General features: G+C 68.8%; 39 protein-coding genes and 1 pseudogene. 33 read left to right on the forward strand and 7 right to left on the reverse strand.

The window, feature by feature from the left end:
* The first annotated feature begins 508 nt into the window (after positions 1–508).
* The gene (locus tag GXW74_RS24190; RefSeq protein ID WP_211849167.1) at positions 509–1,924 is read left to right on the forward strand and encodes a hypothetical protein; all 1,416 of its coding nucleotides are present in this window, start codon (positions 509–511) and stop codon (positions 1,922–1,924) included.
* 43 nt (positions 1,925–1,967) lie between these two features.
* Positions 1,968–2,891: a phage exclusion protein Lit family protein gene (locus tag GXW74_RS24195; RefSeq protein WP_211849168.1), complete on the forward strand. Its 924-nt coding sequence runs from the start codon at positions 1,968–1,970 to the stop codon at positions 2,889–2,891.
* Between the two features lie 17 nt (positions 2,892–2,908).
* On the opposite strand, the gene GXW74_RS24200 is transcribed toward GXW74_RS24195, so the two are convergent.
* From GXW74_RS24200 to GXW74_RS24210, 3 genes are read right to left on the reverse strand one after another with little or no spacing between them, the layout of a single operon-like run.
* Positions 2,909–3,316 carry a hypothetical protein gene (locus GXW74_RS24200; protein WP_211849169.1) on the reverse strand — a complete coding sequence of 136 codons (408 nt, stop codon included), beginning with the start codon at positions 3,314–3,316 and terminating at the stop codon, positions 2,909–2,911.
* Positions 3,313–4,662: a recombinase family protein gene (locus GXW74_RS24205; RefSeq protein ID WP_211849170.1), complete on the reverse strand. Its 1,350-nt coding sequence runs from the start codon at positions 4,660–4,662 to the stop codon at positions 3,313–3,315. Before GXW74_RS24205 ends, GXW74_RS24200 begins: the two co-directional genes overlap by 4 nt.
* The gene (locus tag GXW74_RS24210; RefSeq protein WP_338148322.1) at positions 4,659–4,880 is read right to left on the reverse strand and encodes a DUF2924 domain-containing protein; all 222 of its coding nucleotides are present in this window, start codon (positions 4,878–4,880) and stop codon (positions 4,659–4,661) included. The genes GXW74_RS24205 and GXW74_RS24210 overlap by 4 nt, the downstream gene beginning before the upstream one ends.
* On the opposite strand from GXW74_RS24210, the gene GXW74_RS24215 reads away from it, so the two are divergent.
* The 15 genes from GXW74_RS24215 to GXW74_RS24285 all read left to right on the forward strand — a co-directional run bounded on the left by GXW74_RS24215 (position 4,800) and on the right by GXW74_RS24285 (position 18,979).
* Positions 4,800–5,567 carry a hypothetical protein gene (locus GXW74_RS24215; protein WP_246524042.1) on the forward strand — a complete coding sequence of 256 codons (768 nt, stop codon included), beginning with the start codon at positions 4,800–4,802 and terminating at the stop codon, positions 5,565–5,567. The genes GXW74_RS24210 and GXW74_RS24215 overlap by 81 nt on opposite strands.
* Before the next feature lie 168 nt (positions 5,568–5,735).
* A complete protein-coding gene (locus GXW74_RS24220) occupies positions 5,736–5,948 on the forward strand; it encodes a helix-turn-helix transcriptional regulator (RefSeq protein ID WP_211849172.1) in 213 nt (70 codons plus the stop codon).
* Positions 5,949–6,095: 147 nt separating this feature from the next.
* Positions 6,096–6,398 carry a hypothetical protein gene (locus GXW74_RS24225; protein ID WP_211849173.1) on the forward strand — a complete coding sequence of 101 codons (303 nt, stop codon included), beginning with the start codon at positions 6,096–6,098 and terminating at the stop codon, positions 6,396–6,398.
* A complete protein-coding gene (locus GXW74_RS24230; RefSeq protein ID WP_338148319.1) occupies positions 6,395–7,306 on the forward strand; it encodes an ATP-binding protein in 912 nt (303 codons plus the stop codon). Before GXW74_RS24225 ends, GXW74_RS24230 begins: the two co-directional genes overlap by 4 nt.
* A gap of 3 nt (positions 7,307–7,309) precedes the next feature.
* On the forward strand, positions 7,310–7,960 hold the full coding sequence (locus tag GXW74_RS24235) for a hypothetical protein (protein WP_211849174.1): 651 nt from the start codon (positions 7,310–7,312) through the stop codon (positions 7,958–7,960).
* A 14-nt stretch (positions 7,961–7,974) separates the two neighbouring features.
* Positions 7,975–9,660: a DEAD/DEAH box helicase gene (locus GXW74_RS24240; protein WP_211849175.1), complete on the forward strand. Its 1,686-nt coding sequence runs from the start codon at positions 7,975–7,977 to the stop codon at positions 9,658–9,660.
* A gap of 15 nt (positions 9,661–9,675) precedes the next feature.
* A complete protein-coding gene (locus GXW74_RS24245; RefSeq protein ID WP_211849176.1) occupies positions 9,676–10,050 on the forward strand; it encodes a DUF6511 domain-containing protein in 375 nt (124 codons plus the stop codon).
* Entirely contained in the window at positions 10,050–10,811 is a 762-nt protein-coding gene (locus GXW74_RS24250; RefSeq protein WP_211849177.1) for a hypothetical protein, read from the forward strand. The genes GXW74_RS24245 and GXW74_RS24250 overlap by 1 nt, the downstream gene beginning before the upstream one ends.
* Positions 10,772–13,195 (forward strand): phage/plasmid primase, P4 family, encoded by a 2,424-nt coding sequence (locus GXW74_RS24255; RefSeq protein WP_211849178.1) that lies wholly within the window; start codon positions 10,772–10,774, stop codon positions 13,193–13,195. The genes GXW74_RS24250 and GXW74_RS24255 overlap by 40 nt, the downstream gene beginning before the upstream one ends.
* 161 nt (positions 13,196–13,356) lie before the next feature.
* Positions 13,357–13,824 carry a hypothetical protein gene (locus GXW74_RS24260; RefSeq protein WP_211849179.1) on the forward strand — a complete coding sequence of 156 codons (468 nt, stop codon included), beginning with the start codon at positions 13,357–13,359 and terminating at the stop codon, positions 13,822–13,824.
* A gap of 213 nt (positions 13,825–14,037) precedes the next feature.
* A complete protein-coding gene (locus GXW74_RS24265; RefSeq protein WP_211849180.1) occupies positions 14,038–14,637 on the forward strand; it encodes a hypothetical protein in 600 nt (199 codons plus the stop codon).
* Positions 14,638–14,708: 71 nt separating this feature from the next.
* The gene (locus GXW74_RS28785) at positions 14,709–15,137 is read left to right on the forward strand and encodes a Panacea domain-containing protein (RefSeq protein ID WP_408903891.1); all 429 of its coding nucleotides are present in this window, start codon (positions 14,709–14,711) and stop codon (positions 15,135–15,137) included.
* Between the two features lie 170 nt (positions 15,138–15,307).
* Positions 15,308–15,955, forward strand: a complete 648-nt coding sequence (locus GXW74_RS24275; protein ID WP_211849182.1) for a hypothetical protein — start codon at positions 15,308–15,310, stop codon at positions 15,953–15,955.
* 302 nt (positions 15,956–16,257) lie between these two features.
* Positions 16,258–17,724, forward strand: a complete 1,467-nt coding sequence (locus GXW74_RS24280; RefSeq protein WP_211849183.1) for a site-specific DNA-methyltransferase — start codon at positions 16,258–16,260, stop codon at positions 17,722–17,724.
* Positions 17,714–18,979 carry a site-specific DNA-methyltransferase gene (locus tag GXW74_RS24285; protein WP_211849184.1) on the forward strand — a complete coding sequence of 422 codons (1,266 nt, stop codon included), beginning with the start codon at positions 17,714–17,716 and terminating at the stop codon, positions 18,977–18,979. The genes GXW74_RS24280 and GXW74_RS24285 overlap by 11 nt, the downstream gene beginning before the upstream one ends.
* A 13-nt stretch (positions 18,980–18,992) precedes the next feature.
* On the opposite strand, the gene GXW74_RS28185 is transcribed toward GXW74_RS24285, so the two are convergent.
* Together GXW74_RS28185 and GXW74_RS24295 are read right to left on the reverse strand one after the other, a co-directional pair.
* Positions 18,993–19,847: a DUF3489 domain-containing protein gene (locus GXW74_RS28185; protein WP_246524024.1), complete on the reverse strand. Its 855-nt coding sequence runs from the start codon at positions 19,845–19,847 to the stop codon at positions 18,993–18,995.
* Positions 19,848–19,957: 110 nt separating this feature from the next.
* Positions 19,958–20,194 carry a hypothetical protein gene (locus GXW74_RS24295; RefSeq protein WP_211849185.1) on the reverse strand — a complete coding sequence of 79 codons (237 nt, stop codon included), beginning with the start codon at positions 20,192–20,194 and terminating at the stop codon, positions 19,958–19,960.
* A gap of 122 nt (positions 20,195–20,316) precedes the next feature.
* Between GXW74_RS24295 and GXW74_RS28190 the strand changes: the two genes are divergently transcribed.
* The 4 genes from GXW74_RS28190 to GXW74_RS24315 are packed head-to-tail and all read left to right on the forward strand — an operon-like array spanning position 20,317 to position 24,583.
* The gene (locus GXW74_RS28190) at positions 20,317–20,895 is read left to right on the forward strand and encodes an elements of external origin (protein ID WP_246524025.1); all 579 of its coding nucleotides are present in this window, start codon (positions 20,317–20,319) and stop codon (positions 20,893–20,895) included.
* Positions 20,895–22,865 carry a phage terminase large subunit family protein gene (locus tag GXW74_RS24305; RefSeq protein ID WP_211849186.1) on the forward strand — a complete coding sequence of 657 codons (1,971 nt, stop codon included), beginning with the start codon at positions 20,895–20,897 and terminating at the stop codon, positions 22,863–22,865. Before GXW74_RS28190 ends, GXW74_RS24305 begins: the two co-directional genes overlap by 1 nt.
* Before the next feature lie 15 nt (positions 22,866–22,880).
* Complete coding sequence (locus tag GXW74_RS24310; protein ID WP_211849187.1) at positions 22,881–23,117, forward strand: phage head-tail joining protein; 237 nt, start codon at positions 22,881–22,883, stop codon at positions 23,115–23,117.
* Positions 23,117–24,583 (forward strand): phage portal protein, encoded by a 1,467-nt coding sequence (locus GXW74_RS24315; RefSeq protein ID WP_211849188.1) that lies wholly within the window; start codon positions 23,117–23,119, stop codon positions 24,581–24,583. Before GXW74_RS24310 ends, GXW74_RS24315 begins: the two co-directional genes overlap by 1 nt.
* A gap of 10 nt (positions 24,584–24,593) precedes the next feature.
* On the opposite strand, the gene GXW74_RS28195 is transcribed toward GXW74_RS24315, so the two are convergent.
* On the reverse strand, positions 24,594–24,944 hold the full coding sequence (locus GXW74_RS28195) for a hypothetical protein (RefSeq protein ID WP_246524044.1): 351 nt from the start codon (positions 24,942–24,944) through the stop codon (positions 24,594–24,596).
* 222 nt (positions 24,945–25,166) lie between these two features.
* Complete coding sequence (locus GXW74_RS28700; RefSeq protein WP_338148320.1) at positions 25,167–25,352, reverse strand: hypothetical protein; 186 nt, start codon at positions 25,350–25,352, stop codon at positions 25,167–25,169.
* Between the two features lie 272 nt (positions 25,353–25,624).
* On the opposite strand from GXW74_RS28700, the pseudogene GXW74_RS24325 reads away from it, so the two are divergent.
* The 12 genes and pseudogenes from GXW74_RS24325 to GXW74_RS24385 form a co-directional block, all read left to right on the forward strand.
* Positions 25,625–26,038 (forward strand): annotated as a pseudogene (locus GXW74_RS24325) (phage major capsid protein); the annotation flags it as partial.
* Positions 26,039–26,116: 78 nt separating this feature from the next.
* The gene (locus GXW74_RS24330; RefSeq protein WP_211849199.1) at positions 26,117–26,467 is read left to right on the forward strand and encodes a DUF2190 family protein; all 351 of its coding nucleotides are present in this window, start codon (positions 26,117–26,119) and stop codon (positions 26,465–26,467) included.
* A gap of 2 nt (positions 26,468–26,469) precedes the next feature.
* Complete coding sequence (locus GXW74_RS24335) at positions 26,470–27,120, forward strand: structural protein (protein WP_246524033.1); 651 nt, start codon at positions 26,470–26,472, stop codon at positions 27,118–27,120.
* Positions 27,117–27,392, forward strand: a complete 276-nt coding sequence (locus GXW74_RS24340) for a hypothetical protein (RefSeq protein WP_007005774.1) — start codon at positions 27,117–27,119, stop codon at positions 27,390–27,392. Before GXW74_RS24335 ends, GXW74_RS24340 begins: the two co-directional genes overlap by 4 nt.
* A 6-nt stretch (positions 27,393–27,398) precedes the next feature.
* Positions 27,399–27,707, forward strand: a complete 309-nt coding sequence (locus GXW74_RS24345; protein ID WP_211849189.1) for a head-tail joining protein — start codon at positions 27,399–27,401, stop codon at positions 27,705–27,707.
* 3 nt (positions 27,708–27,710) lie between these two features.
* Positions 27,711–28,184: a DUF6441 family protein gene (locus tag GXW74_RS28205; protein WP_338148321.1), complete on the forward strand. Its 474-nt coding sequence runs from the start codon at positions 27,711–27,713 to the stop codon at positions 28,182–28,184.
* Positions 28,185–28,196: 12 nt separating this feature from the next.
* Complete coding sequence (locus tag GXW74_RS24360; protein WP_211849190.1) at positions 28,197–30,032, forward strand: hypothetical protein; 1,836 nt, start codon at positions 28,197–28,199, stop codon at positions 30,030–30,032.
* An 883-nt stretch (positions 30,033–30,915) separates the two neighbouring features.
* Complete coding sequence (locus GXW74_RS24365; RefSeq protein WP_211849191.1) at positions 30,916–36,684, forward strand: DUF3320 domain-containing protein; 5,769 nt, start codon at positions 30,916–30,918, stop codon at positions 36,682–36,684.
* Positions 36,685–36,840: 156 nt separating this feature from the next.
* Positions 36,841–38,217 (forward strand): Wadjet anti-phage system protein JetA family protein, encoded by a 1,377-nt coding sequence (locus tag GXW74_RS24370; protein ID WP_338148323.1) that lies wholly within the window; start codon positions 36,841–36,843, stop codon positions 38,215–38,217.
* Positions 38,207–38,899, forward strand: coding sequence for a DUF4194 domain-containing protein (locus GXW74_RS24375; protein WP_211849193.1), 693 nt, complete (start codon positions 38,207–38,209; stop codon positions 38,897–38,899). The genes GXW74_RS24370 and GXW74_RS24375 overlap by 11 nt, the downstream gene beginning before the upstream one ends.
* A complete protein-coding gene (locus GXW74_RS28705; protein WP_211849194.1) occupies positions 38,896–42,339 on the forward strand; it encodes an SbcC/MukB-like Walker B domain-containing protein in 3,444 nt (1,147 codons plus the stop codon). Before GXW74_RS24375 ends, GXW74_RS28705 begins: the two co-directional genes overlap by 4 nt.
* Positions 42,340–42,424: 85 nt before the next feature.
* The gene (locus GXW74_RS24385) at positions 42,425–43,510 is read left to right on the forward strand and encodes a Wadjet anti-phage system protein JetD domain-containing protein (RefSeq protein WP_338148324.1); all 1,086 of its coding nucleotides are present in this window, start codon (positions 42,425–42,427) and stop codon (positions 43,508–43,510) included.
* Positions 43,511–44,015: the final 505 nt, after the last annotated feature.

A 44,015-nucleotide genomic window follows, 5' to 3' on the forward strand; every position in this document is an offset into this window, starting at 1 on the left:
TTGAACTCGACGCTGTGGGACCGGTGTCTCGCCATGGGCTTCCATCCTTCGAAAGCCCGGCACCCCGGTCAAACCATTCCTCGTCCCCTGTCCGCCTCCAGGGGCCCACTCCAAAGCGTTGATACTTCGAGGTCGTAACGACGACCCTCCGGGCGTCTCTCTGTGCCCGATTCTCTCCGAGCCTTGGGACTTGGTAGCTTTGGTCTACAAGGTTCAGGGTATTGTTTTTCGATCATTTTCGCGGCGCGCCAGTCCCACACTTTCAGCAAGCGCATTGCTCGGGCGATCGCCTTGGGACGCCGAATCGCCAACTTTCCCCCCAAGCCTAAGCCCGAGGATTCCGCGCGTTGGATGGCTCCCACTGCACCGCCATGCTTCTGCTAACGGGCGAAGGCAGGGCGAGGTATGGGAAGCCAACGATATCCTCGCCGCGGCAGCCGTGGCGGAGGCGCCGAAATGATGGAGGCGGATGCGTGCATCTGACGCTTACGGACTTGTGAGGCTGGCCATGGCCTCACCCGACCAGCCGCGGCTGATCACCCCGATCAGTAAGCGCCACTTCGAGCTCTATGCGCTGTCGCTCGAACGCGGCCCCAATTTCGACCCCGCCCATATCTTCAGCGCCTATCAGACCGGACGGGGCAGGACCTGCGGCTGCATCCTCTTTGATCCGGAGCAAGCGACCTTTACCAGTCTCGCCTTGCGCCGGCGCATCGATCACTGCTGGACAAAGGTCGACGAAAGCGGCCCCTATTCTACCCCCGATGCCGCGCTCGACCGCCTCGGCATTGCCTTACGGGCCGGCGATCCGCCGGACCCCTTGCCGCCGGGAGCCAAGCGCCGCCCGCTCTTGCTGAAGCCCGGGCCGCGCGGCACGTCTCCGGAGTTCGATCTGCTGATGACCACTATCAGCCATCGGCCGGCTCTCATGGCGATCGGTGAATGCTATCTCGCGCTCCCCAATCCCGACGCTAACTTTGTCCCTGATTTTCAGACCAACAACTTTGCCTCCCGGCTGTTCGAACTCTACCTTCTCGCCTGCTTTCGAGAACAGGGTCTCAACGTCCGGCAAAATCATGTCTCGCCCGACTTCCTGATCGAGAAGGCGGGCGACACGTGCTGGATCGAGGCGGTGACGGCGAACTCCGAGACCCCACGCGCCGGCGGGATCGGCGACTGGACGCATGCGCCGCAGGATCGCATCGAACGCTTGACGGGAGGTCCGGCCGAGCGCTTCGCCAAAACGCTGCGGGGCAAACTCCAGCGCAACTATCATGAGATGGGCCACGTGAAAGGCCAGTCCTTTGCTCTCGCATTGGCAGACTTCCACGAGTCCGGCTCGATGGTCTGGAGCCGCGAGGCCCTGCCCACCTACCTTTACGGACTGCGTGCCGATATCGAAGGAGAAGGTGCGGAACGGCGCGCGGTCGGGACACCGATCGCCAACCTGACGGGCAAGCACGGCATCCCGGCGGGGCTCTTCCGCGATCCCGAAATCGCCCACCTGTCGGCCGTCATCTTCAGCAATGCGGCAACGCTCGCCAAGTTCAACCGGATGGGCTTCCTTGCCGGCTGGCGCCCTCCCGGGCTGACGATGATCCGGAGCGGCATCCTCTTCGACCGAACCCCAGGCGCGCTGGAGCCGATCGACTTCGAGTTGTCGGTCGCGAGCGACGAGTATGAGGCACTCTGGCCCTGGGGCGAAGCCTGGTGCCAGGAGTTGGAGGTGTTCCACAATCCGCTGGCCACCCACCCCATCCCTTTCGGCCTCATTCCAGGCGCGACCCATTGGTTCGAGCGCGATGGCGACATCGAGTGCGCCACCATCTGGGCGAACTCAGTCCTTTCGTCGATCACCCATGTGCGCATGACGGGCGAAGCCCGGACGTCGGACGACGCGCCTGATGAAAGCGTCCCGTCATGATCAGGTCGCCTGCCCTATTCCCTCATTCGGAGAAGCCACAGGCATGACGACCGAGCCGTCCGACCGGACAATTATCCTCCATCTCTTGCGCGGCGCCGTGCCCGAACGCGCCGATGAGATCAGCGCCCTCTGGAGCCAGTACGGCCATGCCGTCGAAGTCGCGCCCAGTACCAAGGGCGTCACGATGAATGCAGACGCCAGGCGCATCCAGTTCGATACCAAGACGATCGATTTTTTCTGGCTGCTCGGTTTCAGCACTTGGCGCGCCGTCGAGGTCTATGCGCCCGCCCTGGAGTTCGCGACCGCGACCGGAATACCGCTCAATCATGCGCTCGGTATCGACGACGAACGCGGACAGTACAAGTTCGACTACAAGCAACGCATCGACTGCGCCCAATCCCTCGTCGCAGCTGAGCAGACCGCCGAAATTTCCTGGCCTGCGGATATCCCCAAACCGACTTCCGATCGTGAAAGCCTGGGCGACGTCGAGCACATGGCGGCGTTCGATCTCGTCGCACTCGCCTTGGCCTTCTCGCTTCTGCATGAATTCCGACACGTCATGTACTGCGCCGACAACAGCTCCCCCTCGACACTGCCCGAAGAGGAAATTGCCTGCGATATCTATGCCCGCGACTTCATGACGAGCGGCCTTGCGGCCTATGCGAAGCAGCACGGGCATAAGTTCGCCGAAGTCCATCAGAAGCGCGCAATGGGGATAGCGCTCGCGGCCGTGGTCATTCATGCGATGACGCCGACCCACGCCCACTGGGGCAATCGACAATATCCGCCGATCGTCGAACGGCTGACCGCGATGATCGGCGGCTACAGCCTTCCTGCAGGCTCGTCCTTCTGGCTGTTCACAGCCTGTCTCCTGATCGCACTCATGCGGCAGGATGACCGGCCGCTCGACATTGTGGCGAACTCAACCCGTGAGATGGTCGAGATCCTGCTCGACCGGCTCCGGTAAGCCTGGAGGGTTCCGCGTCAGAAAGCTGGCGGGGCCGGAGGCCGGTTGAGCATCCTCCGCTGATCTCCCCAGACCATCGGCACGGGCCCCATCAACCGCGCCAGGTGCGCCTCCACCCACGCACGCCCGCTGAGCAGCTCCTCAACGATATCGGGTGCGAGGACCGCCAATCGCAGCAACCGCCCCAGATAGCCGCGGTCAATCCTCTCCCCCACCGCCATCTCGGTGATCGACGCGTACCGCCCCTCGTCCAGAAGCCGCTGATATCGGAACGCTCGCGCCAGAGCCTTCACCAGCGCCGGATCGGCGCGCGTCGAGGTGGCGGCCTCGCCGTCGTCCGGGACCGGCGTCACGACGGTCTTCCGCCCGGGCCGATGTCGGATCGCCAGCGGCACGCGCACCGTGATGCTGGTCGCGGTTGTCATGCCGCCCTCCGCGCCGCGGGCGCCATCGCGCCGAGGTCCTTGACCAGCCCCGCCAGCCCCTCGACCCGCATGCGAATGTCGGCGCCGTCCGGCCCGATGACCACCCGCTCCACCAACGCGTGCACGATCCGCGCCTGCTCCGCCGGGAACAACTCTTTCCACAGCGGCTCGAGTCGGTGCAGCGCGTCGCGCACATCTGCCTCGGCGAGGTCCGGTGCCTCGCGCCGCGCCGCGAGCCAGGAGCCGACCGCGATCTCCGGCTGCCTTAGCAGCGCGCGGACCTGCCCGATCACCGCACCCTCGATCTCCGCGGCGGACACGCGCCGCACGATGCCGTTGTCGCCGTCCGCGTCGCCCTTCAAGACGCGCTGCGCGACGTAGTACCGGTAAAGTCGGCCCTTCTTCACGCAGTGCGTCGGGGACAACGCGCGGCCGTCCACCCCAAAGATCAGCCCCTTCAGAAGCGCCGGCGCGTGCTGCCGGTTCTGCGCGGCGCGCTTGCGCGGGCTGATCCGGAGGATGGCGTGCGCCCGGTCCCACAGATCCCGCGAGACGACCGCCTCGTGCTCGCCGCGATAGACGTTCCCCTTATGCGTGACGTCCCCGATGAAGGTCCGCAGGTTCAGGATCTTATAGACGTCGCCCTTGTCCAACGGCCGGCCGGACTTCGCCGTGACACCCTCGGCCTGTAGGCGGCGCACCGTCTCGACGCTGGCGCCAGTCTCGATGAAAAGCTCGAACACGCGCCGCACGCGGGCAGCCTCTGGCGCATTCACAACCAGCTTGCGGTCGCGCACGTCGTAGCCGAGCGGCACCTTCCCCCCCATCCACATGCCGCGTGCCTTCGACGCTGCGACCTTGTCGCGGATACGCTCGCCAATCACCTCGCGCTCAAACTGCGCAAAGCTGAGCAGGATGTTCAGCGTCAGCCGCCCCATGCTGGTCGTCGTGTTGAAGCTCTGCGTCACCGAGACGAAGGTCACGCGGTGCGCCTCGAACGTTTCCACCAGCTTTGCGAAGTCCATCAGTGATCGGCTGAGTCTATCGATTTTGTAGACAACGATAACGTCGATCAGGTCCGCCTCGATGTCGGCTAGCAGCCGCTTCAGCGCGGGGCGCTCCAAAGTGCCACCGGAGAAGCCGCCGTCGTCGTAGCGGTCGCGCACGAGCACCCACCCCTCGGCGCGCTGACTTGCCACATAGGCCTCGCAGGCCTCGCGCTGCGCGTCGAGCGTGTTGAACTCCTTGTCCAAGCCCTCGTCGGTGGACTTCCGCGTGTAGACCGCGCAGCGCAGCTTCTTCGTGGTGGCCGGGAACGCCTTGCCGGAGGCCGCGTGCGTCCTCATGCCGAGGCTCCCGGCTGGCGCAGCCCGAAGAACACCCAGCCGTTCCAGCGCGTGCCGGTGATATGTCGAGCAATGGCGGAAAGCGACCGATAGGGCCGGCCCTCATACTCGAAGTCGTCCGCGCGCACAGTGACGACATGCTGCACGCCATCGTACTCGCGAATGAGCCGCGTCCCCGGAAGCGGCCGGCTGTCGGCGCGGATCCGGCGCAGCACCACGTTGCCGCCGTCAAGCTGCTCACCCAGGGCCTCGAGGCGGGCCCGGGTCTCTCGCTTCTGCCGCGCGTCGTCGCCAACCTCTACGCCGCCAGGACCGTTCCCTGCAGGCCGATCGTCCCGGAGCACCTCTGGGAGATGGGCGACGTGCAACTCCCGGGGCGCCGCCAGCGGGCGTCTCTCTGGATTGCCCGGCGCCTGACCGACCGCGCGGTCTGGACATCCTTCGCGGAGGCGATCCGCAAGAGGCCAGCGCCGGGTCTGCGCATCGTGCTCAGCCTGACGCCCACCGATCGGCTGGAGAAAGACATCCATCTCGGGCACAGCATCGTCGCCCTGCGCGATGTGGCCCTGGCCACCGATCCGCTCGTCGTCGATCCGGCGATTCTTGCAGCCCGAATCAGCGGCAGCGTCACTCGCGACGACCAGCAGATCTCCATCGCAGCGGAAGGCGCGGTGGTCACTGTCCTTGGCAACAAGTACAGGTTCACTGGCGTGAAGCAGCGCGCCATCATCCGCCACCTCCACGAGGCCTACACCTCCGGTACGCCGGAGTGCATAACCAGCCAGGTCCTAGAGGCCGCTGAATGTGGCGCCAGCGTCAACACTCTGGCTAAGGCCTTCGCAGGCCGCGAGGACTGGCGCGACTTCATCGCAGAGGAAGGGGGACGCTGCTGGATGTTCTGCTGACCAACCCACTCGTCGCTTCGCCGAAAGCCGCCCGCAGGGCGGCTTTCCGCTGTCCGACACCTGATTCTTCGATTCCTGCCTTCACTCCTACCTGGCTCCTGCCCGGCTCCTACCTGCTCCTCCCGCATCTTCCCCGCAGTCGTTCGACACGACGCGGAGAAAATCGCGATGACGAAAACCCACATCACGCAGGCCGAGCTGGCGCGCCGCTGGAGCATCAGCCCGCGCACGCTTGAGCGGTGGCGCTGGATCGGCGAGGGGCCGCGCTTCCTCAAGATCGGCGGCCGCGTGATCTATCGCCTCGAAGAGATCGAGGCGTTCGAACTCCGCCAGACGCGCAGCAGCACGGCGAACGCCCCGCAGGAGCGCGCCACCGCCTGATCGAACCCGGCTTTCCTGCCGGGTCTTCCTGGGAATGCAACACCGCCGCAAGGCGGAAATACCGGGACGGTCAGCTCCGCCGCGTCGGGGCCCGGCAGCACCATCACCGACGGAACAGGAGCGCGACGACGAAGGAGTCACGCTCTCATGTTCAAGACCACCACGCCGCTGCAGCGGCTTCGCGAGTCCTCGTACACCCTGTCCGAGTTGCCCGAGAGCATCCGTACGGGCGACGTCGGCGAGTTCAGCCAGCCGATCAACAAGGCGATCAACACCGCAACGGTGGACGACATCGCCTTCGCCATCCAGGCGCTCGGGGACGAGGCCGACGCCCTCTATCGCCGCGTCAGCGCGCTCAAGCAGCTGCACGACCGCGCGCGCCGCGCCGGGGCGGTCGGTGCAGAGCTCGCGGTCGACGCCGCCGCGCGCCTCGTGGAGCGCCGCAAGTGAGCGCGCCCTTCGACAGCCGGCCGTCCGGCGGCTTCCGCATCATCACCGCCGACCAGCGCATGGCCGAACAGCGGGGCATCAAGGGCGTGCTCACCGGCATCTCGGGCATCGGCAAGACGTCGCAGCTCTGGACGCTGGATGCGGGCCGGACGCTGTTCGTGAACCTCGAGGCCGGGGAGCTCGCCGTGCAGGGCTGGCCCGGCGATGAGGTCCGCGTGCGCAGCTGGGAGATGGCGCGCGACCTCGCCTGCTGGATCGGCGGGCCGAACCCGGCCATGCGGCCCGACCAGCCCTACGACGCGACCCACTACGAGCGCGTCTGCACCGCCTTCGGCAGCCCGGAGCAGCTGGCGAAGTACGAGACCATCTTCGTCGACAGCATCACCGTCGCCTCGCGCCTCTGCCTGCAGTGGTGCAAGGGCCAGCCGCAGGCGGTGTCCGACCGCAGCGGCAAGTCCGACCTGCGCGGGGCCTATGGTCTGCTCGGCCAGGAGATGATCGGCTGGCTGACCCACCTGCAGCACACGCCGAACAAGAATGTCTGGCTGGTCGGCCTGCTCAACAAGCAACTCGACGACTTCAACCGCCCCTACTTCTCGCTGCAGGTCGAGGGCAGCAAGACCGGGCTCGAGCTGCCCGGCATCGTCGATGAGGTCATCACCCTCGCCGAGCTTCCGCGCGAGAAGGAAGCACCCTTCCGCGCCTTCGTCTGCACCACGCTGAACCCGTTCGCGTATCCGGCGAAGGACCGCAGCGGCCGCCTCGCGACCATCGAGGAGCCGCATCTCGGCCGGCTGATGGAGAAGATCCGCCGGCCCCTGACGACGCCGCCGACGGCGCAGTTCCAGGTCGCACTGCCCGCGGCGGAGCCCGCGATCCCCACCAACTCGACGCCGCAGGAGGGCTGAGCCATGTCCGGCAGCTTCACGCACGACTTCAACGGCGCCGAGGCGCAGCAGAACGCCTTCGAGGTGATCCCCGCCGGCACGCTGGTGAAGGTCCGCCTCACCATCCGGCCCGGTGGCGTTGGCCCGGAGGGCTGGGTCACGCAGAGCCGCACCAGCGACGCGCAGTACCTCAACACCGAGGCGGTGATCCTGGAGGGACCGCACACCAAGCGCCGGATCTACACGCGCATCGGCCTGCGCGGGAAGGGTGCGCAGGGGGCGGACGACGCCTACGGGAACCGCGGCCGCTCGCTAATCCGCGGCATCCTGGAGAGCGCCCGCGGCATCGCCTCCAAGGATGCCTCCGATCGCGCCCGTGCCGCGCGCACTATCCGCGGCTACGGCGACCTGAACGGGATGGAGTTCCTCGCCCGTGTCGGCGTCGAAAAGGACAAGACCGACCCGCGTGAAGAGGGGCGCAACGTCATCGCCGCGGCGATCGGCCCGGAGCACGCGGACTACGCCCGCCTGATGGGTGCGGCACCGGCGGCGACGCAGCCCATGCTGCCCGGCCCGACGACGCCGGCGATCGGCGGCACCGCGCCCCCCTGGGCCGCCGCCCAGCCTGCCCAGCCGCCCGCGGCAGCGGGCAACGCGCCCTTCTGGGCGCGCTGAGCGGGAGGCCCACCATGATCCCGCGCGACTACCAGCGGGCGGCGGTGGACGCCGCCCGCGCCAAGACGGCGGCGCACGGCAACACGCTGGTCGCGCTGCCGGTCGGCGCCGGCAAGACCGCCGTCGCCGGCTTCTTCATCGGTGAGGAGGCGGCAGCAAAGCCCGGCTCCCGCTTCCTGGTGCTGCAGCACACGGACGAGTTGATCGAGCAGAACCGGGCCACGATCGGCCGGGTCGCCGGCCTCCCCGCCTCGGTGGTGAAGGCCGAACGCGACGACTGGTCCGGCCAGATCGTCTTCGGGAGCGTGCAGACGCTGGCGCGCTCCGCGCGGCGCGCCCGCATGGGGCAGGTCTCGCACCTCGTCATCGACGAGGCCCACCGCGCGGCCGCGGACAGCTACCAGGCCATCATCGCCGACGCCCGCGCCGCCAACCCGAAGCTCAAGCTGCTCGGCCTCTCGGCCACGCCGGAGCGCGGCGACGGGCGCAGCCTTCGCAAAACCTTCTCGAACATCGCCTACCACCTGCCGATCTCCGCGCTGATCGCCCAGGGCATCCTGGTGCCGCCGCGCACCTTCACCATCGACGTTGGCGTCTCCGACGACCTGGATCAGGTCGGCGCGACGGCCGGCGACTTCGACATGGACGCCGCCGCCAAGGTACTGAACCGGGCAGTGGTCAACGAGGCGGTGGTCGAGCACTGGCACGAGCGTGCCGGCGACCGCCGCACCATCGCCTTCTGCGCCACCGTCGCCCATGCCGAGGCGGTCGCCGCGGCCTTCCGTGCTGCGGGGATCACCGCCGAGACGGTCACCGGCGAGATGCCGGCGAAAGAGCGCGCCGCGCTGCTCGCCCGCTTCGACCGCGGGGAGGTGCAGGTCATCACCAACTGCATGGTGCTGACCGAGGGCTTCGACAGCCAGCCGGTCGCCTGCATCGTCGTGCTCCGCCCGATGCTCCACCGCGGCACCTTCATTCAGGCGATCGGTCGCGGGCTGCGGAAGGTCGATCCGGAGCGCTTCCCCGGCGTGGTGAAGACCGACTGCGTCGTGCTTGACTTCGCCGGTGCCGCGCACCGGCATGGCTCGATCGAGCACGATGGTATGCTCGCCGAGGAGGAGGACGCGGGGCCGGGCCAGGCGCCGTACAAGACCTGCCCGGACTGCGAGGCGGAAGTCCCGCTCGGCACCATCGCCTGCCCCTTCTGCGGCCACCTCTGGGAGCGGAAGCTCCGCGAGAAGCGCCCCCTGCAGTGCTTCGGGCTGACCGAGATCGACCTGCTGGACCGCTCGCCCTTCCGTTGGTGGGACATGCACGGCGACGGCCACGCGATGATCGCCTCCGGCTTCGACGCCTGGGCCGGCGTGTTCTTCGACGGGGAGCACTGGCACGCGGTCGGCAAGCTGCGCCAGGGGCGCCTGCGGCATCTCGGCGTCGGCGAGCGAGCCCAGGTCCTGGCCGGGGCCGACGACTTCCTGCGCCAGGCTGAGACCGGGGCCGCCGCCACCAAGAGCCGCCTCTGGCTGAACCACCCCGCCAGCCCGCGCCAGCGCGAGCTGCTGGTGAAGGCCGGGGACGCCGATCCGGCGCTGGACTTCGGCCTGTCGAAGTACGCGGCGAACTGCCGGCTGAACTTCCTCTGGCACCGGCCGCAGATCCTGGCCGCGGTGTTCCCCGGCGGCCTGGGGAGGGCGGCATGAGCCGAGAGCACGACGATGTCCCTCGCGCCCGCGCCTCGCTCGCTCTGCGCCGTGTGCAGGCGGCCCGCGCGCGGCTTTGGCTGGTTCGACCCGACCTCGGCGAAGCCGCCGCGGCCCTCGGTCTCCTTCTGCTCCATCACCTGCCAGGGCTGGTGGGTGCGCTTGGCGCGGCGGTCCACCGCCATGGTTGATCTGACCGAGCAGGAGCGCGCCGCCCTCCGCGCCGCCATGCGGGCGATGGCCGAGGTGATGGCGGAGATCGGCTGGACCACGCCGCTGAACGCGCTCTCGGAGCAGAAAGTGCTGACGCTGGCAGAGGTGGCGGTCGGCGCCTTCCAGGGCGCGATGCGCGCCTCCGCCTCCCCCTCCACGCCGGAGGTGCCGTTCTGATGGCCGACGGCAGCCTCGACTTCAATCACCGTCCGAAGCCGCCCACCCCGGCCGAGGCGATCAACGCCCTGATCGATGCGGCGCTCGTGGCTGAGAACGGCACGCGGGCGCGCCGGGAATACCTCGGCGGTTCGCGCCTCGGTGATCCCTGCGGTCGGCGGCTGCAGTACGATTTCCTGGACGTCCCGCGCGACCCGGACACCGGCTTCTCGGGGCAGACGCTCCGCATCTTCGCGGTCGGGCACGTCTTCGAGGATCTGGCGATCGGTTGGCTCCGGCACGCCGGATTTGACGTCCGCACCCGCAACCGCGCCGGCGAGCAGTTCGGCTTCTCGGTCGCCGGCGGGCGTGTGCAGGGCCACATCGACGGCGTGGTCGTCGCGGCTCCCGCGCCGGCGCAGGCCTGCGTTGCCGTGCCAGCACTGTGGGAGTGCAAGTCGGCCAACGCCCGGAACTGGAAGGAGATCGTGCGGCGCGGCGTCGCCGCGGCGAAGCCGATCTACGCGGCGCAGATCGCGCTCTACCAAGCCTACATGGGCCTGACCGAGGCGCCAGCCCTTTTCACCGCGGTGAACAAGGACACCGCCGAACTCCACCACGAGCTCGTGCCCTTCGACGGGGCGCTGGCCCAGGCCACCAGCGACAAGGCGGTGCGCGTCCTGCAGGCCTGCGACGCCGGCGAGTGGCTGCCGCGCGTCGCGGCCGAGCCCGAGCACATCGAATGCGCCCGCTGCCCGTGGCGCAGGCGGTGCTGGTCATGAGCGCCGCCGAGGTGATGCCGCCCATGCCAGTCGCCCCCGATGCCGCGATGGTCGCGGCCTATGCCGACATGGTCTTCGGCTGGTGCGAGGGCTGGGTCGCGGTCCGCGCGCTGGCCGAGAAGGGCGGGCCCGACCGCGCGCCGCACACGCCCTTCCTGCCCGCCGATGCCGAACTGCCGGCGAAGCTCGCCATCCAGGCGCAGTGGGCCGCTGCGGCGGGCATGGCACTTTACGTCATCCCTGGCACGGTCCCGGAGCCCGGCCAGGCCAGTGCCGAGCATATCGCGCAGATGCAGGTGGTGCTGGTCGATCTGGACGGCGGCGACATCGCAGCCAAGCGGGCGCACCTCCTCCAGCATCTCGGCCCGCCCAGCCTCGAGGTCGCCTCGGGCGGCGTCACACCGGAGGGGCAGGCGAAGCTCCACCTCTACTGGCGGCTGACCGAGCCGGCCACGGGCGAAGATCTGGCCAAGGTCTGCCGGCTCCGGCATGCGATAGCGGTGAAGGTCGGTGGCGATCCGGCGTTCCGCTCGGCGCACCAGCCCATCCGCGTCGCAGGCTCGGTGCACGCGAAGACGGGCCAGCAGCGCCTCGTCGCCATCCGCCACAGGGACGGCCACGACCAGGATCTGACCGAGCTCGCTGAGGCGGTGCTGGCAATGCCGCCCCTGCCGGGCGTTGGTGTCGAAGCGGCTGTGGACGCGGCCGGCAATCCCCTCGACTTCAACGGGGCGGGCTCCAGCCGCGGCGACGTCACCGAGCTCTTCGGGCAGCAGGTTCGGGAGGGCGGTGCCGACGGCGTCACGCGCTTCGAGGCGCTGTCCCGGATCATCGGCTACTGGATCCGCCGCTGCCAGGACGGCTTCGTCACCGCGGCCCAGGCCTGGCAGGAGATCTGCGACTACAACACCGCGCGGATCACCCCGCCCTGGCCCGAGGACCGGCTGCGGCACGAGGCCGAGCGGCTGTGGCGAAGGGCCGAAGCCAGCCATGCCGGTGCGGGCGCCGCCGACCCTGAGCATGGCGAGGTCGGTGGCGACGGCACCGGCGATGACGGCGTGCTGCCGATCGGCTTCACCGAGGACGCGCTCGCCGCCGAGTTCAGCGAGCAGCATGGCGAAGACTGGCGCCATGTCTCTGTCTGGGGAGCGTGGCTGACCTGGACCGGCTCGCGCTGGGAGCGGGAGGGGACGCTGCGCGCCTTCGACCTGGCTCGCCTCGTCTGTCGCGCCGCGGCCAATCGGGCCAACAGCAACAAGGTCAGGACGAAGCTGTCGCAGGCATCGACGGTCGCAGCCGTCGAGCGCCTGGCCCGCGCCGATCGCCGCCACGCCACCACCGCCGAGGTCTGGGACCGCGATCCCTGGTTGCTGAACACCCCGGCCGGCGTCGTGGATCTGCGGACCGGCGCCCTCGCCCCGCACGACCGCGCTCTCTGCATGACGAAGATCACCAGCGCGGCGCCCCAGGGCGAATGCGCGGCTTGGGTTGCCTTCCTCGCCCAGGTGACCGGCGGGGACGTCGAGCTGCAGGCCTACCTCCGCCGGGTGGTCGGCTACGCGCTCACCGGCGTCACCACCGAGCACGCGCTGTTCTTCCTCTACGGCACAGGCGCGAACGGCAAGTCGGTCTTCGCCAACACCCTGACGGCTCTGCTCGGCGATTACGCCACGGTCGCGCCGATGGATATGTTCATGGCGACCACCGGCGATCGCCATCCGACCGACATGGCCGGCCTGCGCGGCGCCCGCATCGTCACCTCGATCGAGACCGAGCAGGGCAGCCGCTGGGCCGAGAGCAAGCTGAAGGCGCTCACCGGCGGCGACCGCATCACCGCACGCTTCATGCGGCAGGACTTCTTCGAGTTCACTCCGCAGTTCAAGCTGCTGGTCGCTGGCAACCACAAGCCGTCCATCCGCAACGTCGACGAGGCGATGCGGCGGCGGCTGCACATGGTGCCCTTCACGGTCACGATCCCGCCCGCCCAGCGCGACAAGCGCCTGCCCGAGCGGCTCCTGGCGGAGCGTGACGGCATCCTGGCCTGGGCGCTGCAGGGCTGCCTCGAATGGCAGCGTGTCGGGCTCCGCCCGCCCGCCACGGTCCTGGCCGCCACCGAAGAGTACTTCGAGGCCGAGGACGCCCTCGGCCGCTGGTTGGCCGAGTGCTGCGAGCGCGGCGTCAACCACGTCGAGGCAACGGCGGTGCTCTTCGCAAGCTGGAAGGCATGGGCGGAGGCAGGCGGCGAGTACGTCGGCTCGGTGAGGCGCTTCTCCGACAACCTCCTCAATCGCGGCTTCGAACTGCACCGCAAGGGCTCCGCGCGCCAGCTGCGTGGGCTCCGGCTTTGCCAGTCGACGGCGCCGGCTGGCGCCATCCAGTTCTGAGAGGGATGCAGCGTATGAAAGCGAAAAATGGCGAAGGCTCGGCCATTCGAGTGACGCAGATGACGCAGGCTACCCAAACAGCCGTTCGCGCGCGCACACGCGCACGCGTGACGGGTGTTTCCGGACCCAGCGTCATCTGCGTCACTGACCGGGCGCCTCCCATGGGAAGCCTGCTCGCCCTTGACCTCGGCAGCACCCTCGGCTGGGCGGTGCGACTGGCCGACAACACCGTCACCTCCGGCACCGCGACCTTCCGGCCCGGGCGCTTCGAGGGCGGTGGCATGGGCTGGCTGCGCTTCCGCCGCTGGCTGGACAGCATGGCCGCCAGCGCCGGCCCGCTCGGCAGCATCGTCTTCGAGGAGGTCCGACGCCACGCCGGCACCACCGCCGCGCACGTCTATGGCGGCTTCCTCGCGCACCTGACGGCGTGGTGCGAGGGCAGCGGCGTCCCCTACCAGGGCGTCCCGGTCGGTACGATCAAGCGCTTCGCCACCGGCAAGGGGAATGCGGGCAAGGACGCGGTGATCGCTGCGATGCGGACTCGCGGCTTCACGCCGACGGACGACAACGAGGCGGATGCCCTCGCGCTGCTGTTGTGGGCGATCGATGCCCAGGGCGGCGCGCAGTGAGGCTGCCCGGAGCGCCAGCCTTCCCGCGGTCGCCGCTCGGGCGCGAGCCGAGCTCGGCGAACGCAGCCGACCTCGAGGCCATGCGCCGCCGCGTGTGGCGCGAGCAGGGCGTCGTGGCGCTCCGCCTCGATGACATCACCGATCCCTGGCTTCGCCAGGCACTTACCAACGAAGCGATGCGGCGCTGGGGGCCGCGGAATGGAGGCACGACCCATGGCCGCTAAGCGCAAGAAGAAGATCCGCGTCCAGCAGGAGAGCCTCGCCATGCCGAGCCAGTGGCGCCTCCAGCATGGTGGGTTCAGTGAGCCGATCCGTGAGGCAGATCCGGAGACCGGCGTACCCGTCGTGCATCGGCGCGCGGTCGACACACTGGGTCAGATGCTCGCGAACGGCACCATCACCCAGGAGATGCATGACGCCGGCGCGGTCTTCCGGCGGCAATTCCGCTCGGCTGCGCTGGATGCGCTGCGTGGTGCGGCCCTGGTCCGCCTGCCTGCCGCGACGGGCGAGACCATGACCGAGCGGCAGGTTCTGGCCCGTCGTCAGGTCGCCGCAGCACTGGACGTGCTGGGTGGGCCGTGCGGCGCGGCGGGTAGTTGCGTCTGGCACGTGGTCGGCCTCGAGTGCTCGGTACGCGAGTGGGCAATGCGTCAGGGCTGGGGTGGCCGAACGGTACCTGCGACGCAGGCGCAGGGGATGCTGGTTGCAGCACTCGGCGTGCTTGCAGCACACTATGGGCTTGACAGCACTCGCCAGTCCGCGCCCTACCCCCGCACAAGGACGCCAGCGATCAACGAGGGAGGGCAGAATTGACATACGACGCACGTGCAGTCGCAAACGCCCTTCTCGATCTGGCTGCTGAGAACGGCGCTTCGCTCACGCACATGGCAGTCCATAAAATCATCTACTACGCCCACGGTTGGTATCTCGCGAAGTATGGCGAGCCATTAGTCAAGCAAGAATTCGAGGCGTGGAAAGATGGGCCCGTCCTGCGTTCAGTGTGGGAGAGTCTGCGCGACTCGGGATCCAGGCCCGTGACCCAGCGGGCTGAGCGCTTCGATCCTGTCAAGCAGACGCGAGAAATCGTAAGGCCAGAGATCGCCGAGGATGTTCGACAATTCCTCTCTAATGTTCTTGGCGCGTATGGGCATCTCCATGCGTTCGAGCTCTCCGAGATGACCCATGCACCTGGCGGACCGTGGGACCTCGTCTGGAACTCGCCTGGTGGCCGGGTAACGCTTGGGATGCGAATCTCGCACGAGGCGATTCGCAGGCACTTCGAACGAATCGGGGCGTCTCAACCAGCTTCATAAATTCGGCCTGACTGCAAGCATGCAAGCCAGTCGCACAGCCTGTGCTGAGCGCGGGCCAAAGAGGGCTTGCGCGTGGAACGCGACTCCATGCTAGGCCTTGGTGCATGAAGCGATTCCCCGTTCCCCCCGCTCACGACCTCGTTCGGTTCCCGGCCAACACAGCTGAGAACATGGCGAAGTCCTACCGGCGCTGGTTGCTGGGCGGCCCTGCCGCGTTCTCGAATGACCCGGCCCGCGCAGCCGCCAGGTTTGCGCTGACGCGGGAGTTGCCGTTGGAAGTTCTCATCCGCAATGTCCGAGGGGCAAGCCGGCCTCTGGGGCGGGATGCCAACGCCGAGATCGTCGAAGCCGTCTGGCATCATCACGTCGAGCGCGACATCCGCGCGCACGACGCTCCGAACTGGCTGTTCGACTTCCTGGCCGGCTTCGGGGTCAGGATCGCTGCAGACTTGTTGGCAGTTGAAGGTGGAACGGCGAGCCTGTTCTGGCTCCAGACGCGCCGTGGCGCCGCGCCGTCGCTGACACAGCTTGGAATGCTTCAGCGGCTATTCCTCCTGAAAGCGCGAGACAGCGACTTCGAAGATGTAGGGCTTACGATCCTCGACCTGGGTAAGCCCATCGAGGGCGGCGGTCGCGTGGTCAAGCCATACGCGATCGGCGACTTGCCGATGCCGAGCGAAGATGACGCGCGGGCGATGCTGCAGACATTCGCGGATGCTCACGCACTCCTCGTGGCAGAGAACTTCGCGAAGACACGGGCAGAACATCGCGCGAAGCAGCGGCGCCCATCGAAGGGGCAGGACGACCTCTTCGCTTAACTAAACGTTCGGCGAGTGCGCGAAGGAGAAGGTAGAGCGGCGAAGGAATGTCGCATTGATGCCTGAAACTCACATCGAGTAATCTCTCGGCATTCGTTGAATTCCGCCCGCGCCGCGGCTCACCAGCCACAGCGTCGCTCCATCGAGACAGTGGCTCTCGAGCCGATGGTTCCTTCCTGGCCCCGCCGTATGCGGGGGGCGGAAGCGCGCAAGGTTCCTAGCGCCAGGCCAGTTTTCCAGGTTGCCAGCGCCGCGCAGTTGCCAGCCGCGCCGGCGACCATTCCAACATCACGCAGGTGCAGATGCCCCAGGCCCCATGGTCTGCGAGCGCCGTCGAGGCGCGCGCGGTCGCATCCCTGCTGCCCTATGCCGGCAATGCGCGCACGCATTCCGCCGAGCAGGTGGCGCAGATCGCGGCCTCCATCCTCGAGTTCGGCTTCGTCGCGCCGGTCCTGGTGGACGAACGCGGCGAGCTCATCGCGGGTCACGGCCGGCTGCTGGCCGCGAAGTCCCTCGGCCTCGACACCGTGCCGACCATCGTCCGCGCCGGCCTGAGCGAGGCGCAGAAGGCCGCGTATCGCTTGGCCGACAACCGCATCGCGCTGAACGCCGGCTGGGACGAAGCGCTGCTCGCGGCCGAGGTCGCGAAGCTGCAGGAAATGGGCGGCATCGACCTCGCGCTGACCGGTTTCGACGGCGCCGAGATCGAGCGGCTGCTGGCAGGGCTGGAAACCGAGGCCGGCAACCTCCCGGCGCCGGCGGTTGCCAGCGGTGCCGAGCCGGCTCCTGGCAACCAGCCGGACGCGGATGGCGCGGAGCCGGCGGAAGACCCCGCGGATGCGGAGCCTGAGCCGCCCCGCCAAGCCGTCGCGCGCGTCGGCGACATCTGGCTGCTGGGCGAGCACCGGCTCGCCTGCGGCGACAGCACGAACCGCTCCACCGTGGCTCGCGTCATGGCCGTGGATCGTGCGGCGCTGCTGTTCACCAGCCCGCCTTACGGGAATCAGCGGGACTACACCACCGGCGGCGTCTCGGATTGGGATGCGCTGATGCAGGGCGTGTTCCAGCATCTCGACGGCGCGCTGCGCCGCGACGCGCAGGTGCTGGTGAATCTCCGGCTGATCCACCGCGAGGGGGAATGGCAGCCGTATTGGCAGGGCTGGCTCGACTGGATGCGAGCGCAGGGCTGGCGGCGCTTCGGCCTGTACGCCTGGGACCAAGGGCCTGGCCTGCCCGGCGACTGGAACGGGCGCCTCGCACCGGCCTTCGAGCTGGTGTTCCACTTCAACCGCGAGGCGCGGCCGCCCAACAAGATCGTGCCCTGCAAATGGGCCGGCACGCCGAACAAGGGCAGCGGGCTGCGGGCCGCCGACGGCGAGGTGAAGGCCTACACGCATATCGGCCTGCCGGTGCAGGAGATGCGCATCCCCGACAGCGTGCTGCGCATCACCCGCCACAAGGGTCGTGGCATCGAGACCGAGCACCCGGCGGTGTTCCCAGTCGCGCTGCCAGAGTTCCTGCTGCGCGCCTACACGGACGAGTGCGACGTCGTGTTCGAGCCGTTCGGCGGCTCCGGCACGACCATCCTCGCCGGCCAGCGCACCGGCCGGCGCGTCCGCGCCATCGAGCTTGCGCCGGCCTATGTCGACCTGGCGATCGCGCGGTGGCGGATGCTGCATCCAGACCTTCCGGTGACACTGGCCGAGGACGGCCAGGACTACGATTCCGTCGCCGCGGCCCGCGCTGAGGTAACGGCCGATGCTGCCTGATCTCCGCGTCGAGATGATGCCTGTGGCGGCGCTCGCACCCTACGCCGCGAACGCCCGGCTGCACCCGACCGAGCAGGTGGCGCAGCTCGCTGCCTCGATCGGCGAGTTCGGCTTCAACGTGCCCGTGCTGGTGGACGACGCCGGCGTGCTGATCGCCGGCCATGGCCGCGTGCTCGCCGCGAAGGCGCTCGGCCTCGAGGAGGTGCCCGCCATCCGGCTCGGGCACCTGTCCGAGGCGCAGGCGCGGGCGTTCCGTCTGGCGGACAACCAGCTGGCGCTCAACTCCACCTGGGACGAGGGACTGCTCGCCGCCGAGCTGCGCGCGCTGCGCACCGACGAGTTCGACCTCGGGGTGATCGGCTTCGACGGCGCGACGCTCGATCGCCTGCTCGGCGACGCGACGACGGACCCGCCCGCGCCGGGCGGGGATCCTGACGCGCCGACGCCGGAGCCACCAGAGGCGCCCGTCACCCGGCCCGGAGATCTGTGGCTGCTCGGGGCGCATCGCCTGCTGTGCGGCGACGCCACCAGCGCCAGCGATGTGGCCCGGCTGCTGGACGGCGCGCGGCCGCACCTGATGATCACGGACCCGCCCTACGGCGTGAACTACGATCCCGAGTGGCGGAATGAGGCGGGCGTCTCGGCCACGATGCGCACCGGCAAGGTGGCGAACGACGACCGCGCCGACTGGCGCGATGCCTGGGCGCTGTTCTCAGGCGACGTCGCCTATGTCTGGCACGCGGGCGTACACGCGCGCACGGTGATCGAGAGCCTCGAGGCCGCCGGCTTCATCGTGCGGAGCCAGATCGTCTGGGCGAAGTCGCGCTTCGTGCTCGGGCGAGGCGACTACCACTGGCAGCACGAGCCCTGCCTCTACGCGGTGCGCAAGGGAGCGACCGGTCACTGGCAGGGCGCGCGCGACCAGGCGACGCTTTGGCCGATCAGCACCGGCGGCGACGAGGACGCGGCGACGGTGCACGGCACGCAGAAGCCGGTGGAGTGCATGCGCCGGCCGATGCTCAACAACAGCGCGCCCGGCGATGCGGTCTACGAGCCCTTCTGCGGCAGTGGGAGCACTATCATCGCGGCGGAGACCACGGGCCGCCTCTGCTACGCGATGGACATCGACGCGCGCTACATCGACGTCGCCGTGCGACGCTGGCAAGCCTTCACCGGGCGCGCTGCCGTGCTGGCCGGGGAGGAGACGGTCTTCGACGACATCGCCGCCGCCCGCAGCACGCAGGCGGCGGCGTGATGCCTTCGGGCGATCAGGCCGGCAGGTGGTAGATCGTGTAGGATCCGCGGGCGCCCTCCTTGTTCGGCCCGACCTGGCGGACCCGCTCCAGCACCTGGACCTCGATGCCCTGGCGCTTCTTGAGGCCCGCGAAGAACCCGCGGACCGTGTGCTGCTGCCAGCCGGTGGCCTCGCAGATCTGCGCGATGGTCGCGCCCTCCTCGCGGCGAAGCAGGGCCAGCACCTGCTCCTGCTTGGTGCCCTCGCGCGGCTTCCGCGGCGCGCCGTGCTCGCGCGCGGCGCGGGGCGGCTTGCCCGCGAGGGCAGCGCGCAGCGCCTGCATCGGTCCGTCGAGGGCGGTGATCATGTCGGTCTCGCGGTTGGCCTCGTCGTCCCAGGCGGCCAGCACCGCCGCGGCGGCGTCGCGCAGGCTCGCGCGCAGGGCGGGCGCGGGCGCGCCCTGGGCGGGTTCGGACTCCTCCGCGGGGGCATCCCCCTCCGCCGGCTCCTCCCCGCCCGTGGGCGCCGGATCGGCCACCGGCGCGGCAGCCTCCGCGGCGGCGCGGCGCTCGGCGTTGCGGCGGGCGATGGCCTCGGGGCTCTGCTCGTCCTCCTCGCGCGCGTCGCCCGCGTTCGGGTCGATGCCGATGGCGCGCAGCCCCTCGTCCGTGATGCGCGCCACGATCCAGGTCCCGTCCTCATCCTGTCGCCAGCCGAGCCCGACATGCTCCCGCGGGGCGTTGATCTCCGTGAGCAGGTTGTTCTTGATCAGGCTGCGGAACACCGCGTTGCGGGCGGCGGCCGGCAGGGTCTTCGGCGCGCGGGCGAGTCCCATCTCGTGCTGCGCGGCGGCGCTCAGGATTACGCGCTGGGTATCGGAAAGCTTCATCGTCGGGGTCTCCGGTTCGGCACCCGACCAGCCGGGTGCTACCACCCCGAGCCCCGCAGGCCTTGCCTGTCGGGGCGGTGGCGGCGCCGCGTGGCGGCAGGCGTGGCGGGCTACTCGGCGAATTCGCCGCGCTTGAAGTAGCAATCGGTCACGCTCGCCAGTCGGCTGTTCCAGTGTTCGAGCGTCGCGGCCTTGCCCCAGAGGACCTCCTCGGGATCCGCCCCGAAGTGGTCCGCGCTCATCTGCTGAAGCTCCGCGACCATCGCGTCGAAGCGGGCCTTCTGCTGCAGGAAGGCTTCGAGGCTCTTCTGCTGATTGCGGGCGGCGCGGGCTTCGCGGTCGGTCATCTTCGTCTCCGTCTGGCGCGCGGTGCTCCGCGCGTGACGGACCATTCGCGCTGCGGCGGGGGCTGAGCCAAGCGCCATCGGCACGACGGCGATTGCTTTCTTCGAGGGGTCTCGATCACATCATGATCGCCACCGCGCAGCCGGGCCGCGTGGCCTCGCAGCGCGAGGTGGCGCGCCGCCTTGGCATCTCCCACACGGCGCTGCAGAAGGCGCAGCGCGCCGGCCGCATCGCGCCCGAGGCCGACGGCGCCTGGGATGTCGAGAAGGTTCGCGCGCGGCTGGCGGACAGCAGCGATCCTGTCCGGAAGACCGCGACTCTGGTGCAGCCAGCAGTGGCAGCACCCCGGCCCGCATCGCCGCCGCCTGTCGCCGCGATTCCGCCGGCCGCCGATCCCCTGCCGCGCGCCGCCCAGAACACCTTCCACGATGCGCGAACGGCGAACGAGGTCCTGAAGGCGCAGGAGCGTCGGCTACGGCTCGACGAACGAAAGGGCAAGCTGGTCGACAAGGCTCGCGCGCTCCTGCTCGTGCACCGGCTCGCCAAGGAGGAGCGCGACGCCATCCTAGCCTGGCCCGCCCGCGTCGCTGCCGAGATGGCGGCCGACCTCGGCGTCGATGTGCATCGGCTGCAGACCATGATGGACACGCGCCTGCGCCAGCACCTGGCCGAGCGGCACGATGTCCGAGTGAGCGTCGGCTGATGGTCGGGGAGCATCTGCTGGACGAACTCGGCCGCTTCGAGGGCGACGCCGAAATACTGCAGGCGTGGCGCGACGGCATGGCGCCGGAGCCGGCGCTGCTCGTGTCGGAATGGGCCGACCGGCATCGCCTGCTCGGCAGCCGCGGCTCCGCCGAGCCGGGACCCTGGCGCACGGCGCGCACGCCCTATCTGCGCGACATCATGGACGCGCTGTCGCCGGCGCATCCCGCTCGGCGTGTCGTGTTCATGAAGGGCGCGCAGGTCGGCGGCACCGAGTGCGGCAACAACTGGATCGGCTACGTGATCCACCACGCACCGGGGCCGATGCTCGCGGTGCAGCCGACCACCGAACTGGCCAAGCGCTTCTCCGACCAGCGCATCGACCCGCTGGTGGAGGAAACGCCGGCGATCCGGGAACGGGTCGCGCCGGCCCGCTCCCGCGACAGCGGCAATCGCCAGCTCAGCAAGGAGTTCCCGGGCGGCCAGCTGGTGATGACCGGCGCGAACAGTGCCGTGGGCCTGCGCTCGATGTCGGCGCGGTTCCTGTTCCTCGACGAGATTGACGCCTACCCCGGCGACGTCGAGGGCGAGGGCGACCCGATCGCGCTGGCCGAGGCGCGGGCGCGGACCTTCGGCTGGCGGCGCAAGATGCTGCTGGTCTCGACGCCCACGATCGCCGGCTTGTCGCGGATCGAGCGCGAATACCTGGCGACCGACCAGCGGCGCTATTTCGTGCCCTGCCCGCATTGCGGCCATCGCCAGCATCTCCGCTTCGAGCGGCTGGTCTGGGACGAGGGACAGCCGGAGACGGCGCGGTACCTCTGCGAGGGCTGCGACGCGGCGATCGGCGAGCAGCACAAGGCGGCGATGCTGGCGGCCGGCGAGTGGCGGGCCACCGCCGAGCCCGCCGACCCGCACGCGATCGGCTTCCACATCTCGGCGCTGTATTCCCCGCCGGGCTGGATGCCCTGGTCGGAGATCGCGCGGCTCTGGCTCGCCGCCCAGGGCGACGACCGCGCGATCAAGACCTTCCGCAACACCGTGCTCGGGGAGACCTGGCAGGAGGCGGGCGAGGCGCCGGACTGGCAGCGGCTCTACGACCGCCGCGAGCACTGGCCGGCCGGCACCGTGCCGATGGGCGGGCTGCTGCTGACCGCGGGCGTCGACGTGCAGCGCGACCGGCTCGAGGCCTCGATCTGGGCCTGGGGGCAGGACCGGCAGTCCTGGCTCATCGAGCACCGCGTCCTGGCCGGCAACCCGTTCGAGGCAGCGGTGTGGGAGGATCTTCGCCTGTTGCTCGGCGAGACTTGGCGACATGCCTCCGGCCACCGCCTGCCCATCGCCATGGCGGCGATCGACAGCGGCGACGGCATGACCACGGCGGAGGTCTACGCCTTCGTGCGGCGGGCCGGCGCGGGCCGCGCCATCGCGGTCAAGGGCCAGGACGGGCTGCGCGCCGCGGTCGGCCAGCCGGCGGCGACCGAGGTGCGGCGGCAGGGGCGCAAGCTCGGCGGGCTCAAGGTCTGGCCGGTAGGCTCCTCCTTCCTCAAGGCCGAGACCTATGGCTGGCTCAAGCTCGACCGGCCGACGGAGGAGAGCGGCGAGCCCTTCCCGCCCGGCTACGTGCACCTGCCGATGCATGCTGCCGGCGAGGAGTTCTGCCGCCAGCTCACCGCCGAGCAGTTGGTCGCCCGCGCCGGGCGCAACGGCTTCCGGCGGCTCGAATGGGTCAAGACCCGCGAGCGCAACGAGGCGCTGGACTGCCGGGTCTATGCGCGTGCAGCCGCAGCGGCGCTGGGCATGGACGGCTGGGGCGACGGGCGCTGGGCGCGCATGGCGGATGCGCTGTCGCTGCCAGCGGCCGAACTTCCCACTGGCGGGAATGTCGCCCCGGCGTCGCCCGCGCAGGCGGCACCAGACACCCATCGCCCGCGCGGCTGGCTTGCGCCGCGCAGCGGCTGGCTGCGCTGAAGGAGGAGGACGCGCATGGACCCGACCGTCCTCGCCTGGGCACTGGCGCAACCGGCCGGCAGCCGCGCGGCCGCGCTCGCCGCCGCCTACACCGGCGGCACCACGCGCGTGACCTTTGACGGGCGGACCGTGGAGTACCGCAGCCTGGATGAGCTCGGCCGGGCGCTGGCGGTGCTGCGCGGCGCAGAGATGACGGCGGCGCGCCGCCCGTCCGTGACGCTGGCCAGCTTCTCTCGCGGGGGAAGCACGTGATGGGCCGGCTACGAGACGCGTGGAACGCCCTGCGCGGCTATGCCGCGGCACAGGATCACCGCGCCTCCGCCTGGGCGCCGTCCGGCGGCAGTGCGACGGCTGAGGTCGGCACCGCCGCGGCGACGGTCGCACGCCGGGCCCGCGACGCGGTGCGCAACGATCCCTACGCCAGCCGTATCGTCGATCTCTGGACCGGCAATGCGGTGGGCGCCGGCATCACGACCCGCTGGCCGGACCAGCGCCATGCCGAAGCCTGGCGCCGCTGGGCGGAGAGCACCGCGTGCGATGCCGAGGGTCGGCTCGACCTCTATGGCCTCCAGGCCCTGGTCATGCGCGCCGTCGTCGAGAGCGGCGAGTGCTTCGTCCGCTTCCTCATGGCCGCGCCCTCGTTTGCCAACCCGATCGGCCTGCGGCTGCAGGTGCTGGAGAGCGATCACCTAGACACCGCCCGGAACGGGATGGTGGACGGCGCCGCCACCATCCAGGGCATCGCCCTCGGCGAGGCCGGCGAGCCGATCGGCTACTGGCTGCACCGGGTGCACCCCGGCGCGGCGTGGATCCTCCCGGGCGCGACTTGGCAAAGCAGCGAGCGCATCCCGGCCTCGGAGGTGCTGCACGTCTACCGCAAGCGCCGGCCCGGACAGCTCCGCGACGTCTCCTGGCTCGCGCCCATCCTCCTTCGGCTGCGTGACCTCGGCGACTACGAGGCGGCGCTGCTGATGAAAGCCAAGATCGAGGCCTGCCTCGCCGCGGTCGTCTCCGAGGAGGGCGACGAGGCCATCACCGGCGCTGCCGCGGGGCTGCTCCGCGATGCCCAGGGCCGCGCGGTGGAGAGCTTCGAGCCGGGGATGATCCTGTATCGCCGGGGCATGGGCAGCGTGGAGGTGGTGAACCCGTCCGGCGGCGGATCGCACGCGGCCTTCGCCCGCCGCGCGCTGGAGGCGGCCGCGGTCGGCGCCGGCCTCACCTACGACCAGGTCTCCGGCGACCTCACCCAGGCGAACTACTCGTCGCTCCGCGCCGGCAAGATCGAGTTCCGCCGCCTCTGCGAGCAGGTGCAGTACGGCATGCTGATCCCGATGCTGGTGCGGCCCATCGCCGACCGCTTCCACGCCCAGGGCGCGCTGCTCGGGCTGTGGGGTGCCGAGATGCCGGACGGCGTCAGCCACGTCCCACCCGCGCACGAGATGATCGACCCGCTCAAGGACACCACCGCCCTCATCGCCCAGGTGCGCGCCGGCTTTGTGCCGCAGCCGGAGGCAGCCGGCGCCTTCGGCTACGACTTCCGCGCCGCCGTGGAGATGATCCGCGAGGCCAATGCGCTGCTCGACGAGGCCGGCATCTCGCTCGACACCGACCCGCGGCGCGTCGCGAAGTCTGGCGCTGCCCAGGACGCCGCGCAGATGGCCGCCGTCGAGATCGCCGCCACCGGCGCCGCCGCGCCTCCCGGAGGAGAACCCCGATGATCGCAGGCGCCTACGACTGGACGGACGACATGCTCAAGATCAAGAGCATGCAGAAGAAGTTCCGCGACAGCTTCAACGGGACGGAAATCAACCCGGCCCGCTGGGATGTCGCGGCCAGCGGCAGCGGCATGGCGCTCGCGGTCGCCGACGGCACCGTCACCATCTCCACCGGCACGACCCTCGACGACGAGATCGTGCTGACCAGCCGCACCGCCTTCACCATCCCGCTGCGCGTCATGGTCGCGGTGAACCTCAGCCAGCGTATCGCCGGCCAGTCGGTCTGGCTCGAGCTGGTCTCGGTCGATCCGACGTCCGCCCAGCCGGACGGCCGCAGCGCCGCCGCCTGGCGGCTCGACGGCACCAGTCCGACGCTCGCGAATTACGAGGTGCAGAGCGAGGGCGCGCCGCGATTGGCGAGTTCCTCGGGCTCGCCGATCCCGACCACCGTCCCCACCGGCTGGTCGGTGCTGGAGATCGAGCCGACCAACGACGAATGCTGGTTCCACGGAAGGCAGCTCGACACAACGGCGGCGCGCTCGAACTCCTATGTCCGGCACCAGCAGATCCCGGAGCCGAATGCGCTCTACCGCTTCCGGATCCGCGTGCGGAACCGGCAGTTCATCAACGGCATCTCCGCGGTCGCCAACAACGGCTCCGGCCTGGTGCGCATCACCCGCGCCGCGCATGGCTTCGCGACGAACGATGTGGTGACGGTCGCCGACGTCTCCGGCGTGCCCGGTGCGAACGGCACCTTCACCATCACGGTCATCGACGCGAACAGCTTCGACCTGGTCGGCTCGACCTTCTCCGGCGCCTACCTGAACACCGGCTGGGCCTCGGTCAGCCGGAACCTGGCGCCGGCCTCGAGCACCGATGTGAAGGTGCAGTTCGTCACCATCGCCGACTACGCCGAGTTGACGACCGAGATCACCGCCGGGCGCGGCCAGTCGGTCGCCGGCCAGGGGCTCGGCGTGAACGTGCTGAGCAATGTCGCCCCGACGCTGACGGCGGTGGGCGGCCAAGGCCGGCGCGGGCTCTGCTCTCGACCTGCCGAACCTCGCCACCGGCCGCGCCGCCATCATGCGCCAGAAGACCCTAGATGGCCTGCCCATCTCGATCGGCAGCACCATGCGGCTGCTGGTCGGCCCGAGCCAGGAGCTCGCGGCCCGGCAGCTCACCATCAGCGTCGCCGCCAACCAGATCGGCAACGCGAACGTCTTCGCGGGCTTCGTGCAGCCGCTTGTCGAGCCGCTGATCGGGGCGAACCGCTGGTACCTCTTCTCCGACCCGCTGAGCGCGCCGGTCTACGTATACGGCTACCTGAACGGGGCGGAGGGGCCGCAGGTCACCACCGGCCCGGTCCAGGGCGCCGACGGCATCGAGGTCAGCGTGATCTTCGACTTCGGCGTGGGCGCCATCGACTGGCGCGGCGCCTGGTTCAACCCCGGCACCTGAGCGTCCGACCACCCCTCGTGAACCTACGCAGAGGCCGCCCACCCGGGCGGCTTCTGCGTTTCTGGAGATCCCATCCCCATGCGCAACTGCATCCGTCCCGACGCCCGCTCCGTCCCCATGGTCGTGCCCTATGCCGGCGGCATCCTCTCCGGCCAGGGCATGCTGGTCGGCGCCTTCTTCGGCGTGGCCGCGGCCGACGCCGCGCAGAACGCCACCGTCGAGTGCGAGACCCGCGGCGAGTTCGAGCTCACCAAGGATCCGACCCAGGCCATGGCCGCTGGCACGCGCGTTTTCTGGGACAACACCAACCGGCGCCTGACCACCACCGCGACGGGCAACTTCCAGGTCGGCGTTGTCACCGCCGCCGCCCTCGCGGCCGACGCCACGGTGCGCGTCATGCTGGCCCGCGTACCGGCCTCGGGGGCGTGACCATGGATCCCAAGGCCAGCCGGGGCTACCGCAACCGCAACCCCGGCAACATCGAGCACGTCGCCACGAACAAGTGGCTCGGCCTCGAGACGCCGCCCTCGGACGGGCGGTTCTGTCGGTTCCGCTCGCATCAGCACGGCATCCGCGCGCTGGCCCTGCTGCTGCAGAGCTACCAGGACCGGCACGGGCTGCGCACCGTGCGCGGGATCGTGGCGCGCTGGGCGCCCAGCACCGAGAACAACACCCGCGCCTACCAGGACGTCGTGGCCAAGCGCCTCGCGGTCGGGGTGGATGAGCTCATCGACCTGCACGACGCTGCGACGATGCGCGGGCTGGTCGAGGCGATCATCCGCCATGAGCTCGGCGGCATGCCCTACGCGCCGGAGACGATCGCGGAGGGCCTGCGCATGGCCGGCCTGGTCCAGCCCGGCCTCGCCCACAGTGGCACGGTCCGCGCCGCCGCGGGCTCGGTGGTTGCCGGCGTCACAGCGGCGGCGGTGGTCGATGCGGTCACGACGCTGGCGCCGCATTCCGATGGCCTGGCCGCGGTGCTGCGGGCGCTCGGCCCCTGGGGCGTTGCCGCCGCGGTGATCGGCGTCGCGGCCTGGACCATCCACCAGCGGCTGCAGCGGCAGCGGGAGGTGACCCGATGACGGACCACGACCGCGAACTCGGCACCATCGTCACCCGCCTGACCGAGATCGAGCGGCGCCTGGCGGAGGGCGACAAGGACATGCGCGAGCTCACCCGCACCGTGACCGAGTTGGTCAAGGCGATGGCCGGCCTCACGGCGCGGCTGTCGCTGGCGGCCGGCGGGGTGCCGGGTGCGTCGCCGGCGATCCCGGCGACGGGTGCTGCGGCGGCTGGCGGCATCGTCGGCGCGGCGGTCGGCGCGAAGCTCGCCTCCTGGCTCGGGCTCGGCTGATCCGCCATGGGCGTGTTCGACGACGCGCTGGCGGTGCTCGCGGCCGATCCGAACCTCGGGGTCGAGGCGACCTACCGCGCCGCCGGCACCGGTGCGCCCGTGTTGCTCCGCGTCCTCCGCTCCAGCCCTGATCGGGTAGTGGACGCTTTCGACACGCCGCTGCTCCGCGCGACCGATGTGCTGACCGTCGCCATCGCGGCCCTGCCGGCAATCGAGGTGGGCGACATCTTCGCCATCGGTCCGGACCTGCTGACGGTGGACAGCGCGGAGCGGGACGCCGCCGGGGTCGCCTGGCGCGTACTCTGCCGGCGGTAGGCCGTGCGGCTCACCGCCGTCGTGGGCGACATCCGGAAGTCCCTGGCCGAGGAAGTGCGCGCCGGTGAGCGCGCTGCCTCCCGCGCCGTGCGCGCCGAGACGGATGCCCTGAAGACTGAGCTCCGCGGCCAGGTCACCGGAACCTTGGGCGGCAAGGCGCGCGGCATCGCCAACGCCTGGCGCTCGCAGGTCTTCCCGCGCATCCCCGGCGCCGTCACCGCGCCCGCCGCGCTCGGCATCACCGGCGGCATGCGGCTCTCCGGCGGCTTTCCGTCTGACGTGGTGCGGCTGCAGGTCTTCGAGGCGACCTCGAACAGCCTCGCCGCCGCCGTGAAGCTCGCGACCGAGCCCACCGCGCTGCCCTGGGACCGCACCGGCCTCACCGCGGGCCAGGCCCGCTGGTACTGGCTCCGCGTCGTCTCCGCGGAGGGCAACGTCTCGGCCCTCGCCGGGCCCGTCACCGCCACCGCCCTCTGATCGGAGGCAGCCATGGCCGCCCGCATCGACGACCTGATGGTCCTCGGCCAGAACATCTCCAAGACCGACCTGGCGAAGTACCTCCGCGACCGCGAGGCGGTGCTGCCGCGCGACTTCGGCGGCCTCGGCGACGGCGCCGCCAACGACCGCGCCGCCATCCAGGCCGCCTTCGATCGCGCCGCCGCGGACGGCAAGTTCGCCGTCATCCCGCCCGGCACCTGGAACGTCGACGCCGGCGTCACGCTCGGCGGCGGCGTCCGCGGGCTGATCATGCAGGGGGTGATCCAGTACACCGGCGCGGCCAACGCGGCGGCCACCGTGCTGACGCTGGGCGATGGCGGCACCACCCGCAACGGCGAGAAGCTCTACCTCAACCTCCAGGTCACGCGGCAGATCCAGTCGGACTGGGCGAGCGAGGCCGACATCGGCATCCTCGCGCGCAACCTCGACTCCTCGCTGCTCGACCTGCGCCTGGTCTCGGGCTTCACGATCGGGCTGCGCACGCTGGGGGACGGCCGCGGCTTCGAGGACACGACGCTGATCCTCGGCCGGATCCTGAACAACCGCTACGGGCTCGACGCGCACTGCGCCACCGCCACGGCCTGGAACACCTCGATCCGCTACTATGGCGGCCACTTCGCCTGCGCGACCGGCATCAACCCGACGCTCGACCGCTTCGGGGTGCGCTTCTCTCGGCAGGCGGGGGCCTACAACAACCACAACCGGCACATCTTCGACGGGCCGAACTTCGAGCTGCGCCAGCTCGACCCGAACGTCGCCATCCCCTTCCTGAACGAGACCAGCGGCACCGCGATCATCTCGCGGGGCATGCGCATGGAGGCCTGCTCGCCGATCGCGGCGCGGCATACCGGGGCGGCGACCGACTGTGAGTACGAGGTGGCCTGGGCGCAGACCTACGCGATCGGCATCGACTACACCGCGACGGCGACCCGCGCCGGCAACGCCGTCTACAACCGGCACCGAGCGCCGGCGTCGCGGCTGACCCGGCTGCTGGCGAACCTCCCGAACCTGCGCGCCGCCGCCTTCAGGCACAGCAACACCGAGATCGGTGTGGAGGGGGCGTGCATCATCGCCACCTCCACCACGACCGAGACCACCATGGCGGCGCTGTCCTGGAACGGGCTGGACGGCATCGCGGCGACCGGGCGGGGGCTGCTGCTGAACGCCAACCGCGGCGTCGCTTTCGTGGTCCAGACCACGCACGCGAAGGAGTTCGCCCTGGCGCATTGGCTGGTCGGCGGCGCCGATGGCGGACGGCTCTGCGTGCGCTGCTTCGACGGTGCCGGCACCGTGCGGGAGAACCAGCCGCAGGACGTTCTGGCCTCCGGCACCACCTTGCAGTGGGACACCGCCTCGAAGAGCTGGCAGGCGGGCGCGGTGATGCAGGACAGCTCGCTAAACCGCCGGCAGACGGTGCGGCTCGGGGCGGGCGTCGCCTTCGCGCAGATCGGGATCATCGGCTTCGACGGGCAGATCGAGCTCGAGGCGCTGCGGCTCTACGGCCTGCCGGAGGATGCCCCGGCCATCCTCTACGGCTGCCCGTCGCTGCCGGCAGGAACGCGGACGCTCGCGCTGGAGACCACCTGGGACCTGCCGAGCCTCGGGCCCGGCGCGACGGCCAACGTCGACGTCACGGTGCCCGGCGCACGGCGCGGCGACTTCGCGGACGCCTCGCTCGACACCAGCAGCATCGCCTTCGTGCTCGACTGCCACGTCTGGTCGAATAACAGCGTGCGCGTGACCGCGCGGAACGTCAGCGCCTCGACGGTGGACCTGGCTGCCGCACCGCTGGCGGTGCAGGTGACGAAGCGGCGGTTGCCGACTTAGCGGGTTGAGCCAAAGCCACGCGAGGCGGTGGCACCGTGTAGTCAGGATGACGGGCCCGCCACTCGCGCACAGCAGCTCGCTCCCGATCAAAGTCTGTCGGCCCCAACTCGCTCCCATCCTCGCCGATGAGGCCGGCCTCCAGCTTAGCCGCCACGATGTGCCAATGACGGTCGATGTCCGCCTGTACCTCCGGCCCAGCCGGCCAATGCTTCGCGTACAGCCGAGCGCAGATATCGCGCGCGACAGTCTCGATGTTGCTCGGGGGCGGCGCCATAGGGGCACGATACTCGAGAGGTGCGGGCTGAAAAAGCACTTCCCCACAAGAGCGATCCGACCGAGGGGTGCGGGATCGGAAAGGCAGGGTGGTCGCGTCCCTGGCTTCTCACCTGAGCATCATCTGGCCGAGTCGGCATCGCCGCCTTGACGGAGGTGGTGGGGCCCTCGTGGGAAAAGCACCGCCGCTGAGGCCACCATGTGTTGGATGCACCCCCCAACCAGTCGACCAGGGGCGCCTGAGTTCAAGACGCAATTGCAATTTTCTGGCTAGCGAGGATGATGACTGAAATGCAATAGGACTGTGCAGTTGGCCGGAGCTTGGACGACGTTGGACCAAGGTACTCAAGCTGCAGAAGAGACGGCGACACCGGGCAGCACAGAAGCTGACCTCGGTAGCACTTCCAGGATTCAACTTTCGGCCCGGGTCCAGGGTGCCATCAACGTTGCGCTCTGGGCAAATCATGTCCCGGTCCTCTCAGAGCTGACCCTTCTCAATGATACGGAAGACCGCCTCGGCGACATTATCGTGGAGGTCACCAGCACCCCCCCTGCCATCTTGCCTCGCAGTTGGCGGCTTGCGGAAGTCGGGTCCGGCCAGATGCGGGTGGTGGACGATCTCGACTTGAAGCTGGATGGCGCGTGGCTCGGCAGCTTGACCGAAAGTGTCCGCGGCAGCGTCTCTTTCACGGCCCGATCAGGCGAGCGGTGCGTTGCCGAGGTGACGCAGGATGTGCGCTTCCTGGCGCATAACGAATGGGGCGGGAACGGAAGCATCCCCGACCTGCTGGCTGCCTTCGTCGAGCCCAACGACCCGGCTGTCGCAATCATCTTGCGCAAGGCGTCGGACCTGCTCCGTGCGCAGGGCAAGCCCGACAGTCTCGAAGGCTACCAGGCGACGTCGAAGCAGCGCCTCTGGGAGCAGGCCGCCGCAGTGTGGAGCGCCGTCTGCTCGCTCGACATCCGCTACGTCAACCCGCCGCCCTCCTTTGAGACTGAAGGGCAGCGTGTCCGCCCGCCGCGGCAGATCATGGAGGAGCGGCTTGGCACATGCCTTGACCTGACTGTGCTGTTCGCCGCCTGCCTGGAACACGCTGGCTTCCGTCCGCTCATCGTGCTGACCAAAGGCCATGCTTTCGCCGGCGTGTGGCTCTCTAAGCATGATTTCGGTGCCTCGGTAGCAGATGATGCGCCAAGCCTTCGGACGCGCCTTGCACTGAATGATGTCCTACTCTTCGAGACAACACTCTGCACCCAGGCGCCCGCGCCCGGCTTCAAGCGAGCCTGTGCCGCTGGGGCTGAGAAGGTCGCGGCTGGGCACGACAGCGAGTTCGAAGGGGTCATTGACGTGCATAGGGCACGCCAGCGGCGCATCCGTCCGCTGGGCGCGCCGACCGGCGGGTATGCCCGCGGCATCACCGGAAGCGCTGGCGATGCCGCCCCGATCGAAGTCGGACCGCCGCCTATCGAGGACGCGCCACCGCTACGCGATGATGACGTACCGGAGGCGGACCCGCCACCAGCCACTGCCGCTGATCGGCTGGCGCGCTGGCGCAAGCGGTTGCTCGATCTCTCTGGTCGGAACCGGCTGCTAAATCTCAGGCTGGGCGGCAGGCAGGCGCTTGCCATCGATTGCAACGACCCCGCCAGATTGGAGGACATGCTCGCCGATATGCGGGGCAGCGCGAAGCCGCCGCCGATCAGGTTCCGCCCCTGGCCGGATCTGATGGCAGGCGGCGATCCCCGGAGTGCCCGGCTGCATCGGGATCGTCTGAACGAGGAAGCTAATCAGGCCTACGCTCGCGACGCGCTGGCCAAGCGCGAACTGCTCGTGGCGCTGGAAGAGGAGAAGCTCCAGGCCAGCCTGACGGAGGTGTTCCGAACCGCCAGGGCGTCGCAGCAAGAGGGCGGTTCGAACACGCTCTACCTGACGATCGGCGCCCTGCTGTGGAAACCGAAGGGGAAGGATAAGCCCTATCGCGCGCCCCTGATCCTCGTGCCCGTGGTACTTGAGCGCCCGAGTGTGAAGTCGGGCTTCCAGCTCCGCGCCCACGACGACGAGACTCGCATCAACGCCACGCTGCTCGAAATGCTGAAGCAGGAATACGGCGTTCAAATGCCCGATCTCGAAGTGGCCCCCGAGGACGGTTCGGGGTTGGACGTCCGTGCGATCCTTGACGCTTTCCGGCGCAAGGTGCGCGACATCGCCGGATGGGAGGTGACGGACGAGGTCGCGCTAACCAATCTGTCCTTCACCAAATATCTCATGTGGAAGGATCTGGCCGATCGCGCTGATGCGCTACGGGAGAGCGAGGTTGCGCGCCGGCTCATGGACGGCCCATCCGATGGCGACACGGGGCCCGACGGCGCTGTAACGGGCAGTGGCCGGACCGACGCGGCGGGCCATGCCGGCGCTGCTCTCGACGACGAGCCAGATCTCCTCGGGCTCGCCTGCCCGATGGAGGCGGACAGCTCGCAACTCCGCGCGGTCGCCGCCGCTGCGCGGGGTGAGAGCTATGTTCTCATCGGCCCGCCCGGGACGGGCAAGAGCCAAACCATCACAAACATCATCGCAAACGCGCTCGCCCAAGGCAGGAGCGTGCTGTTTGTGGCTGAGAAGCGCGCGGCCCTGGAGGTCGTCCAGCGCCGTCTGCGCCAGGTGGGCCTCGATGATTTCTGCCTGGATCTGTTCTCGTCCAAGGCCTCCAAAATGGCTGTGCTGGAGCAGCTGAATCGAGCCCAGCAGGCCCGCGAGGCCTTCGATCACTCGGCCTGGGCCTCCGCGGGGCAGGAAGCGACGGCCCTGCGCGCGGAGCTCAACGGCTATGTGCGCGAGCTGCATCGGAAGGGGCGCAACGGCTGGACGCCCTATCGGGCCATCGGCGTGATGCTTCGCGCCGAGACCGGCGGCGTCCCCGAAGTCGCGCTGTCGTGGCCGTCGCCCGATACGCATGATGCGGGCGACTACCAGCGCCTCGTGGAAGCAATTGAAGATGCTGCCGCGACGTTGGCCAGGCTTGGCGAGACGGGAACCTGCGCGGCTCTCACCGGGATAGGCGCGAGCGACTGGTCCCCAACCTGGCAAGCCAATCTTGTCGAGGCGGCGCGTCGCGCAGTCGCGGCGCTCGGCCGCCTTCAAGCTGCGCTGCCGGGTGCGCTGCGCGCCCTGGCTCTCCCGAGCGACACCCCGCTAACGCACCAAGCCGTTGATGGGATCGACGGCTTGGCAAGGCTGCTCCTTGACCCAGCAGCGCCCGATGCGGCCTGGGCGTTAGGTGAGGCCGCGCGGGAAGCGCGAGCCGCGCTGCAGGCAGCAGCGGCGATTGCCCGCGACCATGCGGATCTGGCCCGCAAGCTTGATGCGGAATGGAACGCCTCGGTGGCTACGCTTCCGCTGGCAGCCATGCTGGTCGAGTGGAGGGAAGCCAGTGGCCGATGGTGGCTGAAGCGCAGGTCGGCCCAGAAGGCGATCCGCGGGAAGCTGGCAGCGGCAACGACTCGCGTGCCTGAGGACCCCTCCGGCGATCTCCAGCGGCTCATCGCCATGCAGGCGAAGGTGACTGAACTCGCCCCTCATGCTGCGTTTCTTGAGCCACTGCTCGGGCGACGGTGGCGCGGCCTGCAATCGGATTTCGCGGGCATCGAGGCCTCCCTCGACAAAGGGCTGGCCATCAGGTCAGCCGTGGCCGCCTGTGCCGCAGATCCCGCCGCACTTCTGGTGCTCCGCGACCATGTCCGCAGGTTGCTGTCCGAGGGCGCTGATCTGCTCGGTGAGGCTGGCGCCGTGGCTGCACCGCTCCGGCACCTGACCGAGGTGATGGCCGAGGTGAGGGCCGCACTTGCTGCGCTGGCGCCGCTGTGCGGTGGCGATCCGGCACTCGTCGTGGCCGACGGGGAGGCGGATTGGGCTGGGGCGCTCGGGTCTCATTTTGCCGGCTGGGCCGCGAGCGCCTCGCATCTGCGGGACTGGTGCGCATGGCGCGGCGTGGTCCAGCGTGCGGAAGGTCTCGGCCTCTCGCCCCTTCTTGCGGCGATGGAAGGCGGCCTGCTTGCCCCTGCCGATGCCCGCCGGGCGTTCGAGGCCAACTATGCGCGCTGGTGGATCACGGTTGCCGCGGATGATCTGCCGCGGCTTCGTGGGTTCGTCGCCGCGACGCACGAGAAGCGGATCGAGCGATTCCGTGATCTCGACCGGCGAATGCTCGAGCTCTCCGCCCGCGTGGCCCGGGTTCGCATCACCGAGGCCATGCCGGGTGGTTCCGAGCGACAGGCGAGCCCGGAATTCGCCGTGCTGACACGGGAGCTTGCCAAGCGGCAGCGGCATCTGCCCGTGCGGCAGCTGATCACGCGCATGCCGCAGGCAATCCGTCGCCTGACACCCTGCCTGATGATGAGCCCGCTCTCGGTCGCGCAATATCTCCCGGCCGATGCGGCGCAGTTCGACTTGGTCATCTTTGATGAAGCCTCCCAGATCCCGACCTGGGATGCGATCGGTGCTGTCGGCCGCGGCAGGCAGGTGATCGTGGTGGGCGACCCCAAGCAACTTCCGCCGACGCGCTTCTTCGAGCGGGCCATTCCCGACGCCCCCGATGGCAGCGGCGAGGACGGGAAGATCGAGCTCGAAACCGAGGATCTGGAATCCATCCTCGACGAATGCCTTGGCGCCGGCATCCGCAGCGTGGAACTCACCTGGCACTACCGCAGCCGCCACGAAGGACTAATCGCCTTCTCGAACCATCAATACTACGGCGGCCGGCTCGTGACCTTCCCGTCGCCCGTGGTGAAGGACACCGCAGTGTCGTTCCGCCACGTGGCCGATGGCGTCTACGCGCGCGCTGGCGCGCGGACCAACCAGGCCGAGGCCCGGGCGGTCGTCGCCGAAGTCGTCTGGCGCCTTCGCCAGATGGGGGATGGACGGCCTGAGCACTCCATCGGCATCGTGACGTTCAACGCCGAGCAGCAGTCGCTGATAGAGAACCTGCTGGACGAGGCGCGGCGCGAAGATCCCTCCCTGGAGCGGTTCTTCTCGGATGACCTGGACGAGCCCGTGCTCGTGAAGAACCTGGAGGGCGTGCAGGGCGAGGAACGCGACGTCATCATCTTCTCGCTGACCTACGGTCCGGACGTGACCGGCCGCGTCGCGATGAATTTCGGCCCGCTGAACCAATCGGGAGGCGAGCGCCGGCTCAATGTTGCGGTAACTCGCGCGCGAGAGGCTCTGCTGGTTTTCGGCAGCCTTCGCCCGGAGCACATCGATCTCGCCCGGACATCGGCGACTGGCGTGGCGCACCTGAAGCAGTTTCTGACTTTTGCTGAGCACGGCGCGAGGGCCTTCGCGACCACGTCGACCGGTCCGTTGGGCGACTTCGAGAGTCCGTTCGAGGCAGCTGTAGCCGAACGGCTGCGCGCGCGCGGTTGGACTGTGCACCCACAGATCGGCGTGTCTGGCTTCCGCGTCGACCTCGGTATCGTGGACCCCGATGCGCCCGGCGCCTTCCTGGCCGGCATCGAATGCGACGGCGCGACCTATCACCGATCCGCATCAGCGCGTGACCGCGATAGGCTCCGTCAGGCCGTGCTGGAAGGTCTTGGCTGGCGTGTCCAGCGCATCTGGTCGACCGATTGGTGGACGAACGCCGAGCGCGAGACGCACCGCGTCCACCTCGCTCTCGTCGAACTGCTTGAGGCGAAGCGGAACGCCGCGCGCGCCGCGGCGGAGCGGGTGCAGTCGGAAGCTGCAGCGACAAGCCAGGAGCCTGGTGAAGTCGCAGCGAAAGATACAGGGACCGAAGAGGAAGCGGGGCTGGCCAAGAGCCGGCCAGAGTCTGCGGCCGATGAGCCAAGCCAGGATAATGGCGGGCATGCCGAGCCGATCCCCGCTGTGCCGCAAGAGGTGTTGTCTCAGCTTGATCCAGCGAAGTTCTACGAAGACGACTACCGCACGCGCCTCGCTTCACTGGTTCAGGTGCTCCTCGCCGCAGAGGGACCAATGCGCGACGAGGTCCTGGCACAGCGTGTGGCGCGGGCGCATGGTTTCCAGCGAACAGGGCGGCGCATCCGAGAGGCGGTCTATGCGGCATTGCCGGCCGGTGTCCGGACAACCACGGAAGGCGAAGCGGTCTTCCTCTGGCCGCCGAACGTAAAGCCAGAAGACTGGTCCACATTCCGTGACCCGCCGCCTGGGCAGTACCGCGATCCAGTCGAGATACCGATGGAGGAGTTGCGGGTGCTCGCGCGGCGCATGCTGATGCGCGGCGGTCCGGACGAGGAGGTCGTGACCGCGATGCGTGATGCCATCGGCATGCGGCAGATGCGCGAGGCATCACGCCAGCGTTGCCTCGCTGCTTTAGTAGCTGTTCGGCAGGGGATCACCCGTTGACACTCCCGCGCTGACTTGGCCGCCAAGCATTCCTCACGCAACCGGATTCGCTGGTGTGATGATCCGCCGGCACTATACTGTTCGGAACCGAATCGGGAATTTGGCGTGGCGGACGGGGCCGACGAAGCAATGCATGAACGGCAGCGCTTGTTCGGCGTGCTGCCCAATACCCTGTTTGGCGTATTCCACCGCGCATCGCGGGTCGAGTACGCGCGGCTTATCGTCGAGATATGGGAGGAATTCTACGCTGACCCGCTAGAAGACCATCCACTTGCGCGTCAGGTCACAGCTTTCATCGATGACCAAGTCCGGCAGCGGCGCTCGGTGGGACTCCTCGGTGTGGAGGATGCGCAGGCGGCGGAGAGCCCGGGCGCTAGCGCCTACCGTGTTCTCGTAGATGCGGGATGGCTTGCGCCCTACCCAGACGCCTATCGCACCCGTGTCGACATGCCCGAGCCGGTGCAGCGGCTGGTGCGGTTCTTGCGCGACCTGGAGCGTGGGTCTGCGGCGACTCTAGGTGGTGCCGTCGCAGCCATGCGATCCGCACTTCAGGGCGTACGTGACAACCCAGAGGGAAATGCGCTCGCGGTGCGTGACACCGCCGGTCGCGCTGAAGACTTCCTTTGGCGGCTCCGCGGCTTGGTCGCAGGATTGCGGCGCATCGAGAGGGAGATATTGGAGGAGTCAGACCCCGGCCGGACCCTGGGTAGGTTCTTCGCGAGCTTCGTCTCTGTCGTGATCGCCGACTGGCACGTCTTGAAGACTGCTCATAACCCCTACCGCCACCGGGGTGAGGTCATCGACTTAGCGTCGCGGTTGCTCGACGATCCCGAGGCGCTTCGGCGTCTCGCCTTCGCCTACGCCGACCAGGAACTTGCGCCCGACATTGGCGCGGCGCGCATGGCCGTTAGGGACGACCTCGAACGTGTCCGTTCGAACCTACTTGGCCTCGACCGTTTGATGACTCGGCTGGACGGCGTCAGACGGCGCATCGAGCGGCGGGTCGCGATCACTGTCGCTTATCTGGACCTAGTAGGTGAGGGAAGTGGCGAACGGCTTCACGCGCTACTGAGGGAGCTTGGGAGGTACGCGGAACCAGGTGATCAGGTTCCGATCACAACCCTCGCCCCAGAGCCGGGCCAACTAGCCCCGCACACGCTTGCGGTACCGCGCGCCCCTCGCACTAGGCTAGACTCGACCCCACCATCTAGAGAACCTCCGGACCCACGTCTCGCTGCGTTTGTCGAAGCTCGCCGCGCTTTCCTAGAGCGGACAAGGGTCGGAAATGCGATGCTCGCCGAGTTCGTCGCGCGGCAGTGTGCAGACGGCGAGCCTCGCCGAGCCGCAGACATCTCCATCGATAGCATCGAGGATGCGGTCGCAACCTGCGCGATCCCCGTACTCACGTTGCGGCGCGTGAACTGGCCGGGCTTCACGGTGGAATCGCTGCCGGGCCGGGCGGTTAGCGCAATGCTCGATGGCCCTGACTTCCGCCTCGTTCCCGGCGCGCGGGGGAAGATCGGTGCTGAGTGATCTCGAAGAAGCGCTGGAAGCAAGCGCGAACCGGGGCCGGAAGCTTGAGGACTTCCAGGCGGCCGCTGACGTCCTGCTGACACGCCAGTTTGCCTATCGGACCGACCGTGGTTCGTCCCGGTTGGTCGCCACTGTGATTGCGAACCGCGACTACTTCGGCGACCTGATGCTCGCGGTTGGGCGTCGACTAATCATCGACGAGCGTGCTGGCATGGTGGGTGCGGTGCCGGTTGACGGTAGGGGGCGGCGCCTCCCGCTTGAGGACAGCCTGCTGCTGCTAACGATGCGGGTTGCATACCAAGACGGGATCCCGGGGCGCATCAACGACGACGGCGAGGTTGAGGTCACGACCGACGAGTTGATAGCGAAGCTGGAGGAGTTATCGGGCAGACGCAAGGACAGCCTGCCGCGCCTTCGAGGGACTACAGGACTATCGGAGGTCATCAGCTCGCTCGGGCCAGGCGTCGCCCGGGAGGGTGAGGCCGTAGAAGGCGAGGACCGAAACAGAGTTGTACATTTGCGCGCTGGGCTGTTGCACGCAGTGGGGCTCGATGCGCTGACCCGACTTGAAGCTTTCGCATCGGAAATCGTCTCAAGGCGCCGGTCCCAGGCGGCCGAGGTTAACGCCACAGACGCCGACCTTTCCGAGGTACCGTCCTTCGGGGAGGGGAACTCGACGTGATTCTCCTTCGCCGCATCATCCTTGTGAATTGGTATGCCTTTGCGGCTCAGGAGGTGGAAGTTCGCGGGGATGTTGCATTCGTTGGCGACAACGGCGCGGGCAAGAGCTCCATCTTGGACGCCGTGCAACTAGCATTGACGGGAGGCGACCGGCGGTACTTCAGCCCCAATGCACGGGCCGAAGATGGCAGGAGGCAGGGGCGTCGCACTGTGCGAGACTACTGCATCGGCCGGCTTGGTGGGCCGGACGAGGAGCCACTGCGCCAGGGCGGCATGACGTATGTGGTGCTCGTGGTTTCGGACGATGCGGGTGGCCGCCTTCACAGCTTTGGCGTCGGCCTCTACGCCGACGAGGCGAAGCCGGAGGAGGAACTCGAGGCGCTGTTCGTCGTCCCCGGCGTGGAACTGCGCGCGTCCGACCTACACGTTGCGGGGCGCCTCGAAGGCGCGGCTTCGCCTTGGCCCGAGCTCAGGCCCCGCCTTGAAGCTATGGCGCGGAGCGCCGGCCAAACGCTGCAAACCTACCGCGACCAGCCAGGCCAGTATGTCAAGGGCCTGCTTGTTCACCTCAGGGGTCGGCATGGGGCAGCAAACCCAGAGCATTGGCTTCGGGCTCTGCGGCTCGCGGTCAGGTTCAGGGGCGTAGAGAACCCAGATGACTTCGTTCGCAACTACGTATTGCCTGAAGATCCGCTCGACCTGCGCGGGCTCAGAGAGGATATGCGACGCTACCGTGACGTGGTTGAGCGGATACGGGCGCTGGAGGTCAAGGAGCGGGAGCTTACGAGTGTCGCGGACCGGCTCGATGCACACCTTCGACAGAGGTCAGTGGCACGGGTAGCGCGACTGCTTGGTGCACTGGCGGAACGCGAAGCCGCAAGGGTTAGGGTCCGTTCGTCCCAGGAGACCATTACCGACCGTGAGGTCGAGCTCAAATCATGCGAGGCGGAGCTCCGACAACTCGAATTAGACATGGGAGAAGCCCAGGCCGAGCGCGAGGACGCTCGGCGTGCCCTAGACGCTGATCCGTCGCGGGCGAGGCTCGCCGAAGCCAAGGCCGTGCACGCTGATGCAAGGCGACTTCTTGCCGAGGCAAGGGCGCCCCTCGATGCTCAACGTGAGAAGCTGCGCGTCGTAGTGGAGGCCCTTCGAGTTGAGGCGGCAACTCGATCGATTGCAGGTGCCAACACGCTCAGAGCTTCGTTCCAAACTGCCGTTGTTGGGGATCTCGCGAGCGCTTGGCCGGGCGATGGCGATGCTGTCAGGCGGGCGCTTGCGGAGCGAGGAGCGATAGGTGAGGCGTGTCGAACGATGCGGATCCAGGCGGAGGCCGGGGCGCGTGCCGTCGTTGACGCGAAGACCCGCTTAGAAGAGATCGAGGGCCGCCTTGCCGACGCGCGGCGGGGCGGCTTTCGGCTAAGGCGAGAGACGCGCGACCTGGTCGAAGTGCTCTCCGCTGAAGGCATGACGCCGCAGCCACTTTGTGCCGTCGTTGAGGTCACAGACCCGTCCTGGGCACAAGCAGTCGAAACCGTGCTCGGCGCCGGACGAGAGGCGGTGCTGGTGGACGCAGCGCATGTCCAGGCAGCTGTCCGACGTGTCCGGCGTGAGCGCGCGCGCTTCTACGACTGCATCGTGGTGCAGGCAGCCCTGGTCGACCGCTTCGGTGGGGCTCCAGAGCGAGGATCACTTGCAGAGGTCGTGCGTACCTCTGATCGCCGGGCAAGGGCATTCCTCAATCAGCGCCTTGGTGCGTTCCGACGGGTTGAGACCGAGGCGGATCTCGAAGCGGCCGGCCGAGCGGTTACTCGTGACTGCCAGGTCGCGTCTGGCGGTGGCATCCAGAATCGGAGGCCGACGGACCAACTTGTGCTGGGGCGGCGGTACACTGAGGATGACGTCCGCCAACTCGCGGCCGAGCACGATGTCGCAATGGACGCGCTAAGGGTAGCCGAGACAACGGCCGGCAACCTCGCACGGGCAGCAACCAAGCTCGAGCTGGCTGCCGAGGCTCTGCCCGCACCCGATGACTTTGAGGCCGCCCTGGGCAGCTTCAAGGCCGCCGACGCTGCCCTTAACGCGGCGCAGGCCGAGGTCGAGCGGATGTCCGCCGAGGTGCCCGCCGAGCTAGCCGAGCGGCTGAAGCACGCAGATGACCGCGTCGCGCAGGTCGACCAAAGCAGGCGCAAGGCGTCTGGTCGGCGTGACCTAGTCCGCGACGGCTTGTCACGGGCCAAGGCCGACCTCGAAGGAGCCGAACGTGAAGCGCGCCGTGCAGACGAAACGCTGACCGCGCTTCCGGCGGAGATGGATGAGATGGCGGCGGCGGAGGCAGAGTTGACAGAACGCCGAGGCCGTCGCGCAGGCTTCACAAGCCTGATTGACGAAGCCCGCGGGCGGGCAGCGAACGCAGATCGAGAGGCAGAAGCGCAATGGCGAGCGGGCTTCAACGCGCTTGTCGCCTATTGGCACAAGCATGGAGAGGCCCCCCGCCGGGACGGAGCCCCCGACCCCTCTAGCCTCGGAGAAGTCGAGGGTGCTGTTCGCTGGGTCCGGGAACGGCTCGACCGCCTCCGCGGGCACGAGCTCCGCGAGCACAAGGACGCCGCCGTATCGGCCGCAGAGAAGGTGTCTCAAGGTCTGCGCCAAGACCTGTTCGTAAACCTGGCTGCTAGGGTGGCTGGGGCCAAGCGCCTTCTGAACGACTTGAACCGCCATCTACGCGCACGACCGTTTAAGGACGAGATTTACGCGTTCCGGCCAACAGAGAAACCTGAGCTCGCCGACGTGCTGACCGCGGCCGAGGCTGTTCGATTGAACCCGGAGGCGGCCGAGGGACCGCTGGACGCCGATGACATGGACGATCCTGTCGCCCGCGGAAAGCGGCGTGTTCTCGCCCTGCTGGAGGGCGACGGCGCAGGAATCGAGGACGACATAAGGGCACTGTCGGACTACCGGGGCTACTTCATATACGATCTTGAGATGCGGCATCGAGAAACCGGTCGTGTGCTCGGCTACCTCAGCCAGAGACTGCGCACTGGCTCTGGCGGGGAGCGTGAAGCACCCTCCTACGTGGCCGTCGGCACGGCCTTGGCGGCCGCAAACAACATCCAGCCCGGCACATCGCCCGAAGACATCGGGTTTGCCCCTGCAGTCTTCGACGAGGCATTCGCCAAGCTCGACGAGGCCAATATCGGGACAGTCTTGGATTTGATGGGCACCCTTGGGCTGCAGATGCTGGCGGCGGGCCCGACCGGAAAGCGATATTCGTTTGCGTCAAGGTTCGAGACCATCGTCGAGGTTGTTCGGTTGGGCCGTACTGTTCATCTCGTGACCCACCACGGCTCCGAGGAGTATCGCCGCATGTTGAAGGCCGACAATCCGTTCGAGCAGACGCTGGAGGACTGGGACCGTGCCCGTCAGGCGCGCGCCGACGCCTAAAGTGCCGGCTGGCCCGCGGGAGGACACGGCGGGCCCCGCAATTCGGCTCCTCACCCGCCTGCTACGTGAGGCCGAACTCGCTGAGGTGCGGGGGGCCGCCGCCCGGTCTTTGGCTTGGCAGGACCATGAGCTGTCGCCGGCCGAGGTTGAGCCGAGCGCCAGATTGCTTGAGGCTGCAGAGCAAGCGCGCGCGGTCCAATTGGATCGGCACGACGGCTACCGAGCCGGCTTGGTACGACGCGTCCGCATCGTGGATGCAGATGCGCTGGCGAGCTTCCTCGGAGTCCAACGCTATGGGGCGAGGGCGCGACGCCTCCACGAGGCCATCGCTCCTGCCCTCTCGGGTGCGGTTGATTGGCTCTCGGGCCTCGCGGAGCACTGCTCTGCCCGCTGGGCGCGCGGCGAGGCGCCATTCGGGCTGTCCCCCGATGACCCAGAAGCAGCCCGAGAGACGTTCCAGCTGCTGGCGGCACTTGCCCAGGGCGGTGCCGGCCGCGACCGGCGGCGGCTCAGCGTCGAGGCGACCGGTCGCACCAAGGCCCTGGAGGAGCGGCGTCGGCATGTCGTCGCGCTGTTGAGACGGGCCTTCAGCATCGATGACGGCGTTGGGGCAGACGATGTCCTCCGTTCCTTCGGTGTGTCCGCCTTCCTGCCGCCCGTCCTCCTACGAGCAAGCTTCGCCTTGCCGGGTGTCCCGGAGATCGCGGGCGCCCCCTATGTGGGGTTACCCGAGGAGCTCATTTCGACAATGAGGCCGACTCGCCGAGCGCCGTACCTCCTCCTTATTGAGAACCTCGCCAGCTTCAACAGGCACGTCCGTGAACAGCGCGATGAGGGGTTCGTGCTTTACACGGGCGGCTTTCCGTCGGCCGCCGTGCTGCGTGCCGCCGCAGTTCTCGCAAGCCACGTCGACGGCGTCTGGCATTGGGGCGATATAGACCCGGGAGGAGTGCGCATCTTTGCCCTCCTTGAGGAAGCACTGCCGGGCCTCAAGCCGCACCTCATGGATCCCGAACTTGCGATGACCCGGGGCCGCGAAGCCGACGGTGAACCCGCTCTGGCTGTACTCGGGGCATCATCCAGCGCCATAGCCCCTGTCGCCCAGTTCCTGACGGCGGACAGAACCTGGACACTGGAGCAGGAGAGCCTTGACCCGCAGCGACCTGCCTGACGCATGTCCGAACACAGCACGATCGGGCCGAAGAAAAGGCTGACCCTCGACGACGTGAAATCCTAGGCTTTCTGTTAGCATGAGTGACGCGCAAGTCTCACCGCCCAGAGAGTTTCATTCCCCGGTTGCCACCGCTGCTCCAGTCGGTTTCCTTACAACCTGTCTTTCCTGATCGGCCCGTCGCGTTCAGGCGCAGGTTTCCCGCGGTTTTCGGCCGCGACCTTGAGGGTACGCGGCTGCAACGAGGGCGGATTTTCTCTCCGGAATGGCGGAGAGTCTCCGGACCTTGAGGGTTGGGCGATTTAGCCCACAAGGTCCAAGCTCTTAAATTTGCGGACTTTATGTGCCAAGCCTCTTGTCGGGATTCAGCAGCCTCATCGCCCGCGCCAAGGAGACGCAGAGCGAAGAATCCGACCTGATACCCGGCGCACAAAGGGCGGACTCTTTGGGTTGATCCGACGCGGCCGGACATGATTCATCGGCGGGCATGGCTTCGAGGAGCGGA

The organism is Neoroseomonas eburnea (assembly GCF_018129005.1).
GTDB classification, from domain to species: Bacteria; Pseudomonadota; Alphaproteobacteria; order Acetobacterales; family Acetobacteraceae; genus Neoroseomonas; species Neoroseomonas eburnea.

What these genes read in the sequence shown, in the direction of transcription:
- GXW74_RS24190 (WP_211849167.1), top strand. Translation starts at nt 509, where the DNA reads ATGGCCTCACCCGACCAGCCGCGGCTGATCACCCCGATCAGTAAGCGC.
- GXW74_RS24195 (WP_211849168.1), top strand. Translation starts at nt 1,968, where the DNA reads ATGACGACCGAGCCGTCCGACCGGACAATTATCCTCCATCTCTTGCGC.
- GXW74_RS24200 (WP_211849169.1), bottom strand. Translation starts at nt 3,316, where the DNA reads ATGACAACCGCGACCAGCATCACGGTGCGCGTGCCGCTGGCGATCCGA.
- GXW74_RS24205 (WP_211849170.1), bottom strand. Translation starts at nt 4,662, where the DNA reads ATGAGGACGCACGCGGCCTCCGGCAAGGCGTTCCCGGCCACCACGAAG.
- GXW74_RS24215 (WP_246524042.1), top strand. Translation starts at nt 4,800, where the DNA reads ATGCTGCACGCCATCGTACTCGCGAATGAGCCGCGTCCCCGGAAGCGG.
- GXW74_RS24220 (WP_211849172.1), top strand. Translation starts at nt 5,736, where the DNA reads ATGACGAAAACCCACATCACGCAGGCCGAGCTGGCGCGCCGCTGGAGC.
- GXW74_RS24225 (WP_211849173.1), top strand. Translation starts at nt 6,096, where the DNA reads ATGTTCAAGACCACCACGCCGCTGCAGCGGCTTCGCGAGTCCTCGTAC.
- GXW74_RS24235 (WP_211849174.1), top strand. Translation starts at nt 7,310, where the DNA reads ATGTCCGGCAGCTTCACGCACGACTTCAACGGCGCCGAGGCGCAGCAG.
- GXW74_RS24240 (WP_211849175.1), top strand. Translation starts at nt 7,975, where the DNA reads ATGATCCCGCGCGACTACCAGCGGGCGGCGGTGGACGCCGCCCGCGCC.
- GXW74_RS24245 (WP_211849176.1), top strand. Translation starts at nt 9,676, where the DNA reads ATGTCCCTCGCGCCCGCGCCTCGCTCGCTCTGCGCCGTGTGCAGGCGG.
- GXW74_RS24250 (WP_211849177.1), top strand. Translation starts at nt 10,050, where the DNA reads ATGGCCGACGGCAGCCTCGACTTCAATCACCGTCCGAAGCCGCCCACC.
- GXW74_RS24255 (WP_211849178.1), top strand. Translation starts at nt 10,772, where the DNA reads ATGCGCCCGCTGCCCGTGGCGCAGGCGGTGCTGGTCATGAGCGCCGCC.
- GXW74_RS24260 (WP_211849179.1), top strand. Translation starts at nt 13,357, where the DNA reads ATGGGAAGCCTGCTCGCCCTTGACCTCGGCAGCACCCTCGGCTGGGCG.
- GXW74_RS24265 (WP_211849180.1), top strand. Translation starts at nt 14,038, where the DNA reads ATGGCCGCTAAGCGCAAGAAGAAGATCCGCGTCCAGCAGGAGAGCCTC.
- GXW74_RS28785 (WP_408903891.1), top strand. Translation starts at nt 14,709, where the DNA reads ATGGCAGTCCATAAAATCATCTACTACGCCCACGGTTGGTATCTCGCG.
- GXW74_RS24275 (WP_211849182.1), top strand. Translation starts at nt 15,308, where the DNA reads ATGGCGAAGTCCTACCGGCGCTGGTTGCTGGGCGGCCCTGCCGCGTTC.
- GXW74_RS24280 (WP_211849183.1), top strand. Translation starts at nt 16,258, where the DNA reads ATGCCCCAGGCCCCATGGTCTGCGAGCGCCGTCGAGGCGCGCGCGGTC.
- GXW74_RS24285 (WP_211849184.1), top strand. Translation starts at nt 17,714, where the DNA reads ATGCTGCCTGATCTCCGCGTCGAGATGATGCCTGTGGCGGCGCTCGCA.
- GXW74_RS28185 (WP_246524024.1), bottom strand. Translation starts at nt 19,847, where the DNA reads ATGAAGCTTTCCGATACCCAGCGCGTAATCCTGAGCGCCGCCGCGCAG.
- GXW74_RS24295 (WP_211849185.1), bottom strand. Translation starts at nt 20,194, where the DNA reads ATGACCGACCGCGAAGCCCGCGCCGCCCGCAATCAGCAGAAGAGCCTC.
- GXW74_RS28190 (WP_246524025.1), top strand. Translation starts at nt 20,317, where the DNA reads ATGATCGCCACCGCGCAGCCGGGCCGCGTGGCCTCGCAGCGCGAGGTG.
- GXW74_RS24305 (WP_211849186.1), top strand. Translation starts at nt 20,895, where the DNA reads ATGGTCGGGGAGCATCTGCTGGACGAACTCGGCCGCTTCGAGGGCGAC.
- GXW74_RS24310 (WP_211849187.1), top strand. Translation starts at nt 22,881, where the DNA reads ATGGACCCGACCGTCCTCGCCTGGGCACTGGCGCAACCGGCCGGCAGC.
- GXW74_RS24315 (WP_211849188.1), top strand. Translation starts at nt 23,117, where the DNA reads ATGGGCCGGCTACGAGACGCGTGGAACGCCCTGCGCGGCTATGCCGCG.
- GXW74_RS28700 (WP_338148320.1), bottom strand. Translation starts at nt 25,352, where the DNA reads ATGACCGTGATGGTGAAGGTGCCGTTCGCACCGGGCACGCCGGAGACG.
- GXW74_RS24330 (WP_211849199.1), top strand. Translation starts at nt 26,117, where the DNA reads ATGCGCAACTGCATCCGTCCCGACGCCCGCTCCGTCCCCATGGTCGTG.
- GXW74_RS24335 (WP_246524033.1), top strand. Translation starts at nt 26,470, where the DNA reads ATGGATCCCAAGGCCAGCCGGGGCTACCGCAACCGCAACCCCGGCAAC.
- GXW74_RS24340 (WP_007005774.1), top strand. Translation starts at nt 27,117, where the DNA reads ATGACGGACCACGACCGCGAACTCGGCACCATCGTCACCCGCCTGACC.
- GXW74_RS24345 (WP_211849189.1), top strand. Translation starts at nt 27,399, where the DNA reads ATGGGCGTGTTCGACGACGCGCTGGCGGTGCTCGCGGCCGATCCGAAC.
- GXW74_RS24360 (WP_211849190.1), top strand. Translation starts at nt 28,197, where the DNA reads ATGGCCGCCCGCATCGACGACCTGATGGTCCTCGGCCAGAACATCTCC.